This window comes from Cytobacillus gottheilii (genome assembly GCF_018582665.1).
Lineage (GTDB): Bacteria > Bacillota > Bacilli > Bacillales > Cytobacillaceae > Cytobacillus > Cytobacillus gottheilii.
Genome location: NZ_CP071709.1, coordinates 2,220,588 through 2,277,991 on the forward strand (window position 1 = coordinate 2,220,588; position 57,404 = coordinate 2,277,991).

The following is a 57,404-nucleotide window of genomic DNA, read 5'->3' on the forward strand; positions in this document are numbered from 1 at the left end:
AAGGGCCGGTAATCTTAATACCAATGGCTGAACCGAGAAAAAATCCTGTGCCAATCGTACAGCCTACTCCAATGAGAGAAAGCTGCCACCAGCTCAAATCGCCTTTTTCACTGCTTTTTCCACTGCTTCCACTGCCAGGAACAAAAAAATCCATAGGTATCACTCCTCATCTCACCGTTATCATGCGGAGGAGAAGTGAAACTTATACGATTAAAAAAAGGTAATGATTGGCTTAGCAATCACTACGAAAAGAATAGCAGCAAGATTGCCTGGTAGCCAAAGTAAAGACCAAAGCCTATCAGAGAAATGCCAGAGAAAATGGAAATAAGCGCTAATGTTTTTCCTGATAACGTTTTTCTAAAGCCGCTAGCAATCATCAAAATAAATAAATCCCAGATAATTAGGCCGATAAATATGGCAATGCTGTATAAAGCTAAGTGTACATGATCAAATTCTGTAACAGTCTTAGCCAGAACTGAACCATAAATACCCAGCCAGAACAGAATCGTCAGAGGATTGGAAATGGAAATGAAAAATCCGGAAAGAAAGGATTTGATCTTTGTATCATCATTGGTTCTTTTCGGAGAAATAATTTTGCCCGCTCCCATGATTGTTTCAATGCCTGTATAAACTAAAACGAAAAAGCCGAACGACCAGAGAAAAGCTTTAACAAATGGAAATTCTAAAAAATGAACAAGCCCCATAAAAACAGCAAACATATATACTACATCTGCAGTCATGGCACCGAGACCAACTAGCCAGCCATGAAAAAAGCCCTTTTTGATTCCTTTATCCAACACAGCGGCATTCACAGGGCCAATCGGAGCAGCAAGCGAGAGCCCTAATAGGATATAGCTAAAAAAAACAATCATTGTAAGATCAACTCCCTAAAAAGTAAATGAAAGAATAAAGACATCACAAATGAACATACTAAGGCTTACAAATTATGTATAGAGGTGAGCAATATGTCAGTGTATGTGTACCAAACATTCGAAATCAAACAAGGTAAATTTAAAGAAGCGATTGAAAATTTGCAGGAAATGAAGAAATTTAGATCCGAGAATTATGAACATAAAGTAGAAATTCTCACGCCCATTACTGGCAAAGATCATACATATTCACTTTTAACTATTTATGATGGACTTGCTGAGTTGGAACTGCAAAATAAAAAGATGTTCGCTGATGAAGAATATCAAAAACTCATTGAAGCTTTCTTTCTGGAAAATATTGAGCAGGGCAGTATGCAAACGGTGATGTACCGTTCAATAAGTGAGTGATATTAGGAGAATAGAGCCACAATTCCTTGGAAGCCAAAATACAGACCAAACCCAATAAGAGATAATCCTGAAGCGATCCCGATAAAACGCAGACTATTCTCGGTTAAAAACCGCCTTAAACCTGTTGTTAAGCCAGCAACAAGCACGTCCCACAGCATGAGGCCGAGGAAGATCATTGAACTGTAGACGATTAATGAACCGGTACCGTTCACTTGCACCGTTTTGGCGAGTACAGAGCCATAAATACCAAGCCAGAACAAAATAGTTAAGGGACTTGTAATGGACATAATAAAACCAGTTAGAAAACATTTAAATAATGATTCTGTTCCTCTCGATTCAGATAGTGTGATTTTACTGGAACTGATCATTCCTTCAACACCCGAATAAATTAGAATAAAGCCTCCAAACAGCCATAAAAAAATTTGGACTAGCGGAACTTGAATAAACTGCACCATACCGAGATAAACAATGAGCATGTAGACGCCGTCTGCAATCATGGAGCCTGCGCCAACTGCCCAGGCATGCCAAAATCCGTTTTTTATGCCTTTGTCTAATCGTGCAGAGTTCACAGGACCAATGGGAGCTGCAAGTGTAAAGCCGAGTATGATATAACTGAGTAAAATGGTTAAACTCATGTGATCACCACCTAATTAAATTGCCTTTTTAATCATCTATTACTAAAAAGTACTAGCTTTAAATGATATGTAAGCATTCATGGCAGTATGTATTCTTGTCCATAAAAAAACAGTGAGCATAATGCTGCTCACTGTTTTTAATCTTATTTACCTAATTGGAAGCCTAACCTCAATTGTCGTTCCTTCATTGAGCTTACTGTGTATTTGCATGCTTCCGAGATGATCTTCTATTATTTTTTTGCTGACCATAAGCCCTAATCCAGTTCCATTCTCTTTTGTAGTAAAGAAGGGCTGACCCAGTTTTTAAAGAATTGATTCATGAATTCCTTTTCCTTCATCTATAAATGACAAAAGAATTTCATTTGTGCTTTGATCAACTTTAACTGTTAAAACTCCGCCAGAATCCATCGCTTCTATGCCATTTTTAATAAAATTGATGCAAATCTGTTTGATTTGGTTAACATCACACTTTACATAAATCTCATCGTTGGTGCAAATCGTTTTAATTTGAACACTATTCATATTAGCTTGTGCATCAAGCAAAGTAATAACATCCTTAATGAGGGCAATTAAATTATTTGATTTGTAATCGGTTAACTGCGGCTTTGCCAAAATCAGCAGTTCACTTAGTATTAGCTCAATTCTTTCAATTTCTGATGCCATCACAAAATAATAGGTCCTCACATTTTTTCCATCTGCATTTAAGAGCTGGAGGAAGCCTTTAATCGCGGTGACCGGATTACGTATTTCATGAGCAATTCCTGCAGCAAGCTCACCTGCAATCGAGAGCTTCTCTGACTGCAGAAGAAGATCTTGAGCTTGATATCTTTCGGTTTGGTCTCTAAGTATAACCACCCAGGCAAAGATCTGATCATCTTCATCTCGAAAGGGAAAACAGGTTTGCAGAACTTTAATAGATTTGCCGTCCTTAGTTTGTCGCGTGCACTCCACTTTATAAATAGAACCAGATTCTTTAATGTTCTGGTCTTTTCGATCTCTTTTTTCTTTACTGAACGCAGTAGCAACCGGCAGCTCATAAACATTTAAACCTAAAATTTCATCTGCACTCCAGCCAAACGTTTCTTCAAAAATATGATTGATATAAAGGACTTTTTCATTTTGGCCAACAATCATTACAGAGTCTAGGTTTTGTTTCATAAATGCCTGCAGCTGCTCATTTTTTGCGTACAGTTGTCTTTCTACCTTTTTATCCCGCAAATCTTGATCAGACAATGAAGGAAAGATTGCATCATTTCCCCTGTAAAGATAGGAACGTACTAAAGCATCGTCCGTCATAAAATATTCGTGCCATTCCATTATTTTATTTTGCATAGAAGCGGACAGGCTGTTTCCATCGTAGGCGCATACGGATATAATTCCATGTTTATTAATTTCACGATCGGCGTTCTCTTCAAAATCCATGAGAACTTGCGATATATTTTCTTCTTTTGGCCACTCAACATGTGCCCAAGTCCGTACAGATATATTCTGTTTCACTAATGGAACTAAAACTCTATCAAAGTTTTGAACAATTCTATCTATATGAAAATGATCGTTTGCTAAATAATAATCATAATTATTATAAAAATGAACTTTTCCCAGTTCATCTTTGCTTAGTATTCCTGTTAGCTTTTCCTGTATTTTTTTGTAAGAATATCGTTTTCAATTATAATGACATGATGATTATTGGAAAGTCCGGTCATAATATAACTGTATGCATTATTTACATATTTTTCACCAGATTGATACGTATAAAGGATGTGTGCTTTGTTTTTTATCTCTATTTCTTCAGTTAAGAATGCTGTCTTCATGTCCACTGAACTACACCTCTCGATAGTGATCCAACCATTTATACTAGTATTATACAATATTATGAACAATTTGAATGAATCTCTTATTTATTTGTAAAACAAAAGTCCTGTTTGCTTGACATGTATTAAGGGAAGGAGTAAATTTATCTCATACATTTCAGAACTGTTCTGAATGGAACTGTTCATAAGGGTGATAAAAATGAAAAATCATTCAAGCCAAAGGGTTACGGACATGCTTAAGTCGGTTGAACGCGTTAATCGCGGGTTAAGAAAGTTATTTCAAAAAACGGCTGCCGACTTAGAGCTCACTGCTCCGCAATTGATGTTATTAACCATCATTGCTTCTAAGAAAGAAATAACACAAAAACAGCTCGGAATTGAAACCCAGTTTCCCAAGAGTACGCTCAGTCAGTCAATCGATGCACTTGTACAAAGAGAACTGCTTGAACGCTATCCAGTGGAAGGAAACCGCCGTGAAATGCAGCTTGTATTAAGTGAAGAAGGCAAATCTGTAATGGATTCAATTCATGAGCAAAAAGGAAGCTACTATACTGTTTTAAAAGAAGCTGTTGATGGACTTTCAGAACAGCAGGCTAATCTGCTGCTGAATTCTCTTTCTCAAATCGCCTTATTTTTAGAAAAAGAAATGAAGGAATAAAGGAGTTATTACAGTATGTTAAAGCTAACCAAGCAGTTATCAGCATATAAATGGATGATTTTAGCTGTTTTTGCTCTTATTTTTATACAAGTTTTATCTGATTTATATTTGCCCACATTAATGGCGGATATCATTGACAATGGTGTTGTTGTTGGGGATACAGGCGTTATTTGGCGAATCGGGGGATTAATGCTCGCCGTTTCAGCGCTTGGTGCACTCGCATCTGTAGGGGCAAGTTATTATGCATCTAAGTCTGCAATGGGCTTTGGCCGTGATTTGCGCCGTAAAGTTTTCAAGCATGTAGACGAGTTTTCCATGCAGGATTTTGATTCGGTCGGCACCGCTTCTTTAATTACGCGGACGACCAATGACATTACGCAGATCCAGCAGGTAGTGATTATGATGCTTCGTATGGTTGTCAGTGCACCGATTATGTTTGTCGGCGGTTTGATCATGGCGGTATCAAAAGATGCAAAACTTTCGCTGATTATTCTTGTGACCATGCCGATTCTTGCAGTCTCCATCTATTTTATTATGAAAAAAGCATTGCCATTATTTAAGCTTGTTCAAGATAAATTAGATCGATTAAACCTTGTCATGCGTGAAAATCTAACCGGTATCCGCGTAATTCGTGCCTTTAACCGTGAAAAACAAGAAAAGGCCCGCCTGCAAAAAGCAAATAGAGATCTAACAGATGTTTCAATAAAAGTAAACCGGATCATGGCGTTTTTAATGCCGGTTTTAATGCTGATTATGAATTTAACGGTTGTCGCTGTCATTTGGTTTGGCGGCATTCGCATTGATAATGGCGGCATGCAGGTCGGAGACTTAATGGCGTTTATTCAATATATCACACAAATGATGTTTGCTCTCATCATGGCATCGATGATGTTTATTATGATTCCAAGAGCATCTGTTTCGGCTCAGCGTGTAAATGAAGTTCTGGAAATGAAGCCAACGTTTGTGGATCAGGGATCAACACAAGCGGACCAAGACAAAGGGACGTTATCATTTGAGGATGTTACCTTTCATTATCCAGGGGCAGAGGAACCGGCTCTATCGCATATCAGCTTTAAAGCGAACCCTGGTGAAGTGACAGCCATCATCGGAGGAACCGGCGCAGGTAAATCAACTCTGGTAAATTTAATCCCTAGGTTTTATGACATTACTTCAGGTGTTATCTCTATTAATGGTGTTGATGTCCGTCATGCATCACAGGAAAGTGTCCGTTCTAAAATTGGACTTGTTCCGCAGAAGGCACTGTTATTTACAGGCTGTATTTCTGAGAATATCAAATACGGAAAAGAAGATGCAACTGAAGACGAAGTGAAACATGCCGCTATGGTTGCACAGGCACATGAATTTATAAGCAAAATGGATCAAGGATACGATACCATGCTGGCTCAGGGCGGCTCAAATCTTTCAGGCGGCCAAAAACAGCGCCTATCCATTGCACGGGCATTAGTAAGAAAACCGGATGTGTATATATTTGATGATAGCTTCTCTGCATTGGATTATAAAACAGATAAAAATCTTCGCGCAGCTTTAAAAAAAGAAACGAAGGATGCAACGGTTGTTCTTGTTGCTCAGCGGATCAGTACAGTGGTGGATGCAGACCGGATCATCGTTTTAGACAAAGGAAGAATGGCCGGTATCGGAACACATAAAGAGTTAATGGAAGAAAATGAAGTGTATCGTGAAATTGTGAAGTCACAATCCTCAGAGGAGGAAACAGCATGAGTTCAGAAAATAACACACAGCGAGGATCAGGAAGAAAACATCCCAATCCAAACATGATAGCTGGCGGACAGAAAGTAAAAGACTTTAAAGGCACTTTGTTCAGACTGTTATCCTATTTAAAACCACAGCGAAAACAGCTTCTGTTTGTTTTTATAGCAGCGATCTTGAGTACGGTCTTTATGATTGTCGGACCGAAAATTATGGGTAATGCCATTACGGAGCTATTTGAAGGAATTTACGGCAAATTATCAGGCGTCCCTGGTGCCGCCGTTGATTTTGGAGCAATCGGTCAAATGCTGCTGCTTCTTGCCGGCCTTTATGTCATTAGCTCGTTATTTACATTTGTTCAGCAGTACGTCATGTCCAGTGTTGCGCAATTAACGGTATATCGCCTGCGCGAGGACATAAACGAAAAGCTTGAAAAACTGCCTCTTCAGTATTTTGACGGCAGACCAAAGGGAGAAATATTGAGCAGAGTAACCAATGATATTGATACCATCGGGAGCACGCTTCAGCAAAGTGTGACGCAGTTTATTACATCGATTGTCACGATTGTTGGGATTATTATCATGATGCTGACCATCAGTCCTTTGCTTACGCTGATCTCCATCGTTAGCTTGCCATTATCGATGTTTGTGATTACACCATTTTTGAAAAAGTCACAAGCGCACTTTGCAGCGCAGCAGCGCACACTCGGTGAGCTCAATGGCCATATCGAAGAAACCTATACAGGACATCAAATCGTCAAAGCATTCGGACGTGAAGAAAAAGCACTGAATCATTTTGATGAGGTCAACGAATCACTTTATAAAGCAGGCTATAAAGCACAATTTATTTCCGGCATTATGATGCCGATGATGATGTTTATCGGAAATTTAAGTTATGTCGTCATCAGTGTAGTGGGCGGAATTTTAGTTATTAATCGCTCGATATCAATAGGTGATATTCAAGCATTTATCACTTATTCAAAGCAGTTCACTCAGCCTGTCACCCAAACAGCTAATATTGCCAATATCGTTCAGGCAACTGTTGCAGCAGTTGAACGTGTATTTGAAGTGCTGGATGAAGAAGAAGAAAATGTTACAGAGAACAAAATGGACAAAATCCAAAATGGTGCTGTATCATTTGAAAATGTTGACTTTGGCTACGGAGAAGAATTGCTGATTAAAGATATGAATATAAAAGTTGCACCAGGACAGACAGTTGCCATTGTTGGACCTACAGGTGCGGGAAAAACAACCTTAATCAATCTTCTCATGCGTTTTTACGAGCTAAAAGGGGGACGTATTACGATTGATCATCAAGATATTTCAAAAGTGAACAGAGGTAACCTTCGTCAGAATTTCGGCATGGTTCTTCAGGATACATGGTTATTTAATGGTACGATACGCGATAATATTGCTTACGGAAAAAATGGAGATATAACTGAAGAAGAAATTGTAAAAGCAGCGGTCGCTGCAAGAGCAGATCACTTTATCCGTACACTGCCAGATGGATATGATACTGTGTTAAATGAAGAGGTTTCGAATATCTCACAAGGACAAAAGCAGCTATTAACGATTGCTCGGGCCATTCTTGCCGACCCAGCCATTATGATTTTAGATGAAGCGACATCAAGTGTAGATACACGAACAGAGCGTCTGATTCAACAGGCAATGAACAACTTGATGGAAGGGCGAACAAGCTTTGTCATTGCCCACCGTTTATCTACGATTCAGGATGCAGACCTTATTCTCGTCATGAAAGATGGTCAAGTGATTGAGCAGGGAAATCATCATGAACTGTTAGAGCAAAATGGATTTTATGCTGACCTATACTATAGTCAGTTTTCAAGTGCAGAAGCAGGATGAGCAGGAGAGTGTCTCTCCTGCTTTTTTATCTAGAAAGGGAATTTGCAACTGACTATTAAGCTTATTTTTAATTCAAGCTAAAGTTTTTTTAGCGTTAGACTTTATAAATTCAGCTAATAACGTTATGTTTGATTATAATAGTAAAAAAGAAAATGAATGTAAAAGAGGGAAATAGAATGAATGCTTTAATTTTAGTAAGAGATGCATTTGTCGCAGCCTATCCGGAATTAATTGAAGAAACAGAAAAGTTGTGCACCAATGTCACGGTGATGAAAACCGACGATGGAGTGAGGAAGGAAGAGTTGCTTAAAGAAGCAGCGACTGCTGATATAATTGTAGTGGCTGTTGTGAAAATTGATCGTGATGTTATTGATGCAGCAACAAATCTAAAATATATCATTAAGTTTGGAGCCGGCTATGACAATATTGACGTAGCTTATGCTGAAGAAAAAGGGATTATCGTAAGTAATGCACCTGGTCAAAATGCAGAGTCTGCTGCAGATCTTGCTTTTGGTTTGATGCTTGCCAGCTCAAGAAGCATTCCGCAAAAGGATGCAGAAGTGAAAACGAGAGTTTGGAACAACTCGCTTGGAAATGAAGTACATAACAAAAAACTGGGGATTGTCGGTTTTGGATCCATTGGGCAGGCTATTGCCAAGCGTGCGAATGGGTTTTCAATGGAAGTGATGGCTTACGGGAATTATCAGAACGAAGAAGCAGCTGCTCTATTGAATGTGCGTTTTACTGATTTGGATACTTTATTAACTGAATCTGATTATGTGATCTTATCAACCTCATTAACTAGTAAAAATAAACATTTTATCAACCGAGATACTTTAAGGAAAATGAAATCCAGTGCCTTTTTGATCAATATCTCGCGTGGCGGACTGATTCATGAAGGAGATTTAGTAGAAGCGCTGAAAAATGGCGGCATTCGGGGTGCAGCTTTAGATGTATTCGAAGTAGAGCCCTCGCAAAATGAGCTTTCCATGCTGCCTAACGTCATTGCAACCCCTCATATTGGCGGTGCAACCTACGAAGCAATCGTTAACATCAGCACAATTACGATTGACAACATTCAGCGTTTTATTGAAGAGGAAGAACTTCTTTTTGTCGTTCATTAAGTTATTCGTTTTGTGGAGGTCGATGCTCGTGTGAAAATGGGGATACTGATTACTGTTCTGCTATTTACAGCTGGAGGATTCATCTTTTCTAATTTAATGACACCTGCTCCGGGCAGCAGTTCTGGCAATGGAAATCCTGCTATTCTCTTTGTTCTATTGCTGCCGTTTATATTATTCTATCTAATTGTGTTTTGGAGAAGGATCTTTCGAGTGCTCCCTTTTAAGAAGAAATGGATAATTGCTGTCGCTGGTAGCGCCTATTGCGCAAGTGCGGTTATGTATCAGCGCTGGTCTTTTGTACGGTATGTTGATGAGATGAGACAGGGATATAAAGAGCAGTTTGGCTATGTTGATGAAGATTATATCCAAGATATCGCAGTGTTTTTATCTATTCATGTGAATAACCAGTATTTTAATATTAATACCTTTATTGCATTTGTGGTTTTAACGATTGTGATAGGGGTGTTGGTTCCTTTTAGAGGAAAAACGGAGGGGTATTGAGGTAATGGGGTAATTTGAATCTAGTGATTTTGTTTGGATAGGGTAGGGAATTGGATGATGTATTTACGTTAAATACAGGGGCAAGATTGCCCCTGTATTAAGTTAACAACCTAACCTTGAGTCATTTACGTATTTCGGTCGTTAACCCAGGGTTTTAATGACCCAACTTAGTTTAATTCAAGCTATTCGGTCGTTAATCCAAGGTTTAAACAACCCAATTCAGACTAATTCAAGTTCTTCGGTTGTTAACCCAAGGTTTTAACAACTCAACTCAGACCAATCCAAGCACTTCGATCGTTAACGCAAGGTTTTAACGAGCCACCTCATACAGATCCGTGCCCTTCGGTCGTTAATCCGCGATTACTGCTTCTATCCAAACTCCCCAATCAAGCAGAATAAAACTCCAGATCCATCGCATATTCAACTGCAGCCATTGCATGCAGATATGTGGTATCCAAAAGAGGAAGGCTGCTGTGTTCCTGCTTTATGAGCAGCGGTATTTCGGTGCAGCCCAAGATAACGCCTTCTGCTCCTTCTGCTTCCAATTTTGAAATTAATTCCTGGTATTTCACTCGAGAATCTTCTAAAAATCTGCCTTGGCAAAGCTCATCAAAAATCACGCTGTGTACCATTTGGCGATCAGCCTCATTTGGAATGATCGTTTCGATTCCGTGTTTAGAGAGGATGTCCTTGTAAAAAGGCTGTTCCATAGTAAATGCCGTTCCAAGCAGAGCTACCTTTTTTAAATTTTGCTGTTTTATGGCATGAGCTGTTGATTCTGCTATATGAATGAGGGGAACAGAAACAGCCTCTTGAACTTCCATCGCCATTTTATGCATCGTATTCGTGCATATGACGATGACTTCTGCACCAGCTTGTTCTAGCTTAACTGCAGCTTCCACCATACTTTCTGTTGCTTCCTTCCATTTTCCAGTTCTTTGCATATCTGCAATCTCTTCAAAATTGAAAGAGTGAATCAAACATTTTGCTGAATGCAGACCGCCGAGTTTATTTTTCACCGCTGTATTGATAATGCGGTAGTATTCACTTGTTGATTCCCAGCTTAAGCCGCCAATTAATCCGATTGTTTTCATATTTAAACGCTCCTCTATTTTTTTCATCATCGTATCATGTTAATCTGGTATTATAATAGATCCAGAAAACGGTTAATTTTATAGTACCAGTTTAAAGGAGCATCAGTATGATACTAAAAGACTTGAATCGGCAAAGCAGCGTCACATTAACACAGCAGTTATATGAGCAAATTAGATCCCTTATTTTAAATGATGAGCTCCACGAGGGAGAACGCATTTTTTCAACACGAGTGGTTGCAGGCAGTTTGCATATTTCACGTAATATTGTTATTGAAGCATATGACCGCCTATTGTCAGAAGGGTATCTGGAAGTAATCCCAAAAAGCGGTACCTTTGTTGCAAAAGGGGCGTCCATTAAAGCTGCTAAAAAAGGGGGAAGCATAACGCCGCAAGGAATTATGTTTGAAAAACAGCCAACTTTTATTGATTTTAAAGGGGGCAACCCTGCAATTGACCATTTTCCAAGAAAGAAATGGGCTCAATTAACAAAAGATGTTTGTCTGGATGCTCCATCCTCCATATTTGGCTATGGAGATCCTTGTGGTGTTTTGTCCTTAAGAAAGGTGTTAGTCAACTATTTAAGAAGAGCCCGCGGTGTAATCTGTGATCACTCTCAAATCGTTATCACATCTGGTGCAACTCAGGCATTAAAGCTCATCACAGAGCTGCTAGTGAAAAAGGATGATTTTATTGCGGTGGAGGACCCCGTTACAGATGAAATGAGAAATATTTTTACAAATGCAGACGCCTCCATTTATCCTGTAGCAGCCGATCATGAAGGAATTCAGCCGGCATTATTGCCTGAAAGGCGGCCAAGTTTTACCTTCGTGATTCCCTCGCACCAATTCCCTTTAGGAGGAACATTAACAATTCAAAGAAGAGTCCAGCTATTAGAATATGCGCGGAAAATGGACAGCTATATAGTAGAAGATGATTATGATAGTGAATTCACCTATGAAGGAGGTTCCGTTCCATCCATACAGGGACTTGATCCTGACTCGGTCATTTATGTAGGAACCTTCAGTAAAATTTTATCTCCTGCATTACGGATCGGATATGTGGTTCTGCCGAAACCTCTAATTGAACCTTTTTACAGTTTAAAGTGGTATTCAGATCGGCATACGTCATCCATTGAACAATATGCACTCGCTCGTTTTATCGATGAAGGGCATCTTGACAAACATGTACGGAAGATGAAAAAAATCTATATAGAACGAAGAAAGGTTCTGACAGATGCGCTGCATCAAGCCTTTCCATCTGTCCATGTCATTGGAAAAGCAGCAGGAATGCATATCGTCGCCCAATTTCCGGGCATTACTTTTACCGATGGATTATGTGAAAAGCTGATGCAGGAAGGCATTAAAATTTACCCTGTTGAACACTTTGCCCTGAACAAAGGCAGTCATGGAGATAAAATTGTCTTAGGCTATGGAGGAATAACAGTGGAAGAGCTGAAAAAAGGCGTAGAAATTTTAAAAAGGAATATTTAGGAATAGTAAGAAAAATCACACAAAACCTCATCAATAAAAAGGTACAATGGAAGGAGAGTTATAAGAGGAGGAGAAGACCGATGGCCAGACCGCAAAATAAAGAAGACCTAATCCAGGCGAGCAATGATCATTTCGCTGAACTATTTCAACGTATTCAGTCAATCCCAGAACCACTGAGAACAAACGAATTCGAATTTCCAGGATTAAATCGTTCGATTCGAGATCTGATCTGCCATCTGCATGAATGGCATTTGTTCTTAGAAAATTGGTATACAACCGGAATGAATGGGGAAAAACCCGCTATGCCCGCAGAAGGATATACATGGAGAACCACACCCGATTTGAACCGATCCATTCAGGAAAAATATTCGAGAACCGAATTATCTGTCGGGATCGACTTAGTAAAAGAAAGTCATGAACGAATGATGAAGCTCATTGAATCTCATACAAATGAAGAGCTTTTCACAAAGAAGTATTACAAATGGACAGGCACAAGCTCACTCGGAGCCTATTTTGTTGCGAACACCTCCAGTCACTATGCTTGGGCCAATAAAATCATTAAAAAATATGAAAATCATTTGAAAAGGAATAAAATTGGTTAAAAGAATTAGCAATATTCCTGTTAATTAAAAGAATAAAGCAGATAGTAAGATAGAAAGGTAGAGAGTACTTCCTGAAATGCCGGTCATCAAGTGAGTTGGGCAAGGAGAGAGACAGAGTAATTCCCGAAATGCCGGCCATCAAGAGAGTTGGGGAAGGTGAGAGGCAGAGTAATTCCCGAAATGCCGGCCATCGATAGAGTTGGGGAAGGAGACAGGCAGAGTAATTCCTGAAATGACGGTCTTCAAGAGAGTTGCGGAAGGAGAACGGGGAAGTAATTCCCGAAATGCCGCCCATCAATAGAGTTGGGGAAGGAGAGAGGCAGAGTAATTCCTGAAATGACGGTCTTCAAGAGAGTTGCGGAAGGAGAACGGGGAAGTAATTCCCGAAATGCCGGCCATCGATAGAGTTGGGGAAGGAGACAGGCAGAGTACTTCCTGAAATGCCGGTCTTCAAAAGAGTTGGGGAAGGAGACAGGCAGAGTAATTCCCGAAATGCCGCCCATCAAAAGAGTTGGGGAAGGAGACCGCCGAAGTACTTCCCGAAATGCCGGTCGTCGATAGAGTTGGGGAAGGAGAAACACAGAAACACACTATTTTCTAGTAAAGCCATTCATATGAAAATATGTGAATAATACAAGATCCATTCAACATAGGCATGAAGTAAAGACACCGTTTCCCTTTAATGCAGGTTGCCTGCACTTTTCTGTATGAAAGGAGCTGGAGTGTTGAGGCGAAGGATGGATCATCGTATTCTTGTGGCTGTCTGCTTTGTTATTTTTGTCCTTTTAATCGTAAACGTAATCATGAACACAAAGGTGTATTTTGTATATAGTACTGGATTAGGAACAATTCTGCTGATGGGCACCTTGATTGCCGGTGTGATCTTATTAATCATACGAAGTATAAGATAATAATATTATGTAAACAAAAAGCGAAGAGCCAAAAAAACGAAAAGCTGTATTATTCACTTTACGCTATATAGCTCTATAGCTCTTTGCTTTTACCCAGTTATTGTGCCAATGTTACCCCATTTAAAACATAATCCCAAATATCCTTATTTGTTGGCTCATTTGGTACCTCAACCACACAAACATGCTGCAGTCCCCAATCAACTTCTCTAATTTCAGTTAGTCCATTTACAGGGTAGAGGAGGAGGATTCTGAAATCGCCTGTCACAAAATCCTTTAATACTTTTTCAAGCTGTGCTGCTCCTTCATAATCACCAAACCAACGCACAAGCAGAATTCGATTTCCTGTATGAATTTTATGAAGATATCGTTCTACCCGTCTTTCTTTTTTTTCTTTAAAAGAATCATAGCCAAGTGTCCAGTCATTTTGGTCGTTGACAGGGAAATCATGAACAGATAAGACGTCATAAATTTCATCTTTTAGAAAGTAAGACTTCCTGAATTGATCTACACCATCTTCCATGTATCCGCCAACCTCATCCATTAACTTCATGTTGCTATGCTCCATAAATCCCCGGAAACGATGCTCAAATAACTTGCTTACATTTAAGCGAACTGGAAACACTCCAATCCAACGGCCCTGAAAATGATCTTAAACCTAGCCGCTTTAATTCCATAGCTGGATTACAAGCATTTCCAATACTCACAATAACATCATAAGTACCCTTTATATCCTGTAGCTTCATCCATCTCATCCTTTGTCGTCATTAATACTATAGTAAACGCTCGAAATCAATGGATGGTTTGGACAAACTGGAAAAAATAATTATTGATTTATAGCAATCTTTATTCGAGGTCGTGTTGATCTAAACCATTGGAAACAGAGAATGAAGATGATGAATACATCAATAATATCCCCGCCATAATACATCACCATGCCGCCGGTTTCTGCCTGATCAGCAGGCACTCCATTCGGCGGATTGGCATAAATGAACTTGGATAAAATACCATGACCAGCTAAGGCAGCAACAAAAATAATTGCCCGGAATATAAATGACGTTCGATGGAAAATCGGATCGATATAGATCATGGAAATGGTAAATAAATAGCCTGCTGCAAATACGTGAAAATGGATGATTAGATGCAAAAGAGTACTCTGGTGCATTAAGGAGTATAGATCGGTAGTGTATAGAATCCATAATCCTCCAACATTAAGAAGGGAGGCAATAACCGGATTCGTAAGCATCTGTGATGGCCAGCTTTTTAGCAGTTTTGAAAATTTCCTTGCCTGTGGTACGTTGAGTGTGCGCAATATCAATGTCATCGGCGCCGCTAATGCCATGAGTAAAGGCGCTAACATCCCTAATAATAAATGTCCAAACATGTGAGCTGTAAAATCGGTATGTGCCCGAATGGCTAAAGGACCTGCTACTGAAACGACAGCAAAAAGAACTCCTAAAATCCAGCAAACAGTACGATAAATGGGCCATTTTTTGTGCTTTTTGTTTGAAACCGCAACAGCAAGGATATACATCACCAAAACCACCACAAACGGCAATGCCAAGAGCAGCTGAGGTAATACTAAAACTGTATGTTCAATGTGAGCTGGATCTGAGTGATGAATGTGATTAAGGATGTTCATGTGAAACATCCTTACTATATCGTTGTCTGTTTCTCGTTCGAACAGCAAAAATTATACCAATTAAGATCAGTATAATTGCTATTATGTTCCAAATCAGATCATAAATAATGACATTTTCTACATAACGAATCTGGTGCAATCGCATTAATTTATGCTGTATGATTCCATCATATAACTGAAATCCTCCGGCACCAATTAATACTCCTGCCCACCACCTCATAATCCATAACCCGTTCCTCCGCCGAAGATCAGCGAACATAAACAAGCTCCCAATGGTCGCGAACCAGCTAAACGCATGAAAAAAACCGTCTGAAATCAGGCCGATATCGGTTGTAGCCTTATCATAAAAATGATGCCAGCGCAGCAGCTGATGAAAAACGGTCTCATCAATAAAAGCGGCTAGTCCGATTCCAAATAGAATGCCAGACCAAAGATTTCGCTTTGCATAAGTAAATCGTTCTTTATTTTCGTTTTTAACCATCTTCTTCTCCTTAAAAATGTTTTGTTTAAATAAGTTAAGTGTTGCCTTCATATAGAACAGATAAACAAATGTTTATTTAAGTGTGAAAAAAGAAGGGAAAGGAGCGGAAAGTGTAAGGTTCTCTGAAATATCTTCCTGTTATTCCCTTAAATTACTTGCAACAGAAACAATCATGAAGAAGGATGTGTTATTCTTAAAGAGAAGCTTTATTTTTTCTGCAAGCAGCCAAAAGTCTAGTAACTTAATTATTTGAATATTCAGATATTAAGTAATTAGGAGGAAAACAATGGAGAGATTTGACTTCAGCTTCAATAATAAATATGTAAGATGGTGGTTTATCATCATGCTGCCACTTATCATTTTATTCGCAATTTTAGCCTATATTTTACCAAATGAGGACAAATGGATGACTTCATTTCTTACACCAATAGGCGTCTTGCTCTTTTTCATATGGGTAAGGTTTGATAAAAGGAAAAATAATAAAGGGAAATCACGCTAAGGAAAGAGTGAGGCAGGGACTCTTTTATCTTTTACATTTCTGTATGATCATTAATATGATCACGAGATTTCCAATCTGGTGCAATGGCAATTAGAGAGCTAAATCTGAAAATGATTCTAGTAATCCTGGCATGTTCGTAAACTTGAAAGAATGATATTTTTCTATATTAAATCTGTAGGTGGGCTGAAGAATGTTTTCAGATAATCAATTACGGGACCTGATAGCAGGTAAAATAATCGGAGACATATTTCCTTATGATACAAAAGATGAGAAGGAAATTAAGGAACATATAAGAAGATTATATTATCGAATCAAACGAATTCATCATGTAGAATGTGAAGCTGAGTGGGATCATTTTGGCAGCGGGTATGCATCGTTTGTTGAGTTTTTCTGTTACAGCAAAGATGAAGTTAACACTATTCATGAAAGCAATGGTATTCGCGAGGAAGAAGTTAAGGGAATTATTATCGATATCAGCACCCTGGCACCAGTCGCCATAATGGGGGAAGATGTTCGATATAGAAACATCAGTACCGAGACAAATGAAAGGGTTGGCTGGAGCTGTGGAACTCTCCTTGATGGTCTTAATTCCTTGTCTGTGAACGAAGAATATCAATCGTTCGGCGCCCAATTAAAACAGGCACTAATAGAATATGATTATGAGATTTTACATGCCAGAGAGATGAAAAGATTTCTTCCTTTTCAAGCGAAAATTCCTACCATTTATCGTAATCGCGGGAATTATTTCGTCATGGATGCTATTTTTTATTGGGAGGATTAAGCTGTCATTTTTATACAATCAGTTGACATACAACCTTTAACAAAGTATTCTTACTATATAAATTGCAGCCCTTTTAAAGGAGATTATTTTATGAGTGTGAATGTTCTTAACTAACCGTTAACTGGATACGGCCTTGAATGCGTAAAAAAACAGGAGGATGCCTGTTTATTCAGTATGCGCTTTTTCAAGGAAGTCAAGAACACACTTCATAGCATAGAGAACGGGTAACGAAGCTATGGCGTGTTTGCTGTAGTTTTTTTGTGTGCATTTTTTGGAGGAATGTAGCATTTCTATCTCTTTCTGATGCATAAGATTACCGCAAACATTGCCAGATAAATTACCCTACATCATGCCGTCATGAACTTGTTGTTCATGGCGGCTTTTTTTATTTTTTGGGCTGCAATCAACACTTAAGGAGGAACAAAAATTGAATCAGCAAACATTTGATGTATTAGGATATTACGACATTCTTGAAGAGATCGCTTCATATGCGAAAACCACTCTTGGCAAAAATACAGTTCGTGCTACTGTGCCCATGCACCATAAACGGCAAATTGAACAGCAGCTTCGTGAGGTGGAAGAAGGGGTCAGGATTTTGAATATTTCCAGCTCTGTTCCGATTCATACACTAGATGAAATGCAGCTTTATTTGGAGCAGGCAAAGAAAGGTTTGTATATACGTGCCGATCAGTTTACGTTTATTCTTTCGTTTTTACAGCATTGCACGAAGCTTAAACAGTTTATGAAGGATAAAGAATATGCAGCTCCTCATGTGAGTTTGTATGCCATGTCAATTCCAGAAGTGAAAGAATTGGAAGACGAAATACAGAGAGTGATCCGCCACTCACAGGTGGATGATTATGCTTCAAGCGATTTGGCCTATTTGCGGAGGCAGCTAGCTATTCTGAAGGAAAAAATTAAGGATAAAGCACACCAGCTAGTTAAATCGAAGCGATTTGCGAACATGCTGCAGGATAGCCTGATTGCAGAAAGAAATGGACGTCTCGCGCTTTCGGTTAAAAGAGAATATCGCTCTAAAGTTCAAGGGCAGGTGCTGGATACGTCTGCTTCAGGTGCTACTTTATTTATTGAGCCAGCTGAACTGGGCAGCATCCAATCAGAAATCGAACTTTTAGCCATCGCTGAAGAGCAGGAAACAGAACGAATTCTATATGAGCTGACCGAAAAATTGCTTTCCTATGAGCAGACAATACGAATGGCGATTGAAACGATGCATCATTATGATGTGTTATTTGCTAAAGCACAATATAGCCGCAAAATGAAATGTGCAGCACCGATTGTAACAGAAGACTTCACCATTGATCTTAAAGAAGCACGTCATCCCATGCTTGGTGAAAAAGCTGTGCCCTTATCGCTAACCTTTGGTGAATCACATCATGCATTAGTCATTACAGGGCCAAATACTGGCGGTAAGACGGTCACACTAAAAACAATCGGTCTTTTAACTCTGATGGCACAAAGCGGCCTGCCAATTCCAACAAAAGAAGGTAGCAGGATCAGCCTGTTTCAGCATATTTTCGTCGACATTGGCGACGGGCAGAGCATTGAGCAGAATCTAAGTACATTTAGTTCACGATTGGTTAACATCATTGAGATTTTACAAAATACAAATGATCGTTCACTTGTTCTCCTTGACGAATTAGGTTCTGGTACAGATCCAGGTGAAGGCATGGCTCTGGCAATCGTGATTCTAGAGCAGCTCTACAAAAAAGGAGCAACCTTACTTGCAACAACACATTATAGTGAGATGAAGGAGTTTGCGGATGCTTCTGAAGGTTTTATAAATGCCACGATGGAGTTTGATCTTGAAACATTGCAGCCGACGTACCGCCTTTTATTGGGACAGAGCGGAAGAAGTCAGGCATTTCAGATCGCCAACAAGCTTGGACTCCATCCGCAGCTGATTGAAAAAGCACACCTTTTAACATACAAACAATCTCACAGTTATACCAATGATCAAAACTTAAAAGAAGCTCAATATGAAAAACAGATTGTCATCAATAAATATGCGCGGCAAACGTCTGAGTCACCGAAGCCACAAAAAGTACAAGTGCCAGCTTTTAAAATGGGTGACAATGTGAAACTAACAGAAACTGATGAACTCGGCATCATCTATAAGGGGCCAGATGCTGGGGGGCAGTATATTGTCCAGGTGCAAAAAGAAAAGCGTTCCATTAACCAGAAGAGGCTAAAGCTATATATAAGAGCTGAGGAGCTGTATCCTGAAGATTATGATTTTGATATTATTTTCAAATCAAAGGAATACCGCAAAGTCAGCCATCAGCAGAAGAAAAAGCATGTGGAGGATGTGTGGCTGGAGGGGGAGGAATAAAAGCAAAAAAGTCTTGAAGTGCAGTCTATTACTAACGGCTGTTGATCTCTCGTGACGGCATCGGAAATTTTAAGCGGAAGAATTCCGGTTATTGTCCATTTAGAGGCAAAAAAGGCAAAAATAAGCGGAGAATTTCCGGTTATCAGCTGAATTTATAGCACAATCTTAAGATTTAACACTAATAGTCGGAAAAAATCCTCTTATTTTGAAGGAAATAGTGTCATTTCCCAGAATAAAAGGGATTTTTCCGTTTATTTTTAGAATTAAGGGAGATCCATTTGCGCAATTACATTCTCAATTTAATTCTAAGACTTCATAATTGACCCAATAAGAACGCACAGGTATGAAAACAATATTCTAAATGTTACAATAAAAGCAAATAAGGAGGGAGAAGCGTTGAATCATAAAAAACGAAATCTTCTGATCGCCATCATCGGCAGTATCACCATTTTTACAGTAGCTGGAATACTGTTTACTAAAATTTATCAAAACCATCTAACAAATGAAGCCATTATTGAAGATTGTTTTGAGAACTTTGATGAGGTAGGAGAGGTTGTCTTAAAAAAAGATGGTTTCTTGTCTCAGGTTACATGTGAAAAAGGTGAAGATTGAAGACCTCTGTCAGAAGGTCTTTTTTTTGTTCATAATGATCTAATTTTGCTAAAAAGTTCACAATGTTTGAAATCTCAACTATAAAAAAGTAGTATGATGAATGTAGGGAGATTGTCCCTTTTAACTTCGAAGAATTTTTACATCATGATTAAGCTAAAAACCATTAGGAGGCTTATCAATGAGTAAGAGACTAGAAGGAAAAGTAACAGTAATTACTGGCGCTGCATCTGGATTCGGGAAAGCGATGGCTGAAGAGTTCAGCAAGGAAGGTGCAAGAATTCTTGCCGTTGACGTGAGTGATAAGGTAGAAGAGTTAAAAAGTACCGTTAGCGGGGAGCTTCATACGTTTAAAGCAGATGTAAGTGATCCAGAACAAGTGAATGCTATTTTTGAAGAATGCAAGAGAGTGTTTGGCCGCTTGGATGTTCTCTGCAATAATGCAGGAATCACGGGGCAAACGGAAACACCGCTCCATGAATATCCGCTTGATCAGTGGGACAAGTTGTTTGGCGTAAATGTGAGAGGTGCGTTTCTGGTCATGCAGGAAGGGATTAAAATGATGCTTGATAACGGAGGCGGCTCGATCGTCAATACAGGATCCATCGGCGGTTATCGTGTAACAAAAGGCTCTGGTGCCTATATCGTCTCTAAAGGTGCAATGGTCATGCTGACAAAGCAGGCTGCAATAGAGTATATAGACAAAGGGATTCGCGTTAACTCTGTAAATCCAGGAATCTTTAATACTCCATTGTTAGATGGCTTATCAGAAGATATCATTGATTTCCTAAGCAACCAGGTGCCAATTGGCAGGCTGGGAGAACCGGAAGAAATGGCGAAGCTTGCGCTGTTCCTTGCATCTGATGAATCTTCCTACATTACAGGTCAAGACCATATTATTGATGGCGGTCGCTGGGCACTATAAAATAGATGAAATAATAAGGATGTTCCTCATACAGGAGCATCCTTTTCTTGTATATATGTTTAACGTTATTTGGCAGCTATTTTTAATAAGCTCCTCTGTAATACGGTGCAAAATAGTGCTGATGATATGGCTGCTGGTGCATTTGTGCATGTGAGGTGTGAGCAGGATGCTGCAGATGTTCACGTTGGCTGCAATTGATTGGAGGACCAATAATGGTCGATTCCTTAATTGGAGCTACTGTGTTTTTCCATTGATTTTCATCTAAACAATAGGTGTGTGCCATAATATGAGCTGGTGTAAGTCTTAATAAATCAGATCCTAACACAAATTCAGGTGTCGGAGCGTCAAAAATGGCCAAGAGATGGGTATTGGCTGCTTCTGCTACTTCATAATGCCACCAGCCTTGCGGGACATTTGCAACTTTTCCGGGTGTAATTCTATAATTCTGTATTTGTTTTGAAAAAGGGTTCAGCATTGAAACGATCGCAGATCCAGAAATGCAATAAACGAGTTCGGCTGCGTTTTGATGAATATGAGGCTCAATGACGTTGTTTGGACTTAAGAAAATATCAAGTAAAGACATATTCTCCAATGTATTAAGCTGAGCTGTACCTAACACATTAATGTAATTGTTCCGATCCTTCGTAAACAGCCTGCTTTTATTCATATCAAAACTAAAATTTGTATTAGGAGACGTATAATCCATATTGCACCTGTCTTTCTTTCCCTATTTTTCGTGTTTAATGTATGAGCAAAGACGACTTTCTGTGCAAGTACCCAAATTTACGGTAAAATAAATGTAAAAATATTTTGTCAATAGGAGGATATATGATGCATTTTTTAACGAGAGAAAATCATTTAATCTATGAATTTAATAAACAGAATACTCCTGTATTAACGGTAAAATCAGGAGAAACAGTAACGATTGAAACATATGATTGTTTTGAAGATCAAATCACCTCAGAGGATACACCCATCTCTGAACTGGATTGGGACCGCATCAATCCGGCAACTGGACCTATTTTTGTTGAAGGAGCACAGCCGGGAGATATGCTGAAGGTAAAGATCGACAAATTAGAAATCAGCAGCCAGGGAGTTATGCTGACAGGTCCAGATTTAGGAGTACTTGGACATCGGTTAGAAAAAATGGAAGCGAAAATTCTTCCCATTAAAGATAATCATGTGCAATTTGATGAAGTTCAAATTCCTTTAAATAAGATGATTGGCGTGATCGGCGTGGCTCCTGCTGAAGGTGGAGTGAACTGCGGAACACCTGGTGCTCACGGCGGCAATATGGATAATAAAATGATCACTGAGGGAGCGACTCTTTACTTTCCTGTGTTTACAGAAGGAGCATTATTCGCACTTGGAGATTTTCATGCTGCAATGGGTGATGGCGAGGTGAGTGTATCCGGAATTGAAGTAGCGGGTAAAGCAACGGTAACTTTAGAAGTCATCAAAAAGGCAAATTTCTCATTTCCTCTTTTAGAAAATGAAGATGTTTTTTCATTAATCGTATCAGCTAAAACGCTGGATGAAGCTGCAAAGCTAGGAACCGAAATGATGGCTGATGTCATTTCCTCACAATCTGGAAAAAGCATGAGTGAAACGGTTATGCTGTTAAGTGCAGCTGCACAAGTTGAGGTTTGTCAAATCGTTGATCCATTAATGACCATACGCATAAATGTGCCCAAATGGCTAGTGGAACAATTGAAAATCAGTTTGATTTGATCATAATAATATTATGTAAACTAATGTTGTGGTTCGAATCAAGAATTCTTGATTAAAACTGCAACATACTTTTAGTAAGGCAGTGAACGTAAAATGAATGTTTTGTGACAGATTATAAACAATTAAGAAACATAGAGAAGAAACCGCAGGAGAAGTAAGGGATATATCCAATATACTATACAAAAGCTTAGAGATTAAGGGGTCAGGATAATGGACGGTATATTCGGGAATCAATATGAGACATATCCTTTTATAGCTTATTCGGCATCACATATTTTTATGGTGATCTTTTTAGTAATTGGCATAGTAGCGTTATATTTTTTTCGTGCAAAATTGAGAGAGTTTGATAAAGGAATCAGGCTTTCTTTCTTTGTCATATTATTTACACTTGAAGCAGGTTATCATTTTTGGCTGTATTCGACAAATCAGTGGAAAGCTCGATTGCCCTGCCGCTTCAGCTTTGTTCAATCAGTCTGATGCTTTGTTTAATTTTACATCTCACGAAATCTAAGATGATGTTTCAATTTGTCTATTTTCTTGGTGTAGCGGGAGTCTTAATGGCTGTATTAACGCCTGAACTGTTTTTAGGCTTTCCCCACTTTCGTTATTTTCAATTTTTCATCACCCATATATTTATTATCTTAACAAGCTTTTACTTTATCTTTGTTTTAAAATATAAGCCTACGGTAAAAGGCTTAGTACGTTCTTTTATCTTTTTAAATATTTGTGCAGCTCTCGCCTACTATGCGAACAAATTGACAGGCGGGAATTATATGTTTTTATCCTATAAGCCATCTAACGGATCCTTACTTGATTACTTTGGTCCATATCCGTGGTATATTCTAGTTTTAGAAGCAGCAGCATTCATATTCTTCGCTGTCATCCTGCTTCCTTTTTATGCATTACAACAAAAAGCGAGGGATAACTCATGAATAAGCTGGGAATCGATGCTGGTGCCACTTTTATTAAATTGGCCTATGAAGAGCATGGAAATTTTCATTATAAAAGATATCCTATTGAGGAAGCAGATTCTCTTTTTAACTGGATCAAGATGGTGTCTCCTCATGCAGATGTTGTTCTGACAGGGGGAGGAGCCGGGGGGCTTAAAAGGAACTATTTCCCGGATGCTGAAGTAATTGATGAGTTTTCTGCTGCAGCAGCAGGGGCAAAAATACTGCATCAAATACCGGAACCTTTTCTTTTGATTAGCATAGGCACAGGGACTTCTATTTTGCATGTAGAAAAAGGGACAGCCGAACGTGTTTCAGGTACGGCAATGGGTGGAGGAACCTTCCTTGGTCTAGGAAAGTTATTAACTGGGAAAACCGTTTATAAAGATCTTGTAGATCTTGCAGTTAAAGGGGATCGTAAAAAAGCTGACCTTTTAGTCAGTGATGTTTATGATGGACAGGATCAGGCACCGCTTTTAGGTGAGTTGTCTGCCAGTAATTTTGCAAAGGCATTTAACGATGAAATAAATGAAAGTGCTAAAATGGCAGCACTTGTTAATATGATCGCTGAAACGATCTATTTGCTTGTTATTGCTGGTTCAGCGCAGCAGAAGCTTCCCATGGCGTTTATTGGAGCCGGTGCTTCTAATCCTGCATTACGGAAACAGCTTGAAACGTATGCAGAAATGTTCGATTTTAAAAGTATATTCATTGAAAATGGTGAATACAGCGGTGCTGTTGGAGCGTTGTATTTTTAAATTTTACATATTGGTAAGCGGGTGGCAGCATTGAAGAGATTTTTTACAATTGGAATGGCAGGACATATTGATCATGGAAAAACAACGTTAACAAAAGCATTAACAAATGTGGACACGGACCGGCTAAAAGAGGAGAAAGAGAGACAAATTTCGATTGAGCTTGGGTTTGCTCCTTTATATGAGGACGATGACCTGCAAATTTCTGTAATTGATGTTCCAGGTCATGAGCGTTTTATCCGGCAAATGATAGCCGGTGTAGCGGGCATTGATCTTGTTGTGCTCGTTGTTGCAGCAGATGAAGGCGTGATGCCGCAGACAAGAGAGCATCTTGAAATACTTGGTTTCCTTGGTATTAAACAGGGGATTGTTGCGATTACGAAAATGGATCGCGTTGAGGAAGAGTTTATAGAGCTTGTACAGGATGATATTAGAGAAGAGCTGGTTGGAACTGTCTTTGAAGGTGCACCTTTCATGTTAACGGATAGTCTCTCCTTAAAAGGTATTACAGAACTGAAAGAAAAGATTATTTGTACACTGAAAGATCAAGACACACGTGATGTAAAAGGTGAATTTCGTCTTCCGATTGATCAGGTGTTTTCTGTTAAAGGGCAGGGAACCGTAGTACGAGGGACTGTTTATGAAGGAGCAGTAGAGGAAGGACGATCACTTACCATCTTGCCAAAGGGCTTAGAAGTACGCGCCCGCCAGCTTCAGGTTCATCATAAGCAAGCATCAGCAGCATTTGCTGGTCAGCGGGTGGCGATTAATCTGGCTGGAGCTGCAAAAGAAGAGATACAGCGCGGAGATGTTCTTGTTTCTTCAGAGCATTTTGCAGTGACACGCACGATTGATGTGAGTATGAAGGTTGTTGAAGATTTGGAGTATATGGTGAAACAGCGGATGCCAATTAAATGTCATATTGGCACTGCAGAAGTGATGGGCAGGATTGTCTTTTTTGATCGAAATGATCTAACAGAGGATCGTGAGGAGATTCTTTGTCAGCTTCGACTTGATGAAGAGATTGTGGCCAAAAGAGGAGATCGCTTTATTTTAAGAAGACCAAGTCCTCAAGAGACAATAGGGGGCGGATGGGTGATTGACCCTAATGGCCGTAAATATCGATTTGGTCTTGGCACCATTGAGGAACTGGATAGGAAAAAGATCGGCACACCAGAAGAGCGGATTATTGATGTATTAACAGAAGAGAAATGTTTGTCTGTGGGAGAGCTGGTTCTGAAAACTTCCTTAGATGAAGAAACGATAAAAGAAATACTGCAAAACGAGCCTTTTGTCCAGGTAAATAAAAGTGATTACACATTGAAAAAACTGCAGCTTTTCATTGAGGAAGAAGTCTATGATCAACTTAACGATTTTCATCAGGAGCATCCTTTAAAGCAAGGATTAAAAAAGGCAGAACTGCTGCAGTCATTTCAGAATCACTATCCGAAATCATTGGTTGAATTTGTTATAAATAAAGGGGAAGAAACAGGGGTTTTTATTCGCAATGGCCAGTTTATCCGTCATCAGCATTTTAATCCTCATGTGCCATCCAATTGGCAGAAGAGGACAGAGAACATGCTGCTGTCACTGCAAAAGGATGAATTGCAGGTTGCTTATTTTACTGACTATTACAATGCTGCAGGATTGCCGGAACATTTGCAGGGAGACTTAAAGAAGTTCCTCCAGGATACAGGAGAAATTGTTCCATTGGATGATGTTTTTTACTTGCATGGAATTCACTTCAGAAATGCAGTTGAAAAGCTTAAACAACAAACAGCCAATGTGTTTGATGTTGGAGAGGCGAAAGAAATCCTGGGACTTTCCCGGAAATATATGATTCCTTTTTTAGAAAAACTAGATGCTTTAGGAATGACTTATCGGGAAGAAAATAAACGAGTCTGGAAGACGTAAGACTGAGCTGGGGAATATGTCTCCAGCTTTTTCTTTGTTGATTAATTCCTATTTTTATCAAGGTTGTTCGGTCTGGATCTTCTTTTTTTATAAATTACATGCACAACTTTTATAAGTACTAGCAGCAATGAACCTGACAAGGCACCAAGTATATAGGCTAGGCTAGGACTAACGATTGAGCTTCCAATGATACTGCCGATCAGTACCATTAGCGCTGCTTGACTCATTCTCCATTGTGAAGTTTTCTTCTCCATTTTATGTGCTCCCTTCCTGTAATCCTTTCTATGTTAGTTAATCTTGATCTGTAAAGATCTTTAATGCTCCTACCAGGATGACGACTGGAAATATTACGTAAACGAATCTTAAAACGGGTATCTCTAAAATAGCACTAATAAATAAGAAAGGAAGCCCAATCATTGTGGTCACTGATAAAAACTTCGTATAACGAATCGCTGAATTTGATACTTCAGGTTCTTCTTGATACATCCACTGTTTACCAACTAACATGCTTTCTTCAGGTTCCAAATACATCCAAATTAGAAAACTGTATACTGGAATCGATATGATAACGGTGAAAAAAATGGTTGTAAACATAATATCCTCCTCCAATGAGATCTGTTCAATATCCTTATCTTACTTTACGTTTTACGAAATAAAAGGTTTCTAATTGTCTGAAAATGTAATTAAGATATTCAAGTTTATCCAGGTTTTTCTATTTCAAACAATATATTTTACAACTAATACCGTTTATTAGATGATATAAGAAAGAATAAAACAACTATGCACCAAATTAAAAAAATCTTTTTCCTGCCTTTATGGGGAAACTAGTATTTCAGCACACTGTTATCATCTTGGAAAAATTTATATATAAGAAAGTTTTTTTAACATAATCATCTTTTTACATTCATTTAAGAAAAGAGGAGAGGCATGAAGTTAAGTGTTTTGGATCAGTCAGTACTAAGCAACGGCAATACCGCACAAGAAACATTGCAAAATACAACAGCATTAGCACAACTGACAGAACAGCTGGGGTTTGTGCGATTTTGGGTAGCGGAGCATCATAATACAGACGGGATTGCAGGTACTTCGCCTGAAATTCTGATTGCTCACCTTGCCGCACATACAAAAAAGATCAAGATAGGTTCTGGAGGGGTTTTACTGCCTCAATATAGTCCATTTAAAGTAGCAGAGAATTTTAAGGTTCTTGAATCCTTATATCCGGGACGCATCGACCTGGGGATCGGCCGTTCACCCGGCGGAAATGCAGAAACGAGGCTCGCATTAACGGATGGTATACGAAAAAGCTTGAATGAATTTCCACGTCAAGTGAGGGATCTGCAGTATTATTTGCAGAAGCAGCAAAAGTTAAATAGTGAAGAAGTACTAGCATACCCACTTACCAAAACAGTGCCTGATCTGTGGCTGCTTGGTATTACCCATCGAGGAGCAAGACTCGCAGCAGAATATGGAACAGCCTTTACATTTGGTCATTTTATTTCACCAGTAAATGGAAAACGAGCCACAGAGTATTATTACAAACATTTTCAGCCATCCCCGCTTCTGGACAAACCTCAGGCAAACATATGTATTTTCGTTATTTGTGCCAATACCCAAGAGGAAGCTGAAGAAATGGCATTAAGTCAGGACATGTGGCTGTTATCGATTGCAAAAGGAGAAAGCACGAAAATTTTAAGTCCAGAAGAAGCAAGAAAAAAAGTGCTTACAGCTGAAGATTATTCGATCATAAAAGAAAACAGAAAACGAATGGTTATCGGGACAAAAGACAGAGTCCGAGAACAACTCTTACGGCTTAGCGAACTGTATCAGACAGAAGAATTCATGATTATTTGCAATGTTTATTCCTTTGAAGACAAAGTGAAAAGCTACGAACTAACAGCAGAATTGTTTTAACAAAGCTGTTTTTGAGAGATGAAAATTCAATTACTTCTTTCATTGCGCTGCGGACTCTCGCTTTTCGAGCGGAGGAAGCTGCGCCTATTCAGCAAGCCTTTGGGACTCACTCTTTCCTCTACTTCCCTCAAGAGTCGAGTGTACTCCGCTCCATCAAACCCGTTTTAAGATTAGGATCGATTTGATGTTTATTAGAATTAGCCAGGACAATTATTTACCAAAAGTTTCATGCGGAAATATTTCATAAATAATCATCCATTTGTCATTTGATTTTCCTCTGGTATTTTGTTTTATAGGTCTATTTACTTATCTATAATGGTATTTAGTAGATTAGTTAGATATATATAGTTATTTATTCTATTTTTGCTAATCTAACCACATTTTTCTCATAGAGTTCAAGCTTGATTTTGAAATACCATAAAGCTAAGAAATAGGACTCTAGGAGGAAGCAGCATGAAGAAACAACTTTTAACCATGGCAGCAACAGCAGGTTTTGTGTTCGCTGGACTTAGCGGACAAGTTAGTGCAAGTGAAAATAACTATCAAGTTTCTACAGGGGATACTCTTTGGAAGATTTCTGTTTCACAGCAAGTATCTGTGCAAAATTTAATTGCCTGGAATCAATTATCAAATGCAACTATTTATCCAGGACAAACTTTATCTTTGGTTGATCCAAATAGTCAGCAGAATATCGCTACAGAGTATACCGTAAAATCTGGAGACAGTCTTTGGTCCATTGCATCTAAGAATAGTCTAACTGTTCAGCAATTAATGAGTTATAACCAATTAACTTCTAATACTATTTATGTTGGTCAAAAATTAAAGCTTTCTGGCACATCATCCAGCCCAATTGTAAATGCCGAGGGAACTACCTATACGGTCAAGTCGGGGGATACATTATGGAATGTTGCTACTCGTCATGGGATCACAGTTACTGCCCTTAAAGCAATGAACAATATGACAGCAGATACGATCTATGTCGGTCAAGTTCTGAATATTAAATCTTCTCCAGAAAGCACAGATGTTTCAAAAGTTTCACAAATCATTACAGAAGCAAAAAAACATATTGGTGTTCCATATGTTTGGGGAGGCACTTCACCTGCAGGATTTGACTGCAGCGGATTTATTCATTATTCCTTCTTAAAAGCTGGTGTAACTATTCCAAGAACGGTTGAAACCATTTGGGCTGCGGCAAAGACGGTAGCAGCACCAAAGGCAGGGGATTTAGTTTTCTTTGAAACGTATAAAAAAGGTCCATCACATGCTGGGATTTATCTGGGCAATAACGAATTTATCCATGCAGGATCTTCAACAGGTGTAACGATCAGCAGCATGAATTCAACTTATTGGAAGCCGCGTTACTTGGGAGCTAAAACTCCATTTTAATGAAAAGAACTAGTTTAATAGCAATTTGAACATCCTTCATCATATTGACAAGCATTTTTGTTGGTTTGCTGCCATGAAATCATAGTTTTCGATTTGGAGAGTTACTTTAAAGGATTTAAAGTTATTTTTTATGAGGAAATTGTAGAAGGAAATGTATTGAAAAAAGGATAGAGTTATTATAGGTGAATGATCATCTATCCTTTTTTCAGCTTTGTACATGGCATTTAAGTAAAGATACGCGAAAATTTATTTCCTCCATCTGCTTTTCCAGCAAACGGCTTCTAATATAAACTGTTTATCCTGATCACTTAATAACCTCCAGCTGCCAGCTCTAATTTTCATGAATATCATCCTTTCATGAGTAATGGATTGCTTGTACCAGTATAATACCTCCATTTAAAACGGCTGAAACAACAAAAATATCTGCATTTTCTGACTATTTTCTTGCTGAAATGTCGAATGGTGAACCAGTAGCAGATTGCAAAAACCTAAGACCCTCAAATGGTCTTAGGTTTTTGCAATCTGCTATATTATTATTTCTTATCTTTAAAAGCTTCCTTTGCGTCGCCCCAAGTTTCCTGCAATTTTCCTTTTGCTTTATCCATGTTACCCTCGGCTTCTTTTTTCTCATTGCCTGTTGCTTTACCGTATACACGTTTAAGTTCGCCTTTAAGTTGATCTTTATTGCCTTCCTGTTGATGATTATTCATGTCGAGTACCTCCTAATAAGTTGTCTATTATTCTATTCCCATATCATTTCGTATTTAAACAGAACCTTTCTATACTTATGTGCGTCTATTGTTTGGTACAATTTAATTCAGCAATGATGACATAGGAGGAATAACGAGTTTTGAAGATAGCAAAAACGTTTAGATTATTAGTGGTGCTGCTAATATTATTTACTGTTGGCTTATTAATCTATCAATATAGTACCGTACCGAAAGAGGATGTACCTCTTCCTGATGGTCTGCATCCAACTGTAGCTTTAAAAAGAGATGAATTGGTGAGTTTAGCAGCAGATAAAGGTATTCAAGTTGTGATTACAGCAGATTTTCGAAGCTATGAAGAGCAGAATCGCCTTTATGAGCAAGGACGCTCAACAGCAGGAAATATTGTTACAAATGCAAAGGGCGGTGAATCCTACCATAATTATGGATTGGCCATTGATTTCGCTCTTATGACAATAGATGGGCAAGTGGTTTGGGATATGGAGTATGATGGAAATGGCAACGGAACTCCAGATTGGGATGAGGTTGTATCCATTGCTAAGGATTTAGGTTTTTCCTGGGGCGGAGATTGGCGGAATTTCAAAGACTATCCTCATTTTCAGATGAACTTCGGATTGTCGATTTCTGAGTTGCAGCGAGGGAAGAGACCGCCAGAATAATTCAATTAAGAAAGGAGAGAGCGTATGATTTTAGGTGCTTATTTATTATTATTAGCTGCTATTGTTTCTGAAGTGTTTGGTTCATCCATGCTAAAGTTATCTGAAGGCTTAAAACGTATAGGTCCTGTTGCAGGTGTCATTGGAGGATACGGAATTGCCTTTTATTTACTTTCACTTACATTGCAGTCCCTCCCGTTAGGACTGGTATATGCAACTTGGAGTGGTCTGGGAACGATTTTAACGGTGTTAATTGGTGTGCTTTTCTTTAAGGATCGTTTAAACAAAAAAGCAATAATGGGTATTGTCCTTCTTGTCGCAGGACTCGTGCTTATGAATGTATCAAAATAGGAGATGAAACTTATGAAGGGAATGTATTATTTAGCAGGTTCTATTATTTTTGAAGCTTTTGGAACGACGATGCTAAAGCTGTCTGATGGTTTTACCAACCTTCTGCCATCAATTGGTGTGGCAGCTGGGTTTCTTTTGGCGTTTCTGCTTTTAAGCTACGCCTTGAAGACAATGAGTTTATCTGTGGCTTATGCGACCTGGTCTGGTGTAGGAACAGCTTTAAGTGTCGTTATTGGCATTTTGCTGTTTGATGAGGGCATTAGCGTTATTAAAGCAGCAGGTGTTTGCCTAGTGATCGGAGGAATCGCCCTGCTAAATACAGCAACACAGGCTCAGCCGGCAGGAAAAGAAGTGGAATAAGACAACCGAGTGTGCTCATAATGTTAAGAAAAATGGCAAAGGATGCTGCAGAAAAAATGTTTAAAAATAGCAATGTACTATTTGTAGTAGTACCCTTTTCTGAAGTTAAACGCTTTCTGATTTTGGAAATGGGTGTGGGTACTGGAGTTTACTATGCCTTTGAAGCTGTTTTTTCAAGCATTCTTGTGAGTATGACTGGCACAATGGCCATTACGGAGGGCTTAAAAAGGGGAATTCCTTTTTTGAGAAAAAAGTGTTATCAACTTCATTATAGGAAATTCTCACGTCAATGGGGGAATGTCTTTTGAAATCCATTAGTTTAAGCATGATTGTGAAAAATGAGGAAGCAGTTATTGAACGCTGTTTGCAATCTGTAAGTGACCTTGTTGATGAGATTATTATCGTTGATACTGGATCAGCCGATCAGACTAAATCGATTTGTTCTAAGTATACAGATCAAATTTTTGATTTCGAATGGGTTGATGATTTTGCGGCAGCTAGGAATTATGCATTTGCTCAGGCAAACTGTGATTATATCTTATGGCTCGATGCAGATGATGTCGTCAGAGAAGAAGATCAGCAGCGTTTTCAAAAGCTTCGTCAAACATTAAATACTGAAATTGATGCTGTATCTATGATCTATCACCTTGCATTTGATTCAGAAAATCATCCAACCTCCAGTTTAAGGCGGTACCGGCTTGTAAAGAGGGAAAAGGGCTTTAAGTGGGTGGGGGCAGTACATGAATATTTAGCCGTAAACGGGAATTTGTATGACAGTGAAATAGCTATTTGTCATTTGCCGCTATCTCATGATGCAGATCGAAATATAAGAATTTATGAAAGAATGCTAGATGAAAAGATTAATTTTACACCAAGGGATTTATTTTATTATGCAAATGAACTGGTTGACCATGGTCAGGCTGAAACGGCGATTGAGTATTATCTGCAGTTCTTATTAACGAAAAATGGCTGGCTGGAGGATAATCTCCGTGCATGTCATAAGCTCGCAGATTGTTTTCAGCAATTAGGGAAAACAGAGGAAGCAATTGGGGCAGTATTACATGCGCTCACCTATACATCACCTCGTCCGAAAAACATGCTGCAGACTTGGCTTTTCTTTTATGGAAAAGGGAGATTTTCAATCGGCTGCTTATTGGTATGAACAAGCTTTAGCAAATATAGATGATCCTAGTGGTCCTTTTTATAACCCTTCCTTTTCTACATGGCTGCCGCTGTTGCAGCTGGCGGTTTGCTATGACAAGCTTGGTGATACTGAAAAAGCAAATGAGTATAACGACCGCGGCTTAACCTTCCGTCCCAATGATGAACGGCTTCTCGCAAATCAGCGTTATTTCAAAGAACTCCTTCAGCCTAAAGAGGTGTGAGTGACATGAAAAAAGTGTTATTGGCCAGTCCTGTTTGTCAAAAGCCCCAGATTCTGAATGAGTTTTTACAGTCTCTAATAGAGTTAAATATGGTTGATATACAGCCTTTTTTTCTGTTTGTGGACGATAACCATAACATTCAATCCTCTCAAATTCTTCATGATTTTACTGCTGAAAATAAGCATAGCATGATTTATAGATCCAATAGCGCGAGCGAGGCATTTATTTGTGATGAAATCACACACTATTGGCAGGATCATCATATATGGAAGGTTGCAGGATTTAAAAATATGATGATAAAAAGTGCACTTGAAAATGATTTTGATTATCTATTTCTGATTGATTCTGACCTTGTGCTTCATCCGCAAACTCTTCAGCAATTACTTTCAGCAAATAAAGATATTATTTCAGAAGTTTTTTGGACTAAATGGAAACCTCATTTACCCGAAATGCCTCAAGTATGGCTAAGAGATGAGTATGAATTGACCAAAATACAGGCGAAATTTTTGACTGAAAACGAAAAAAAGATCCAGGAACATCGATTTATTTCAGAGCTGCATCTGCCTGGCGTATATGAAGTGGGCGGTTTAGGTGCATGCACGTTAATCAGTCGAGATGCACTGCTAAAAGGTGCTTCCTTTGCGGAAATTTCAAACCTATCTTATTGGGGAGAAGACCGTCATTTTTGCATTCGAGCAGCAGCCCTTGGTATTCCGTTGTTCGTTGATACTCATTTTCCAGCCTATCACATTTACAGAGAAGAAGATCTACAAGGAGTGGCAAGCTTTAAGAAAGCCGAGATGAAATTAATTAATGAGAAAAATGAGGACACGATCTTTACCTCTCGTTTCTTTAAAGAGAATGATAATAGCAGTGAAAACTTTGTGTTTAAATTGCCTGATGATTGGTGGAGCCGTTACTATGAATACGAATGGGCAAGTCAGTTTATAAAAGAAACGGATGTTTGTTTAGATGCAGCATGCGGTATTGAGCATCCATTAAAATTTTATTTGAGTGAGTATTGTAAAGAAACACATGCCTGTGATATGGATGAACGGGTATTAAATCATGATTTAATGAAGCAAGAAATACAAACTGTATATGGCGGAGATCCCCAACTTGAAGACATCCTATTTGAAAAGATTAACTTTCAGCATGCAAATCTGATTCATCTTCCGTATGAGCAGAGAAAATTTGATAAAATATTTTGTATTTCAGTACTGGAGCACCTGCCTAAAGGTGATATTGCCAGAGCACTTAAAGAATTTAACACTACTTTAAAAGATGATGGACTTATTATATTAACTTTCGATTTCCCAACTATAGAACTTGATTATTTAATGACTTGTATCGAGGAAGCAGGATTAGCTTTTGCCGGAGAAGTTGATACAAATTTATATGACGATAGTTTGCATACCGCAACTTGGGGCGGATTATGCTGTTTCCGGGCGGTGTTGCGGAAAGAAAAATCCATTGCAAGATTTCAGTACAAAGACTGGTGGGAAGCTAATTATGCAGAAGGCGGAACATCAGGTTTAGGATCCTATGGGGAGCTTGCAGAGTTTAAGGCAGATGTAGTGAACACGTTTATTGAGGAGCATAAGATTCAAAGTGTTATAGAATTTGGATGTGGAGATGGAAATCAGCTGCAATATATGAATTATCCAGTATACCAAGGGTTTGATATTTCAGAATCAGCGGTTAATATGTGTAAAGATAAATTTAAAGATGATGAAACAAAGAGTTTTATCCATTATAATCCCGAATTTTTTGATGCTAAATCTGTCAGTGCCGACCTCGTTGTATGTTTGGACGTATTATATCATATCATCGATGAAGAAGACTTTCAGCGGACGTTAACACATATATTTAACTGCTCTAATTCTTATGTGATTCTCTATACGAGAATTACCAATGAGATTGAAGAAGAAATTGCACCTACTATTAAAGACCGGGATATTCTTAAACGGCTTGAAGCTTTTGAAGAATTTACCGTGATAGGGGTCATAAAACAAAAGTATCCCAGTCTTTCATCGGCAGATTTTATTTTATTAGAAAAGAAATGTATGGAATAGTAACTACAGAAAAACAGGACACTGCCTTAGCTGTGACTGTTTTTTTTTCTCAATTTTTCTGCATTATTTCCCCTTTAAAAAAACAATAAAATCACAAACCAAGAAGTCAATTGAAATCAGTCGCTATGCCTATAGCAAATCATAAAAACAAGCATATTTTAATTATTAAGCGGACAAGAGTAAACATAATTTTAAAAAACAGATATGCAAGGAGTGAAAAGATTTGAAAATCATGACCATCTTAGGGACGAGACCGGAAATCATTCGCTTAAGTCTCATCATAAAAAAGCTTGATGTGCTTGCGGATCAGCATGTTCTTGTCCATACAGGTCAGAACTTCACAGAAAATTTAAGTGATGTCTTCTTTAAAGAACTGGGTATCCGAAAGCCAGATTATATTTTCTTGAAGAATCAGCATTCTTTAGGCAATCAACTGGCTGTCATATATGAAAAATTAGAAGAAGTACTACTCACTGAAAAGCCGGATAAGATTTTGGTGCTAGGTGATACAAATAGTGGTCTTAGTGCGATCCTTGCTGAAAGAATGGGTATTCCTGTTTACCATATGGAAGCTGGAAACCGCTGTTTTGACCTCGAAGTACCGGAGGAAAAGAACCGCAGAGTAATTGATGCGATTTCATCTATAAATCTGCCATATACACCGCAAAGCAAGGAAAACTTAGTGCGTGAAGGTTTTCCGCGCCACAAAATTTATGTGACGGGAAATCCAATTTTTGAAGTGCTGAAATCTTACGAAAGTGTAATTGATTCTAGTGAAATTTTACAAGACCTTGGACTTGAGAAAAGTGACTATTTTCTCGTTACTACACATCGAGCTGAAAATGTAGATGATAAACATCGGTTATTTGAGATTTTAGAGAGCTTAAATATGATTGCTGAGGCATATCAAAAAAGAGTAATTTGCAGCATTCACCCTCGGACAAGATCTAAACTGGAAACACAGGAACACTTTAAACTTCACCATCTTGTTGAATTCCACGAGCCATTTGGATTCTTTGACTTTGTGAAGCTTGAAAAGAATGCCTATTGTGTCTTAACAGATAGCGGCACAGTACAAGAAGAGTGCTGCTTATTTCATGTGCCGGCAGTAACGGTGCGCAAGACAACAGAAAGGCCGGAAACGATTGCATGCGGAAGCAATATGTTATCTGGTCTGGAAGCATCGCAAATATTCAATTGTGTAAAAGTCATGACAAGTCAAAGTAAAACCTGGAGTTTTCCAGATGGATATAGAGATCGGAATGTATCAGATAAAGTAATTAAAATATTGCTAGGAGGATTCGACCGTGTACAAAGATAAAGTTATTTTAGTTACTGGAGGTACAGGCTCGTGGGGATATGAGCTTGTTTCACAGCTATTAACCTATGACCCCAAGGAAATTAGAATACTATCCAGAAATGAATCCAACCAATTTACAATGAAGCAGGAGTTTAATCATCATCCAAAACTTCATTTTATTATTGGTGATATAAAAGAGAAGGATTCTCTGATTTATGCCTGCCAGGGTGTAGAATATGTTTTTCATTTAGCAGCATTAAAGCATGTGCCTGTCTGTGAAGATCAGCCGATGGAAGCATTGAAAACGAATGTGATTGGCACTCAAAATGTGATCGATGCTGCCATAGCCTGTCATGTGAAAAATGTCGTATATATATCAACTGACAAGGCATCTAATCCTTCAAACTTTTATGGTCTATCAAAAGCTATGGGTGAGAAGCTGATCATTCATGCTAATACGTTGAATACGGAAACAAAGTTTGTTTGTATCCGCGGCGGAAATGTTTTAGGAACAAATGGAAGTGTAATCCATGTGTTTAAAAGACAAATTCAAGAGCAGAAAAAAATTGGGATCACCGATATGAAAATGACCCGTTTCTTCTTAACGGTTCAAGAAGCGATTCAACTTGTGTTTAAAGCTGTTTCAGAAAGTGTTGGCGGCGAAATCTTTGTCATGAAAATGCCAGCCTGCAAGATTATTGATCTTGCAGAAATTTTAATTGAGAAAAGCGGAGAGGACGTTGATATTGAAATCTTAGGTGTCCGTCCCGGTGAGAAAATTCATGAGTTGCTATTATCAGAATATGAAAGTACGATGACAGTTGTTTATGATGAAGAATATTTCGTCATTCTGCCTTCTATTTATATTGAAGGAGTCAAAGAACGCTACAAAAACTTCAATAAGGTTAATCTTGAAGAATACAATTCTGGCACAACCTTAATGACGAAAGCTGAAATTAAGCAGATGCTTGAGGAAGGCGGGTTTATTGAATGAAGCTGTTAGTTTTTGGCGGAACAGGAATGGCTGGTCATATGATCATCCGCTATTTCCAGCAGCTACCGGAATATGAAGTATATTATACGACAAGAGATCAGTCAGATTCTAAAGGAATATATGTGGATGTAACAGACTCAACGAGTGTCGAGAAAGTAATTGAGACGGTGAAACCTGATATTAGCATTAATTGTATTGGGATTCTCAATGCACATGCAGAACGGGAAACAAAGCTTGCTTTCCAGGTAAACAGTCTTTTGCCGCACCAGCTTGCCAAACTCATGGAAAGAAGTGATGGCAAACTGATTCATATCAGTACGGATTGCGTCTTTTCCGGCAGTAAAGGTGATTACACTGAAACAGATCCGACCGATGGAACATCTATTTATGCTCAATCCAAGCAGCTTGGAGAAGTGTTCAGTGACAGGCATTTAACGATCCGCACTTCTATCATTGGTCCAGAATTAAAAGAGGATGGCATTGGACTATTCCTCTGGTTTATGAAACAGCAGGGAACCATCAAAGGCTTTGAGAAGGTAATGTGGAATGGCGTTACCACACTTGAACTCGCAAAAGCCATTCACTATATGATTGAAAACAATGTTTCCGGACTCTATCATTTGGGTTCGCCAGATAAAATATCTAAACATGAACTCCTGAGGATGATTCAGGAAATCTACCGAAAAACAGACGTAACGATTATACCGGATCAAACCATGATCCAGGACCGATCCATTCGGAATACTAGAGCAGACGTTGGTTATCAGATACAAGGGTACCGTGAGATGCTGGAAGAGATGAGAGGGTTTTAGGGGACAGGTTCCTTGATCCCAAATGGGTTTTAAGGGACAGGTTCCCTGACCCAATAAAAAACTATTAACCGGATATTGGTTAATAGTTTTTCTTGTTGTTATAAGAGATATTAAAGAGGAAGCATCTCTATTGGAAAATAGAAATTGCAAGTAGTGTCGGTGGTGAGGGAATTGTCATTGATTTATACGCGAATCCTTACATTGATAAATTTATAATATATAAATGAGTTTAAGTACTTATTACAGTTACTGAGTAATGTAATACAGTCTATATTCTAAAAATGAGAAAAACCGTCCTTAGCTGGACGGTTACTTTTGTTTGAGAAATTGTACCTTGTTTAATATTAATGCTTGGTAACTAACTCAAAGAAACCCCATCAAACAGCTCCGCCCAATGAGCATCATTTGCATCCCAAATCTCATCATTGGGCATTTCTGCAACGGTCACGTTTGGTATATTCCAAAAGTGTTCGCTCATTGTTTGCACAGGCTGATGGTTTACAACAAGCAGTTCGAAATCCCCGCTGCACTTTTGCGCAAGGATCTGCTGCAGTACTTCAATTTCCTCTTTGCTGCCTTCTGTTCGGATAAATAAAATCCGCTTGCTGGTTCTTAGTTTTTCATTGAAACGGGCTATGCGGCGGTCGTATTTTTCTTTCACTGTATCGTATCCCCCAAGCTGTTCTAAAGAGTTTTGATCCGTTTTAAAATCATGGTTAAAGCCAATATCATAATAGGAATCCCAAACATACAGATCAGTAGAGGACAGGTATTTTACAGGCTGTAAATGCTGAAAATTTAAAAAATCCTTAAAATCATTGGCGATTAATGAATTGATGTTTCCTAAATTTGGCGACCCAACCCAATCAAGCACACCTGAAAAAGGCCGCAGCTGAAACTTGCGAAGCTGCATACTGGCAAGACAGAGATGACCTAAACTAAATGTAGCATCATATTCACCCTTTATTTGCTGAAAACGCATACGTATCACCTTCTTTCAGTAGGAATTAAGATAAATCATTTTTTATAGCGTTGTACGCTGCTTTTAATCCATATTTCATATCCATTTCAGGAATCCATTCTAGCACGTGAATGGTATGTTCATTGTTTAAACAGCTATGCTCAATATCTCCTGGTCTGCTGTTCGAATAGACGATTTCAATATCTTCATGATGCAGTTCTTTTAAAATGTCAGCGACCTCTTGAATCGACGTTGGTTTGCCCGTACTCACATGAAGGGTTTGTCCGTTTCCGTTAGAAATAGCAGCCAAATTGGCTTTTACCACATCTCCTACGTAAATAAAATCTCTTGTTTGCCTGCCATCACCATGCAGAGTTAATGGTTGGCTATTTTTTAACCTATTTAAAAAGACCGCAACAACTCCGCCTTCACCTTTAGGTGTTTGACGGGGACCATACACGTTGCCGTAGCGAAGGATCGTTATTGGCAGGTTATAAAGTTCATGATAGATGCGGATATAGTTTTCAGCAGCGAATTTTGAGAGTCCGTAGTAGGATATAGGCAAAGCAGGATCTTCTATTGAAATATTACTCTTGTTTAAGTTGCCGTATACTGCGGATGTGGAAGAGAAAATAATTTTGCAGTCACCAGCTTCGCGGCAAGCCTCAAGCATATTAATCGTTCCAATAATATTTATTTCGGCGTCATTTTGCGGATCGCTTATTGACCGAGATACATCAGCTTGTGCTGCAAGGTGGAATAGAAAATCGGGCTTTTCTTTTAAAATTACATTTTTGGCATCAGCACTGCAAATATCCAGATGATGAAATAGTGCACCGTCTGGAATGTATTTGGTATAACCTGAAGATAAATTATCAATAATATGAACTTCAAAATCTAATTTTAAAAGTTCTTCTGCCAGCTGAGAGCCAATAAAACCTGCACCGCCTGTTACAAAAGCTTTTTTCAAATCAATCAGTCTCCCTCTTTTTTTCCAGTATATGTTTGGCTTTGTTATTCGGAGTGGGAGAGAGACCTAACGTTGGTGAAAACAGGCAATATTAAGAGTGAATGTTATAAAATCTGAATGGCACTTATAGCTTCAGTATAAAGGCCAAGTAAATCCTCTGCTTCTGCTTCAGGATCCCAATGCTGATTGGCCCATTCACGTGCACGGACTCCCACATTATTTCTGTAGTCATCATGCTCTAATAGATAAGCGATATGCTCACATAATGCTTCAGCATTGGCTGGCGGCACCAATACTCCGGTCATCCCATGCTCCATCATTTCCGGCACACCGCCAACTTCGCTCGCGATGACCGCTGTTCCGCTTATTTGTGCCTCAATGATTGAAAGCGGCTGATTATCAAGAAGTGTTGGATGTATTAATAAATCTGCCTGTGACAAGAGGGAAGGAATATCCGATCTGTTTCCGATAAAATGAACGACATCACTTAAATTCATAGTGGATACTAGCTGTTTGTATTCTTCGCCCTGTGGTCCATCACCGGCAATCCAGCAAATCCAATCGTTTCGTAAGGTATTTAATTTATGAAGTGATTCTATTAGATAAGGAACACCTTTGAAATCATTTAGCCTTCCGCTATATAAAATTAACTTTTTATCGGCTGGTTTACTTAATTGAGAAGGGATTGCCTGCATTTCTATGAATTTTTGAATATCATAACCATAATGCCGTTTGATTACTTGATTGACATCTACCCCGTATTCATTACAAAGTTTTGAAATCATCCATTGATTAGCAAGAATTGTTTTATAAGCAGCTGATGCACCATTATGTTCTAACTGATTAAGATATTGACTGGCAAGAATAGATACCCGATCCTGTTTGCCGTGATAGAAGCTTTTTTTGATTTCATCGGCAACACAGCCATGTAAAGTAGCGATGTGGGCAGTACCCACAGGTTTGATTTGGCCAAATACATATGATGAAAGGACATCCTGGGTATGAATTAAATCATATTGTTCAAGTTCCATCTGGCTCATTGCTTTTTTATAAAAATCAATTTGATTTTCATAAAATGCAACTGTTGCATCAATGTAGTGATGCACCGGTTTTGGGATAAATCCTATTTGCGCTTTTGTCAGCATTTTTCCGCTTGAGATAAAACAAATATGGCTGGCCTTGATCCCATACCCGGCTATTTCAACTTCATGCCCTCTATTCTCAAGCTTCTTTTTTAATTGATTCATATAATTCCATACACCGCCAAGATGGGGGATTTCCCAAAAAGTAGCTAACAAAATCTTCAAGTTAAGCACTCCTTTTTTAAATTCTTTAATAGGATATGTTTTCTTCCGGCAGGAATGTCGGCTATGTAGCCTTATAAAGAAAAAGGAGCAAGCAAATGAAGTTTACTCCTATATAACTATTGATTAGTTAGAATATGCAGCAGCACTGAATGATTCAGGTCCTACCCTTGTTGGTGCGATTGATACTCCGCCAGGAATACTGATATATGCCTGGTAAACTAAGAAATTGTCTGGCGCAGGAGGGTTGAAATCTGCTCCGTTTAAGGAAATAACGGTTCTGGAAGCAACACCTAAACCTGCGACAGCAAGAGTTGGTGCTGCTGAGTATACAAGTGTGCTAACTCCACCTGAAACGCGATAAATCTGAATAGTAATTGGCTGTAATAAAGAAAGTAATGAAGTTACTGCAGCAGTAAAAGCAAATTCAACTCTAATAGGACCAGTAGCTCCAGCTGTATTTAATCCAAGTGAGCCAAACAGCGTTGGTGTTGTTGTTACTGGAATGGAAATGGAGTTATTAAAGCTTGCATTCTGTGAAGTTTGTGCATCTAAAAAAGTTCCCATTTCTACTCACCTCCTTTGTACATGCTATATCTTATGTAAGCTGCAGCAAATGGTTTGGACAGGTGTAGTTGAGCATCTTGCCTTTTTAATTCTGTTGCCAGACTGCCCTCAACATTAAATGGAAGTATCATATCCTACTAAAAAAGGCATGAAAGGGTATGTAGAATGCAAAAGGAGAGAGGATTTGCTAAAAGTAAAAGAGAAACCATTCTAATTACAGGAGGGAATGGGTTTACTGGCAGGCATGCCTGTCGTTATTTTATGGAAAATGATTATAACGTTGTTAGTGTTGTTAGAAGCGATGTGGGAGAAGTTCAAGGAGTTCAAGTGGAAATTTGCGACTTAACAGATGCCAAAAGATTAAATAATCTAATAAAACGCATTAAACCAGAGTATGTTTTACATTTGGCAGGTCAGAGTAATGCGAATGAATCATGGACCGCTCCTATTCATTATATAGATTCAAATGTCATGGCTACTTTGTTTTTATTAGAAGCTTTACGTGAGCATGCACCACTTTGTAAAGTGGTTATTACAGGTTCAATATTGCAATACCCTATAAATCAATCAGAACTGCCTCCACATCCATATAGTTTGAGTAAAACCCTTCAAGTTTTTGCTGCAAGATCTTGGGCACAGTACTATGATTTAAACATTGTTATAGCTAAACCTACAAATTTAATAGGTCCTGGCCCTTCAACTGGTGTATGTTCCATTCTAGCAGAGCGTATAGCACATTACGAAAAGACAGGTGAAAATAAGATTCTTGCGAATATAGACTTGGAAGCAGAGCGTGTATTCTTAGATGTACGTGATGCAGTAAAAGCATATCATCAATTATTTATTAGTGGAAAAACGGGTCATGAGTATGAGGTTTCTTTTGGGACGCAAGCTTCACTCGGCAAAGTGGTTGGTATATTATCGTCATTATCCCATGAAAGTTTTGAATTTCCTGAAACTAGAAAATCAATACAGCGAGTATATGTAGATAGTGATATTGGGTGTTCTGTGTCCCACACACTAGAAGAATCACTTGTAGATACATTAAAATATTTTCGGAATTTAGGAAATGGCTAAGCTATTGTCCCTTTCAATTATAGGCAAGCATGCATACGATATAAGAAGTACAAAGAGGACAAGGCTTAAAACTGAATATCATTATAAGGAAGGGGAAAAGAATGGGACCAAAGGTATCAATTATTATTCCTTTTTACAACTGTGCTTATATTGATCAATCTATACAAAGTGCTTTAAATCAAACTTATAAAAACATTGAAATAATCGTTGTAGATGACGGTTCTTTCGCTTATATGGAAAAAATCCAACCGTATTTAAACAGTATTCGATATGTTAAAAAAGAAAATGGCGGAACAGCAACAGCCCTAAATTACGGAGTTTCAATCGCTAAAGGAAGTTATGTAGCTTGGCTTAGCTCTGACGATTATTTTCTACCTGAGAAAATTGAGAAACAGTTAGATTTTATGTTAAAGAGAAATGCCAAGGCAAGCTTTACAAATTATGATTGTGTTGATGAGAATAACCACATAATCACCAAATTTACAGGAATGAGATTTCAGAGCACAGAACAAGTGTATGAATCTTACCTTAAATACAATACAATAAATGGGTGTACTGTATTAATAGATAAAAATGAATTAAAGAGATTCGGTATCTTTAATCCTACATTTAGATACACACATGATTATGAATTGTGGTTTAAAATGCTAGTAAACGGAGTGGATTTTTATTATTTAGATGAAAACTTAACTAAATTCAGGCAACATTCACAATCCGGTACCTCAATGCACCAAGATCAAATGCGTGCGGAAATGGCTATTATTGAAGAAATGTATAGGCCATTATTATTAGCTAAATTGCAAAACATTAAGTGAGTATTCTTAAACGTATGTCAGTGGATAACTGACTTTTTTTTTTGGAGAGATTTATTGGATTTGCATTATTTGGAATTAATGTATGTTTAAAAGCAGACCAAGCAACACAAAATGTCAGCCTGCTCTGCAAAAGTAAATTATAGTATCAAGTAATAAACACCCAGAAATGTTTATTTTAATTTATTTTTAATCCAAGTGAATGTAGCATATTACAGAAATTCTCAGCATATAACTTCCGATTAAAGTTGGCTTTTACATGTTCAAGTCCGTTGACGCGAATCTGATCACGCAAAGGCAGATTTCCCATCAAATCCTTAGCCTCTCTAACAGCTTCACTTACATCGCCTATTGTATAGTATTTTCCTGTAGCATTATGAATGATTGAAGTCCTAACTCCATCAGAGTCAGTCGTCAGCACAGGACAGCAGCAGCTTAATGCTTCGAGAGGAGAAAAGGGGGCACCTTCTACTTTAGAGGTCATACAATAAAATCCTCCCGAGTCTCCAATCATAGAATAGTGAAGCTTCATTTCATCATTTCGCACATTTTCAAATATGTGAAGTGCATCTTGAAGTTGCAGCTGCTTCACTAATTTATTAAAAGCCATACGTTCTTCCGGAGTACTTAATGAGGGATCTTCATACATATGAATACGCAAATTCCCGCCAAGAACTCGGTAAAGTTGAGCGGCTATTAGTAAAAACTCACGCCAATTTTTATTATCCTCAATTCTTCCGGTCCATGCGATAATTGGAAGCGAACTTATCTGTCCAGGTACGTACGAAAAGTTTTCTGTATCAAAACAATTATTAAAGCTGAATTTCGGTATTTCCGGGAAGATTTCATCCATTAGTTCAACGATATGTGGTGTCTTTGGATTTAAAAGGCCGTCACAATATTGTCGGACATCGTTTTGATAACGCAAGAAAAATTCTCTCGCTCTTGACTTAGGTCCATATCCTTGAATCTCAATGATTTTCTTGCCTTTAAAACCGAGTGAGTCCAATCGCTTTAACATTTCAAAGTCGGATACAATAACTGATGCATCATAATTTCCATTATCTATTATTGCTTTTATATCACTGTCATTGTCCGTTATATATACAGGGGCACCATGATCATTAAGATAATTCCTTTTATTTGTATAGTATAGAAACTCCGGCTGGATCCCTTTTTCTTTTAATGCGATACTCCTTTGCCTGTTTAAGGTATCAATTCCTCCGCTAGGTACATAAAAAATGAATAGTATTTTCATCTAAACCCTCCTAAAAAACTGATTGCTCTTCTTTATATCTATGCAATTCACCAGTTTTTGTTTGGACAAAAGCAAGCACATGAAAGTATTTCTGACATAAGATAAAGAACACTAATACAAGCATAGGAGGCGGAAGTTTTGCCAAAAATATCAGTGGTTATACCCTTTTATAATTGCCCATATATCCAATATGCTATTGAATCTTTAATTAGCCAAATTGAAAAGGATTACGAAATTATTGTTGTTGATGATGGTTCTACTTGCTATGCAGAATTACTTGATCCTTATGAAAAATACATTCGCTATTTTAAAAAGGAAAATGGAGGAACAGCTACGGCATTAAATGAAGGGATTAAACAAGCTAAAGGGGAATACTTTACTTGGCTTAGCTCCGATGATTTATATTTACCAGCAAAACTGTCTAAGCAAGTTCAGCATATGGAAAGTGAACAAGCCGATATATGTTACACTTCAGCAAATATAATTGGCCAGACGAATAAAGAACGTCAAACTTTATTTTTTCATCAATTTAATAACTATCAAGATTTTCTAATGAAGCTCAGCCGGAGATGTATTATACATGGAAACTCGGTGATGATGAAAATGGATGTGTTTTCAAATATTGGTGTATTTAATGAAGAATATCGATATACACATGATTATGAAATGTGGCTAAGAGCAGCACTTCATTATCATTTTTACCATATACCAGAAGCACTTGTTCAATATCGCATTCACGAAGGTATGGGAACAAATAAATATAAGGAAGATATTGTTCACGAGTTAAAAAAACTGCGAAGAAAATATATAGGAAGATTTGATAATGGCATCATCTGAGACCATTAATCTCAAACAAAGAAAGACCGTTATGAACCATTATAAGTGTTCAAAACGGTCAAATTACATTTAAAGGATCATTTCTGATTGGACATAATGATAAAGCAATTTCGCTGTATTTTCAATTGATTTTTCATGTGTGCGCTCAAAGGCATGTGAGGAGTCAATTCCGGGCCCAATGAGGCCGTGTACAATATCATGACCTGATCTAATGGCAGCAGAAGCATCAGAACCATAAAATGGGTAAATATCTAATTTGTAGCCGATATTATTTTTCTGAGCAAGCTGAACAAGGTTTTTACGCAGCTGGTAATGATATGGACCGCTTGCGTCTTTTACACAGATAGATACAGTATACTCATCTGTTGATTGGCCATCGCCCATGGCACCCATATCAACAGCAAGATATTCAGCAGTTTCAGAAGTGATATTTGAGTTGCCGCCATAGCCGATTTCTTCATTATTGGAAATGAGGAAATGGGTTGTGTATGGCAGCTGAATTTTTTCTTCTTTCAGTTGTTTAATAAGCTGTAGTAAAATCGCTACACTTGCCTTATCATCAAGATGTCTAGACTTAATATAGCCTGAACGTGTTGTCTGCACTCGCGGGTCAAAGGAAACAAAATCGCCCACTTCAATTCCTAAAGCGCGAACATCTTCCGCATTATGTACTTCCTCATCAATACGCACTTCCATATTATCTTGATTTCGTTCCGCTTTTCCAGCATCTTTATAAACATGTACAGAGGTTTGATGCATAAGAATGGTACCTGTGAATCTTTCGCCAGAAGAGGTCTCAATTTCGCAATATTCACCTTCTATTGAATTGTAGCGGAAGCCTCCAATCAAATCCAGCTTAAGCCGGCCGCTTGGTTTAATCTCCTTTACGATCGCTCCAAGAGTATCAACATGAGCCGTTAGCATGCGATGATTTTGATCATCCTTCCCAGTGATAGTCGCAATTAAGCCTCCTTTTCGGTTTCTCTTTGTGTCAACACCCAATTCTTTTAAAAACTTTTCAACAAACCCAATAACCTCATTTGTATTGCCCGATGGACTTGGAATCGATACTAGGTCTACTAAAGTAGCAATGGTATCTTTTACATCTGGAAATGTCATAATCAAACTCCTCTCAAAAACAGTTTTCGATTTTTATTATAAAGGAGAAAAGGGAAACATGAAATATTTAGGGCGTCAAAATAATTCATTAAGCAAAATGGGAAGGTTTTTTTTGTTCCAAAATACTAGTAGTAAGTTTGCTGCCAGTCTAAAATTACTTAGAGGCAAACTTGTTCAAAGACTACCTTCTGATTAATCAGCAGGGATGAAGCTTATATATTTTACAAGCAAAAAAAGAGCCAGGTCACCCAGCTCTTCAATATATTTCTATTTATTAAGCAAAGCTTTTACACCTAGATATAGCAGTGCAATAGAGAATACGACAATTGCAATTCCGCCGACAATCCCAAAAAATTGAGCAATTCCTGCAGTAATGACTGCTGAAGTTGGAAGATTGGTTAATGCAAAGCCAGCCAAAATCGCCGCTAAATACAAAAGGGCTAATTGATACATGTCATCGCCTCCTTCCCCTATACCATATGTCTAAAAGGGACGAAACGCTTGGACAATAGCCCTGTTGTTCTTCATTTATTTTAATTAAACTACATAAGCTTGTACGATACTTGCTGCTTATAAATGTTTAACATCCTGCCATTGTTCGAGCAGCTGCTGAAATTTTGGAAAAAAGAATTGTACAACAAACCCAAGGGATAAGGTGACTACAATGGTGCCAATACCGATCGCACCTTTAAAGAGAATGGCTAATAGTAATGCAAAGCTTTCACTTAGAATTCTGGAGTTACGAAGGTTAAAGCCGAATCTTGACTGGATGGCAACCATTAATGTATCCATCGGACTTGCAGGAAATTTCGCCTGCAAATAGATGGATACACCAATGCCTGTGATAATAATACCAATAAGCAGGATAAGCCATTTCCATAATAGAGCAGTGGGCACCAAATGTTCAAGTGCGATCAGAAGCCAGAAGTCGATAAGCATGCCAATCACAAGAATTGACAAGGCTGCGAGTATTTGTGGTCTTCTTCTCATTAAAAATGCATTTAAAAAAATGAGAACGATGCCGTTAATAAATACACAAGTGCCTACCGTCATATGAAATAGATTTGATTGTCCCACAGCTAGTGCATCCCATGCTGAGGCACCTAACTGTGATTTTATAATTAACGAAACACCCAGTGTTAATAAGATCATGCCTATGCTGTAAAATATAAATCGAGCTTTCATATATTAAAAATCCCCTTGGTTAGTTTTAAGTGCAGTCGGTAATACAATGATTCACATTTATTTTTTGTGTGCTATATAAATAATGAGGATTTGCAGCTTATGCTGCTGTTATTCTTGTTCCAGTAATAGAAGTGTTATGGATACAGGGATAGATGCTGTATAGCAGCGTTAACAATTGAATAATCTCGTATAACTGTTTCTCTTAACAATTGTGTTTCATTTAATGATTGTATCCTGCGCAAGTCTAACAAGCTTCTAATAAATTCTGCTTTTCCATAAGACTTTAACGCAAAATGGTCGCCAAAATGGGCGTTCTTAGCTTGTTCCCAATTTTCGATTGTTACATGTCCTAAAAATCCTTTGTTTCCTGCCGCTATTACATTCTTTTCGCAAAGTAATGCCTCTAATGCTGTACGGCCTGTCCCAACAACACAGTCACTTATTCCATAATAATCCTGTAAATTGCATTGACTCCCCATCGTTTTAATAAATGATTCTTTCTTATTCATACAGTAGTATCGTGATGTTTCATTAATAAATGATTGTCTTTTACCTTCACCTAATATGAGAAGTTCAATATCAGGCATATCTGAATGCTTCAACTGGTTTACGGCTTGAATAAGCTGCATGCATATATCTGCTTTAATCCACTCAAGTCTGCTTGCATAAAGGACAACAAAACGATCCAGCTGAATTCCAAGCTCCTTTCTGAATGGACCTCCTGATTTAGGGTTAAATTCTGTTTCATCGATACCATTCAAAATGAGTACCAGCTTTTCAGGGAATTGCCCTGATAGCTGTGAAAATACATAGGGACTCACAGCAATTAACTTTGAAGCATAGCCTGCAACCATATTTAGTTCATAATTTTGAGAATAAAGGCCATGAACAGTATAGATAAAAGGAAGATTTTTTACCTTTGCACATTTAGCAGCAATAATTCCGGAATATACTTGGTGTCCATGAATAAGTGAAATGTTCTCATTTTGGATGATCTCCATCATGTTATTTTCAACACGGTTGTATTCAAAATGTGAAGGAGAGAAGGTGGCAGGGAAGTCAATGCTATAAAAAGGTATGTTATGACTATTGATTTCTGAAAGCTTTGATCCTTCTCTGCCTGCTATAACAATATGATGCCCCATTTTTTTTAATTCTTTTGCAAGACTGATGACATGGGTTACAGTACCATTTGCACCCAGATGGTCAACAACCATTAAAATTCTTCTCATAAATATCACCTCTTACTTCAGTAATATTCATAAAGAGCGGGAAAGTAGACTTGTTAATTTGTCTCGTAGTGATATTGCGTAAAAAAAGGCTTTTTACATAGGAGACTCGTCCATTCTTTTTTTATTATCTTTCATACACTGATATAGACAAAAGAAGAAGGGAGTGCATTATATAATGCGATTAAATGTTGCAAACATTACAGCGATTCCTAGTCAATTTGGATTAGGATTCGTAACAAATTTATTGAATACCATCTTAAATGTGGTTAATCCAGCTAATCCAGATAATCCACCATCCTCTCCAGGATTTGTAAGAGAACTGGAAGACCTGATTGGTAGACAAGTTCTTGTAAATACTGCTGGAGGGCCTGTTACTGGATTGCTTGTACTTGTGAGAGCAGATTATGCAGTTTTAAACGCAGGCACAAGTTTTGTATTAGTACCTTTTGCAAGACTTCAAGGAATTACAGCAATCGACTAGGAGGGATAACATGAACAGCACATTCAGATCACAATTTATTCCTCAATTATCTCGCTATCTTGGAAGAGGAATTGAGGTTATTACAGACAACTCATATTATGATGGAGTTCTTGTGGAAGTTGGAAGAGACTTTATCGAATTAGCAGAAACAGTACCAGGATATGAAACACAGACACGTCGGTCAATCGTTCCTATTGATGCCATTAACTACGTTCGCGTTCCGACATTAACTGCTTAATATTTACACCAATATTGATTGAATGACTGATCTAAAACTCCTGCTGTGGTGTGGCAGGAGTTTTATTTCTTTAATGTTATAAGTAAAGTAAATTCACCTAAAATAAATATAGTAAGAATTGTATACTTTCTTAATAATTCTCTTTTACGATTGAATGTGATATATTATGTTCATATTTCTTTCGAACAGGGAAGTATCTGTATAAGAAAGGTTATTCCATTTAAGCTTGCCGGTCCGGCAAGTTTCTTTATTGCTTATTTGTTGTTTGAATTTGAGAAATGGGGGAATAGAACCAAGTGATTTAGGCATCTCCCTATTACTCAGTAGACTTGAGGAGAATCATATGAAAACATATCTTAAACAGGGAAGCATATTCTTTTTCTTTACAATCGCAGTCTTACTTTGGCTGAAGACTTATGCGGCATACTTAATTGAATTCCGGCTTGGTATTGAAAATGGATTGCAGCAATTTTTGCTCTTTTTAAATCCATTAAGTTCGAGTTTATTTTTCTTAGGAATAGCCCTGTTTTTTAAAGGGAAAATACAACAAGTACTTCTAGTTGTCATTCAATTGTTAATGTCCATCCTGTTGTATGCTAATGTAGTATATTATCGCTTTTTTGATGATTTTATTACCATACCGGTTATTATGCAGACTAAAACAAATGCCGGTCAGCTTGGAAATAGTGCGTTTTCGTTAATGGCCCCGTATGATATTTTCTATTTTGCAGATACGATTTTATTATTTTTGTTTTTAGTAAAAAAGTGGTACAAACCATCTCAGGTTTCCAACAGAAAACCTGCACTGATTATCATGTCAGCAGCCATTGCTCTTTTTATGCTTAACTTAGGTTTAGCGGAAAAGGATCGGCCTGATCTTTTAACAAGATCATTTGACCGCAATTATTTAGTAAAGTATTTAGGCACTTATAATTTTTCCATTTATGATGTTGTGCAAAATGTAAAATCAGCTGGCCAACGCGCTATGGCAGATACGAATGATATTACAGAAATTGAAAACTATATTAAGGCCAATAAAGCCGCACCTAATCCTGAATATTTCGGTGCTGCCGAAGGGAAAAGTGTCATCTATATTTCAATGGAATCGCTGCAGACCTTCCTTATTGATTATGAATTAAATGGGGAGGAAGTGACTCCATTTCTAAATTCTCTTGCAGATTCCGGGGAAGCGTTTTATTTTAAACATGTTTATAACCAGACTGGTCAAGGGAAAACCTCTGATGCTGAGTTTATAATGGATAATGCTCTTTACCCAATGGCTCAGGGAGCTGTTTATGTGAATAAAGCTCAAAATACGTTTCAATCGTCACCAGCAATATTGAAAGCAAACGGATATACGTCAGCGGTATTTCACGGGAATTATAAAACGTTCTGGAACCGTAATGAAATGTATAAAAGTATGGGCATTGATCACTTTTATGATGCAGAATATTATAGTATGAATGAAGAAGATACCAAAAATTACGGACTGAAAGATAAACCATTCTTTAAAGAGTCAATGGCAATGCTGGAAGAACTCCCACAGCCGTTTTATACAAGATTTATTACCTTATCCAATCATTTTCCATTTGAAATGGATGAAGGGGACACTGATTTTCCCGCTGCAGAGACGGATGATAAGATTGTCAATCAGTACTTCCAATCTGCACATTATATGGATGCCGCATTAGAACAATTCTTTCAAGACTTAAAATCATCCGGATTATATGATGATACAGTTGTAGTATTATATGGCGATCATTACGGGATTTCTGAAAACCATAATGAGGCGATGGCTGAAATCATTGGAAAAGAAGTGACTCCGTTTGAGTATGCCCAGCTGCAGAGAGTACCGGTTTTCATCCATGTTCCTGGTGTGGAAGGTGGTGTGATTCAATCGTATGGCGGACAGCTCGATATTCGTTCAACCGTTCTTCACCTTTTAGGAATCAGCACAAAGGAATACTTAGACTTTGGTTCTGATTTATTATCGGAGGAGCATAATGAAATCATTCCATTGCGAAATGGAGATTTTGTCTCTCCAGACGTCACGATGATTGGTGAAAAAATGTATGATAGCCAAACAGGTGAGCTTGTCGAAGACCCAGATGTTTATGCCCATTTGGCTGCAAAAGCGCGCAAAGAGCTTGAAATGTCGGACCAGCTGCTGTATAAAGATCTGCTGCGCTTTTATAAACCTGCTGGCTTTGAATCCATCAATAGGGAAGACTATCAGTATGTAAAAGATGAGGATTAGAAAAGCTAAAAACAGGGTATCAACCGAAGAAGGAATAGATTGTCCGAATGGATCAAGGAGGAAGCAAAGATGAGTGAATGCAATGTTGATCATAGCGTTGAGGATGTAAAGGGAAAACTTCATCAGCAAAAACAGCATCTTCCAGAAGGCATGACGGAAAGACTTCTGCAATTTATGGAACAAGATCATACACAGGAAATTTTAAATGAAATCTTTCACCTTTTGAAAAAATATGATTTGGCTGATGAACAGGAAAAAACAGCTAGAAACAAACGATTCCAAATTTTATTGGCTAATTTGTAACCACAGCAAAGCTGTGGTTTTTTTTATAATAATCCAAAGAAATCAGTTACATATAAGCTAACACATAACATGATAATAAGAAGAATTTGGCTGATTGTACTGAGATATTGCCTTGGATGATGTGCATGCTTCTTCTCCATAACTGCTCTTGCTGTCTCGGTGGATAATACTAATAAGAATAAGATGGTCCATGGTTCTATGTACCAAAGGCGTTCATCAAAGCCTCTCATACTATTAATGATAAAACCTAAAATCATGCCTGCAATACCCAATCCGCGAATGGACCAGTCAATTTTTCTATGTGTTTCATTAACATAGGCAGCGCTTCTAAATAAGTTTCGCTTATTGAGTTTGAACCATTTCCTCATAATTATTTCTATTAAAATCATGAATATCAAAAAGGCTGCCACAAGTAGTACTGTCTTTAACAGGAAAATGCCATCTAATCCGTACATTTAAGATCTCCTTTTTAAATGGTTTTTACAGTTATCGTACATTTTTACCTTATTATACCACCATTGGAGTATGGCGTGTTAAATAAAAGTAAAATATTCATCACACAATGATAAGTTCCGATTAAAAATATATGAAGATGTTTCTTTTTGTGATAAGATGATTTAGGTGTGATACAGCAACAAAGAAAACGTTTTCAGAAAAACTTAAATTTATTCGTTTGCCAAGCTATTTATTACGATGAGTAAACATTTATATTTCATTCATTGCTATGCAGAATAACTGTTGAACATAAAACTTCACAGGAAAATATATTATGATAAGTTTGTACAAAATGGTGCGGTACAGTTGAGGAGGGTTTTACATGAAATACAGATCAGCGTTTGATATAATCGGTCCGGTCATGATCGGTCCTTCCAGTTCTCATACAGCCGGAGCAGCAAGAATTGGCCGAGTGGCGCGGACTTTATTTGCTAGGCAGCCTAAAAAAGCAGAGATTCTGCTTTACGGCTCTTTTGCGAAAACCTATAAGGGACATGGTACTGATGTGGCGATTGTTGGCGGACTTTTAGATTTTGATACATTTGATGAACGGATCCCCACGTCGCTTCAACTAGCAGAAGAAGCAGGGATGGAGGTCACTTTTTCCGTTGAAGAAGCTGTCCCAGAACATCCAAACACTGTACGGATTAAATTGTCTGATGATGAAAAGGATTTAGAGCTAGTTGGGATTTCAATCGGCGGAGGTACCATTGAAATTACGGAGCTGAATAGCTTCCAGCTTAAGCTATCTGGTGAACATCCAGCGATCTTAGTTGTGCACAACGACCAGTTTGGCGTTATTTCATCGGTTACTCATATTTTAGCTCAACACGAAATTAATATTGGGCATATGGAAGTTTCCCGTAAAGAAAAAGGTAAAATGGCTTTAATGGTTATAGAAGTCGATCAAAAAATCGCTCAGGATTTAATAGAGGACATCGAAAAGCTTTATCATGTGACACAGGTTATTCGAATGGTTGAATAGATGCAACATGCGGTCATAAAGGAGGAATTACATCATGTTATTTAAAAACGTAGCTGAGCTGGTTGAACTTGCTGAAAAAGAAGGGGTTAAAACAGCTGAAATAATGATCCGTCAGGAGATTGAAGTAACAGGTCTTTCAAGAGAGGACATTATCGCTAAAATGGATCGAAATTTAACGGTAATGGAGCAAGCGGTCGAGAGAGGGCTAAATGGTGTCACGTCAGTTTCCGGTTTAACAGGCGGAGATGCTGTGCTGCTGCAAAAATATATTAAGTCAGGCAAAGCATTATCAGGACATACGCTTTTAGACGCAGTAAGCAAAGCGGTTGCAACGAACGAAGTAAATGCGGCAATGGGCACAATCTGTGCTACACCGACTGCAGGCTCAGCAGGCGTTGTTCCAGGTACTCTTTTTGCTGTGAAAGAAGTATTGAACCCTACACGAATGGAAATGATTGAGTACTTATTTACTTCCGCTGCCTTTGGTTTTGTTGTAGCTAATAATGCTTCGATTTCCGGTGCTGCTGGAGGATGTCAGGCTGAAGTTGGTTCAGCAAGCGGAATGGCTGCTTCCTCAATCGTTGAAATGGCTGGCGGCTCTCCAAAGCAAGCAGCCGAGGCAATGGCGATCACGTTAAAAAATATGCTCGGACTTGTATGTGATCCTGTTGCAGGCTTAGTTGAAGTTCCATGTGTTAAACGGAATGCAATGGGTGCATCCAATGCCATGACAGCTGCTGATATGGCATTAGCAGGCATTACTAGCCGTATCCCTTGTGATGAAGTGATTGGTGCCATGTTCCTAATTGGTCAATCCATGCCATCCGCTCTGAGAGAAACGGCAGAAGGCGGGCTTGCTGCAACGCCGACAGGCAAACGTCTGGAAGCTGAGATATTTGGAAAAAAACAATAAACCTTAAAAGTTCTCCTCATGAATGGAGAACTTTTTTTTATTAAAACTATTTGAAAAAGATATTAATAATGGTATGTTATTCAAAATAAAAAATGAATTGAGGGGAAAATGTATGATTACATATCCAACATTTCATAATCAGGCACAAATTGCGGTTACAGCACCTTCCTCAGGTATACCTCAACCGATGCATCACTTACTGCACCAATCAATCCAAAAGATGCAGGAAAAGGGTTATTATGTTCAAACGGGTGAAACTGCCTGGACACAAGAAAAGGCAAAATCAGCTTCTGCAAAAAAGCGGGCAGACGAACTTAATAAGATGCTGAGCGATCCATCCATTCAGCTCATTTTTCCTCCTTGGGGCGGGGAACTTCTCATAGAAGTGATTGAGCTTATCGATTATGGAAATATTCTTCCTAAATGGATTCTTGGTTATTCTGATATCAGTCTGCTTTTGTTTGTCGTTACGGTAAAAACGGGGATCGCAACAGCACATGGCACCAATTTAATTGATTTAAGAGGAACATCTACAGACGATGTGACAGGAAAGTGGGAAGAAACACTTTTAACAAAAAAAGGAGAGCGTATTGATCAATTCTCCTCCCTTTATTATCAGAAAAGCTGGATGCATGATAATCCAAGTCCAGTAGTCTTTCATTTAACAGAAAAAACAGAATGGAAAACTGTTGACGATGAAAAAGAGTTAACATTGACAGGAAGAATGCTCGGAGGCTGTATTGACGTAATTAGACATGTCATCGGCACTCCATATGGAGATATTAGCCATTTCCAAAATCACTATTTACAAGATGAGAGTGTTCTTTGGTACTTTGAAAACTGTGAGATGAATACCGTTGATTTAAGAAGAACATTTATCCAAATGAAGCTTGCCGGCTGGTTCAAAAATGCTTCAGGGATTGTTTTTGGTCGAAGCAGTGCGAATGAGACTGTAGACGGCTATACAATTGCAGACTTTTATAAGGACTTAAAAGAAGATGTTCAACTCCCAATCATCTATGATATAGATTGCGGACATGTTCCGCCACAGATGACTTTTGTTAATGGAGCAAGTGCAGAAATTACTTTGCAAAATGGAGAAGGGAAGTTATCTCAAGTTTTTTTATAAACTTTTTATAGCTTTTCATATTCTTAACAGGATTTCTTATGTTCAACGTAAATCCTTACATTTTTTTCTCATTATTATCATTTGTATCTGTTTTAAAGCAATAGTAAAAAAGCACACACCAGACGATAAATAATAGGCCAACAATGCTTACGATAAAGTAGATCGTATTAATAATATGCTCATAAATCCAGCTCCACATTTAAGACACTCCGCTCATTGAAAAAGATAATGCTATTATCTCCAATGAGCGGAAAACTATCCTGTTTACTTCCAGTTTCCTGCATTGTTTACTAACTGTATAAATTGATCTATCTCTAACTGATCTTGTTGCTGTTTACCGCGCACCCGGACTGTCAAATTGCCGCTGCTCTGTTCCTGAGCACCTATAATCAGCATATATGGCACTTTTCCCAATGTGGCTTCGCGAATCTTCAAGCCCATTTTTTCTGAGCGGTTATCAAATTCGGCTTTTATGCCATTTTTCTTTAAAAGGTCATATATATGTTCAGCATAAGGGAGATGGGCATCTGCAACATTTATAACCTTTACCTGTACAGGTGCAAGCCAAGCCGGAAAAGCACCATCATAATGCTCCACTAAAATACCGAGAAACCGTTCAAGCGAACCGAATATGGCGCGGTGAATGATAATCGGCCGATGCATTTTTTGATCATTGCCAACATACTGGCAATCAAACACTTCACCCATTTGAAAATCCAGCTGTACCGTTCCGCATTGCCAGCTTCTGCCGCGGTTATCTAAAATATGAAAATCAATTTTCGGACCATAAAAGGCGCCGTCACCTTCATTTAGAGCAAATGGAACACCACTTTGATGCAGAACATTTTTTAGAGCAATCTCCGCTTCATTCCAGCTTTCAAGTGAGCCCATGTACTCATCTGGCCGTGTAGAAAGCTCAATTTTATAATCAAAGCCAAATCTCTTATAAAAGATATCAATCATTTTTAACACTTTGCGAATTTCATCTTCAAT

The 57,404-nt window shown here is 38.3% G+C and carries 64 protein-coding genes and 2 pseudogenes (2 of these 66 cut by a window edge); 39 read left to right on the plus strand and 27 right to left on the minus strand.

Annotation, left to right across the window (positions count from 1 at the left end; genetic code table 11):
• Positions 1-154 carry the 5' end (the start) of an amino acid permease gene (locus tag J1899_RS10980; RefSeq protein WP_214478664.1) on the minus strand. It extends 1,211 nt beyond the left edge of the window, so 154 of the gene's 1,365 nt are visible here — the first part of the coding sequence; it begins with the start codon at positions 152-154; its stop codon lies beyond the left edge, outside the window.
• Positions 155-242: 88 nt separating this feature from the next.
• Complete coding sequence (locus tag J1899_RS10985; RefSeq protein WP_214478665.1) at positions 243-872, minus strand: LysE family transporter; 630 nt, start codon at positions 870-872, stop codon at positions 243-245.
• Positions 873-965: 93 nt separating this feature from the next.
• On the opposite strand from J1899_RS10985, the gene J1899_RS10990 reads away from it, so the two are divergent.
• A complete protein-coding gene (locus tag J1899_RS10990) occupies positions 966-1,277 on the plus strand; it encodes a hypothetical protein (RefSeq protein ID WP_214478666.1) in 312 nt (103 codons plus the stop codon).
• 2 nt (positions 1,278-1,279) lie between these two features.
• On the opposite strand, the gene J1899_RS10995 is transcribed toward J1899_RS10990, so the two are convergent.
• The 4 genes from J1899_RS10995 to J1899_RS11010 all read right to left on the minus strand — a co-directional run bounded on the left by J1899_RS10995 (position 1,280) and on the right by J1899_RS11010 (position 3,729).
• Entirely contained in the window at positions 1,280-1,912 is a 633-nt protein-coding gene (locus J1899_RS10995) for a LysE family translocator (protein ID WP_214478667.1), read from the minus strand.
• A gap of 147 nt (positions 1,913-2,059) precedes the next feature.
• Positions 2,060-2,212: an ATP-binding protein gene (locus J1899_RS22850; RefSeq protein ID WP_214478815.1), complete on the minus strand. Its 153-nt coding sequence runs from the start codon at positions 2,210-2,212 to the stop codon at positions 2,060-2,062.
• A 3-nt stretch (positions 2,213-2,215) separates the two neighbouring features.
• Positions 2,216-3,553: a PAS domain S-box protein gene (locus tag J1899_RS11005; protein WP_343216748.1), complete on the minus strand. Its 1,338-nt coding sequence runs from the start codon at positions 3,551-3,553 to the stop codon at positions 2,216-2,218.
• Positions 3,538-3,729 (minus strand): DEAD/DEAH box helicase family protein, encoded by a 192-nt coding sequence (locus tag J1899_RS11010; RefSeq protein ID WP_214478669.1) that lies wholly within the window; start codon positions 3,727-3,729, stop codon positions 3,538-3,540. The genes J1899_RS11005 and J1899_RS11010 overlap by 16 nt, the downstream gene beginning before the upstream one ends.
• Before the next feature lie 193 nt (positions 3,730-3,922).
• Here J1899_RS11010 and J1899_RS11015 point away from each other — a divergent pair, with 193 nt between their 5' ends.
• The 5 genes from J1899_RS11015 (at position 3,923) to J1899_RS11035 (ending at position 9,596) form a co-directional block, all read left to right on the plus strand.
• Positions 3,923-4,381 carry a MarR family winged helix-turn-helix transcriptional regulator gene (locus J1899_RS11015; protein ID WP_214478670.1) on the plus strand — a complete coding sequence of 153 codons (459 nt, stop codon included), beginning with the start codon at positions 3,923-3,925 and terminating at the stop codon, positions 4,379-4,381.
• Between the two features lie 15 nt (positions 4,382-4,396).
• Complete coding sequence (locus tag J1899_RS11020; protein ID WP_214478671.1) at positions 4,397-6,121, plus strand: ABC transporter ATP-binding protein; 1,725 nt, start codon at positions 4,397-4,399, stop codon at positions 6,119-6,121.
• On the plus strand, positions 6,118-7,971 hold the full coding sequence (locus J1899_RS11025; protein ID WP_214478672.1) for an ABC transporter ATP-binding protein: 1,854 nt from the start codon (positions 6,118-6,120) through the stop codon (positions 7,969-7,971). The genes J1899_RS11020 and J1899_RS11025 overlap by 4 nt, the downstream gene beginning before the upstream one ends.
• Positions 7,972-8,147: 176 nt before the next feature.
• Positions 8,148-9,095, plus strand: coding sequence for a phosphoglycerate dehydrogenase (locus J1899_RS11030; RefSeq protein WP_214478673.1), 948 nt, complete (start codon positions 8,148-8,150; stop codon positions 9,093-9,095).
• A gap of 30 nt (positions 9,096-9,125) precedes the next feature.
• Positions 9,126-9,596 (plus strand): hypothetical protein, encoded by a 471-nt coding sequence (locus tag J1899_RS11035; RefSeq protein ID WP_214478674.1) that lies wholly within the window; start codon positions 9,126-9,128, stop codon positions 9,594-9,596.
• 386 nt (positions 9,597-9,982) lie between these two features.
• Here J1899_RS11035 and J1899_RS11040 read toward each other — a convergent pair whose 3' ends face one another.
• Positions 9,983-10,690 carry an aspartate/glutamate racemase family protein gene (locus tag J1899_RS11040; RefSeq protein ID WP_214478675.1) on the minus strand — a complete coding sequence of 236 codons (708 nt, stop codon included), beginning with the start codon at positions 10,688-10,690 and terminating at the stop codon, positions 9,983-9,985.
• 107 nt (positions 10,691-10,797) lie between these two features.
• On the opposite strand from J1899_RS11040, the gene pdxR reads away from it, so the two are divergent.
• The 3 genes from pdxR (at position 10,798) to J1899_RS11055 (ending at position 13,693) form a co-directional block, all read left to right on the plus strand.
• Positions 10,798-12,180: a MocR-like pyridoxine biosynthesis transcription factor PdxR gene (gene pdxR, locus J1899_RS11045; RefSeq protein ID WP_214478676.1), complete on the plus strand. Its 1,383-nt coding sequence runs from the start codon at positions 10,798-10,800 to the stop codon at positions 12,178-12,180.
• A gap of 80 nt (positions 12,181-12,260) precedes the next feature.
• Positions 12,261-12,782, plus strand: coding sequence for a ClbS/DfsB family four-helix bundle protein (locus tag J1899_RS11050; protein WP_214478677.1), 522 nt, complete (start codon positions 12,261-12,263; stop codon positions 12,780-12,782).
• 737 nt (positions 12,783-13,519) lie between these two features.
• Positions 13,520-13,693: a hypothetical protein gene (locus tag J1899_RS11055; protein WP_214478678.1), complete on the plus strand. Its 174-nt coding sequence runs from the start codon at positions 13,520-13,522 to the stop codon at positions 13,691-13,693.
• A 97-nt stretch (positions 13,694-13,790) separates the two neighbouring features.
• On the opposite strand, the gene J1899_RS11060 is transcribed toward J1899_RS11055, so the two are convergent.
• The 4 genes from J1899_RS11060 to J1899_RS11075 all read right to left on the minus strand — a co-directional run bounded on the left by J1899_RS11060 (position 13,791) and on the right by J1899_RS11075 (position 15,813).
• Positions 13,791-14,243 (minus strand): DUF1796 family putative cysteine peptidase, encoded by a 453-nt coding sequence (locus tag J1899_RS11060; RefSeq protein ID WP_214478679.1) that lies wholly within the window; start codon positions 14,241-14,243, stop codon positions 13,791-13,793.
• 34 nt (positions 14,244-14,277) lie between these two features.
• Entirely contained in the window at positions 14,278-14,436 is a 159-nt protein-coding gene (locus J1899_RS22735; RefSeq protein WP_214478680.1) for a DUF1796 family putative cysteine peptidase, read from the minus strand.
• An 80-nt stretch (positions 14,437-14,516) separates the two neighbouring features.
• Positions 14,517-15,332 carry a cytochrome c oxidase assembly protein gene (locus J1899_RS11070; RefSeq protein WP_214478681.1) on the minus strand — a complete coding sequence of 272 codons (816 nt, stop codon included), beginning with the start codon at positions 15,330-15,332 and terminating at the stop codon, positions 14,517-14,519.
• On the minus strand, positions 15,319-15,813 hold the full coding sequence (locus tag J1899_RS11075; RefSeq protein WP_214478682.1) for a DUF2243 domain-containing protein: 495 nt from the start codon (positions 15,811-15,813) through the stop codon (positions 15,319-15,321). Before J1899_RS11075 ends, J1899_RS11070 begins: the two co-directional genes overlap by 14 nt.
• A 286-nt stretch (positions 15,814-16,099) precedes the next feature.
• Between J1899_RS11075 and J1899_RS11080 the strand changes: the two genes are divergently transcribed.
• The 5 genes from J1899_RS11080 (at position 16,100) to J1899_RS11100 (ending at position 20,980) form a co-directional block, all read left to right on the plus strand.
• Positions 16,100-16,312 (plus strand): hypothetical protein, encoded by a 213-nt coding sequence (locus J1899_RS11080; protein WP_214478683.1) that lies wholly within the window; start codon positions 16,100-16,102, stop codon positions 16,310-16,312.
• Between the two features lie 190 nt (positions 16,313-16,502).
• Entirely contained in the window at positions 16,503-17,093 is a 591-nt protein-coding gene (locus J1899_RS11085; RefSeq protein ID WP_214478684.1) for a hypothetical protein, read from the plus strand.
• Positions 17,094-17,520: 427 nt separating this feature from the next.
• On the plus strand, positions 17,521-19,446 hold the full coding sequence (locus J1899_RS11090) for an endonuclease MutS2 (RefSeq protein WP_214478685.1): 1,926 nt from the start codon (positions 17,521-17,523) through the stop codon (positions 19,444-19,446).
• A 396-nt stretch (positions 19,447-19,842) separates the two neighbouring features.
• Positions 19,843-20,058 carry a hypothetical protein gene (locus J1899_RS11095; RefSeq protein WP_214478686.1) on the plus strand — a complete coding sequence of 72 codons (216 nt, stop codon included), beginning with the start codon at positions 19,843-19,845 and terminating at the stop codon, positions 20,056-20,058.
• A 178-nt stretch (positions 20,059-20,236) separates the two neighbouring features.
• Positions 20,237-20,980 (plus strand): SDR family NAD(P)-dependent oxidoreductase, encoded by a 744-nt coding sequence (locus J1899_RS11100; protein WP_214478687.1) that lies wholly within the window; start codon positions 20,237-20,239, stop codon positions 20,978-20,980.
• Between the two features lie 183 nt (positions 20,981-21,163).
• On the opposite strand, the pseudogene J1899_RS11105 reads toward J1899_RS11100, so the two are convergent.
• Positions 21,164-21,686: pseudogene (locus J1899_RS11105) on the minus strand (cupin domain-containing protein); the annotation flags it as partial.
• Between the two features lie 122 nt (positions 21,687-21,808).
• On the opposite strand from J1899_RS11105, the gene J1899_RS11110 reads away from it, so the two are divergent.
• The 4 genes from J1899_RS11110 to selB all read left to right on the plus strand — a co-directional run bounded on the left by J1899_RS11110 (position 21,809) and on the right by selB (position 26,330).
• Entirely contained in the window at positions 21,809-22,711 is a 903-nt protein-coding gene (locus J1899_RS11110) for an acetamidase/formamidase family protein (RefSeq protein WP_214478689.1), read from the plus strand.
• Positions 22,712-23,118: 407 nt separating this feature from the next.
• The gene (locus J1899_RS11115) at positions 23,119-23,643 is read left to right on the plus strand and encodes a YwaF family protein (protein WP_246586642.1); all 525 of its coding nucleotides are present in this window, start codon (positions 23,119-23,121) and stop codon (positions 23,641-23,643) included.
• The gene (locus J1899_RS11120) at positions 23,640-24,419 is read left to right on the plus strand and encodes an acetate and sugar kinases/Hsc70/actin family protein (RefSeq protein ID WP_214478690.1); all 780 of its coding nucleotides are present in this window, start codon (positions 23,640-23,642) and stop codon (positions 24,417-24,419) included. The genes J1899_RS11115 and J1899_RS11120 overlap by 4 nt, the downstream gene beginning before the upstream one ends.
• Before the next feature lie 30 nt (positions 24,420-24,449).
• On the plus strand, positions 24,450-26,330 hold the full coding sequence (gene selB / locus J1899_RS11125) for a selenocysteine-specific translation elongation factor (RefSeq protein WP_214478691.1): 1,881 nt from the start codon (positions 24,450-24,452) through the stop codon (positions 26,328-26,330).
• A gap of 41 nt (positions 26,331-26,371) precedes the next feature.
• Here selB and J1899_RS11130 read toward each other — a convergent pair whose 3' ends face one another.
• Complete coding sequence (locus tag J1899_RS11130; protein WP_214478692.1) at positions 26,372-26,584, minus strand: hypothetical protein; 213 nt, start codon at positions 26,582-26,584, stop codon at positions 26,372-26,374.
• Positions 26,585-26,621: 37 nt separating this feature from the next.
• Positions 26,622-26,924 (minus strand): hypothetical protein, encoded by a 303-nt coding sequence (locus tag J1899_RS11135; protein WP_214478693.1) that lies wholly within the window; start codon positions 26,922-26,924, stop codon positions 26,622-26,624.
• A gap of 333 nt (positions 26,925-27,257) precedes the next feature.
• Here J1899_RS11135 and J1899_RS11140 point away from each other — a divergent pair, with 333 nt between their 5' ends.
• Together J1899_RS11140 and J1899_RS11145 are read left to right on the plus strand one after the other, a co-directional pair.
• Complete coding sequence (locus J1899_RS11140) at positions 27,258-28,241, plus strand: LLM class flavin-dependent oxidoreductase (RefSeq protein WP_214478694.1); 984 nt, start codon at positions 27,258-27,260, stop codon at positions 28,239-28,241.
• Positions 28,242-28,694: 453 nt separating this feature from the next.
• Positions 28,695-29,627 carry a C40 family peptidase gene (locus J1899_RS11145; RefSeq protein WP_214478695.1) on the plus strand — a complete coding sequence of 311 codons (933 nt, stop codon included), beginning with the start codon at positions 28,695-28,697 and terminating at the stop codon, positions 29,625-29,627.
• Positions 29,628-30,160: 533 nt separating this feature from the next.
• Here J1899_RS11145 and J1899_RS11150 read toward each other — a convergent pair.
• Positions 30,161-30,337: a CsbD family protein gene (locus J1899_RS11150; protein WP_066445829.1), complete on the minus strand. Its 177-nt coding sequence runs from the start codon at positions 30,335-30,337 to the stop codon at positions 30,161-30,163.
• Positions 30,338-30,477: 140 nt separating this feature from the next.
• On the opposite strand from J1899_RS11150, the gene J1899_RS11155 reads away from it, so the two are divergent.
• The 9 genes and pseudogenes from J1899_RS11155 to J1899_RS11195 all read left to right on the plus strand — a co-directional run bounded on the left by J1899_RS11155 (position 30,478) and on the right by J1899_RS11195 (position 38,288).
• Positions 30,478-31,014 carry a M15 family metallopeptidase gene (locus J1899_RS11155; RefSeq protein WP_214478696.1) on the plus strand — a complete coding sequence of 179 codons (537 nt, stop codon included), beginning with the start codon at positions 30,478-30,480 and terminating at the stop codon, positions 31,012-31,014.
• 27 nt (positions 31,015-31,041) lie between these two features.
• Complete coding sequence (locus J1899_RS11160) at positions 31,042-31,362, plus strand: DMT family transporter (protein WP_281420735.1); 321 nt, start codon at positions 31,042-31,044, stop codon at positions 31,360-31,362.
• 12 nt (positions 31,363-31,374) lie between these two features.
• A complete protein-coding gene (locus J1899_RS11165; protein ID WP_066445819.1) occupies positions 31,375-31,722 on the plus strand; it encodes a DMT family transporter in 348 nt (115 codons plus the stop codon).
• A gap of 20 nt (positions 31,723-31,742) precedes the next feature.
• A complete protein-coding gene (locus tag J1899_RS11170; protein ID WP_214478698.1) occupies positions 31,743-32,030 on the plus strand; it encodes a hypothetical protein in 288 nt (95 codons plus the stop codon).
• Positions 32,027-33,107 (plus strand): annotated as a pseudogene (locus J1899_RS11175) (tetratricopeptide repeat-containing glycosyltransferase family 2 protein). Before J1899_RS11170 ends, J1899_RS11175 begins: the two are co-directional and overlap by 4 nt.
• A gap of 5 nt (positions 33,108-33,112) precedes the next feature.
• The gene (locus J1899_RS11180; RefSeq protein WP_214478699.1) at positions 33,113-35,182 is read left to right on the plus strand and encodes a methyltransferase domain-containing protein; all 2,070 of its coding nucleotides are present in this window, start codon (positions 33,113-33,115) and stop codon (positions 35,180-35,182) included.
• A gap of 223 nt (positions 35,183-35,405) precedes the next feature.
• On the plus strand, positions 35,406-36,503 hold the full coding sequence (wecB, locus tag J1899_RS11185) for a non-hydrolyzing UDP-N-acetylglucosamine 2-epimerase (RefSeq protein WP_214478700.1): 1,098 nt from the start codon (positions 35,406-35,408) through the stop codon (positions 36,501-36,503).
• Positions 36,490-37,476, plus strand: coding sequence for a polysaccharide biosynthesis protein (locus tag J1899_RS11190; protein ID WP_214478701.1), 987 nt, complete (start codon positions 36,490-36,492; stop codon positions 37,474-37,476). The genes wecB and J1899_RS11190 overlap by 14 nt, the downstream gene beginning before the upstream one ends.
• Positions 37,473-38,288: a dTDP-4-dehydrorhamnose reductase family protein gene (locus tag J1899_RS11195; protein ID WP_214478702.1), complete on the plus strand. Its 816-nt coding sequence runs from the start codon at positions 37,473-37,475 to the stop codon at positions 38,286-38,288. The genes J1899_RS11190 and J1899_RS11195 overlap by 4 nt, the downstream gene beginning before the upstream one ends.
• A 358-nt stretch (positions 38,289-38,646) precedes the next feature.
• On the opposite strand, the gene J1899_RS11200 is transcribed toward J1899_RS11195, so the two are convergent.
• From J1899_RS11200 to J1899_RS11215, 4 genes are all read right to left on the minus strand, one after another.
• A complete protein-coding gene (locus J1899_RS11200) occupies positions 38,647-39,270 on the minus strand; it encodes a DUF1796 family putative cysteine peptidase (protein WP_214478703.1) in 624 nt (207 codons plus the stop codon).
• Between the two features lie 25 nt (positions 39,271-39,295).
• A complete protein-coding gene (locus J1899_RS11205) occupies positions 39,296-40,219 on the minus strand; it encodes an NAD-dependent epimerase/dehydratase family protein (protein WP_214478704.1) in 924 nt (307 codons plus the stop codon).
• 104 nt (positions 40,220-40,323) lie between these two features.
• Positions 40,324-41,526 (minus strand): glycosyltransferase family 4 protein, encoded by a 1,203-nt coding sequence (locus J1899_RS11210; protein WP_214478705.1) that lies wholly within the window; start codon positions 41,524-41,526, stop codon positions 40,324-40,326.
• A gap of 123 nt (positions 41,527-41,649) precedes the next feature.
• Positions 41,650-42,090, minus strand: coding sequence for a hypothetical protein (locus tag J1899_RS11215; RefSeq protein ID WP_214473702.1), 441 nt, complete (start codon positions 42,088-42,090; stop codon positions 41,650-41,652).
• Between the two features lie 165 nt (positions 42,091-42,255).
• On the opposite strand from J1899_RS11215, the gene J1899_RS11220 reads away from it, so the two are divergent.
• Positions 42,256-43,167 carry an NAD-dependent epimerase/dehydratase family protein gene (locus J1899_RS11220; protein ID WP_214473703.1) on the plus strand — a complete coding sequence of 304 codons (912 nt, stop codon included), beginning with the start codon at positions 42,256-42,258 and terminating at the stop codon, positions 43,165-43,167.
• 101 nt (positions 43,168-43,268) lie between these two features.
• Positions 43,269-43,982, plus strand: a complete 714-nt coding sequence (locus J1899_RS11225) for a glycosyltransferase (protein WP_214473704.1) — start codon at positions 43,269-43,271, stop codon at positions 43,980-43,982.
• A gap of 175 nt (positions 43,983-44,157) precedes the next feature.
• On the opposite strand, the gene J1899_RS11230 is transcribed toward J1899_RS11225, so the two are convergent.
• Positions 44,158-45,237, minus strand: coding sequence for a glycosyltransferase family 4 protein (locus tag J1899_RS11230; protein ID WP_214473705.1), 1,080 nt, complete (start codon positions 45,235-45,237; stop codon positions 44,158-44,160).
• 138 nt (positions 45,238-45,375) lie between these two features.
• Here J1899_RS11230 and J1899_RS11235 point away from each other — a divergent pair, with 138 nt between their 5' ends.
• A complete protein-coding gene (locus J1899_RS11235; protein ID WP_214473706.1) occupies positions 45,376-46,074 on the plus strand; it encodes a glycosyltransferase family 2 protein in 699 nt (232 codons plus the stop codon).
• A gap of 69 nt (positions 46,075-46,143) precedes the next feature.
• On the opposite strand, the gene J1899_RS11240 is transcribed toward J1899_RS11235, so the two are convergent.
• The 4 genes from J1899_RS11240 to J1899_RS11255 form a co-directional block, all read right to left on the minus strand.
• On the minus strand, positions 46,144-47,193 hold the full coding sequence (locus tag J1899_RS11240; RefSeq protein ID WP_214473707.1) for a M42 family metallopeptidase: 1,050 nt from the start codon (positions 47,191-47,193) through the stop codon (positions 46,144-46,146).
• A gap of 267 nt (positions 47,194-47,460) precedes the next feature.
• Positions 47,461-47,646 carry a hypothetical protein gene (locus J1899_RS11245; RefSeq protein ID WP_214473710.1) on the minus strand — a complete coding sequence of 62 codons (186 nt, stop codon included), beginning with the start codon at positions 47,644-47,646 and terminating at the stop codon, positions 47,461-47,463.
• Between the two features lie 117 nt (positions 47,647-47,763).
• Positions 47,764-48,378 (minus strand): YczE/YyaS/YitT family protein, encoded by a 615-nt coding sequence (locus J1899_RS11250; protein ID WP_214473712.1) that lies wholly within the window; start codon positions 48,376-48,378, stop codon positions 47,764-47,766.
• Positions 48,379-48,512: 134 nt separating this feature from the next.
• Positions 48,513-49,610 (minus strand): glycosyltransferase, encoded by a 1,098-nt coding sequence (locus tag J1899_RS11255; RefSeq protein ID WP_214473714.1) that lies wholly within the window; start codon positions 49,608-49,610, stop codon positions 48,513-48,515.
• 175 nt (positions 49,611-49,785) lie between these two features.
• Here J1899_RS11255 and J1899_RS11260 point away from each other — a divergent pair, with 175 nt between their 5' ends.
• The 4 genes from J1899_RS11260 (at position 49,786) to J1899_RS11275 (ending at position 52,889) form a co-directional block, all read left to right on the plus strand.
• On the plus strand, positions 49,786-50,091 hold the full coding sequence (locus tag J1899_RS11260) for a DUF2642 domain-containing protein (protein WP_214473717.1): 306 nt from the start codon (positions 49,786-49,788) through the stop codon (positions 50,089-50,091).
• Between the two features lie 10 nt (positions 50,092-50,101).
• Positions 50,102-50,329, plus strand: a complete 228-nt coding sequence (locus J1899_RS11265; RefSeq protein ID WP_214473719.1) for a hypothetical protein — start codon at positions 50,102-50,104, stop codon at positions 50,327-50,329.
• Positions 50,330-50,672: 343 nt separating this feature from the next.
• Positions 50,673-52,586 (plus strand): lipoteichoic acid synthase, encoded by a 1,914-nt coding sequence (gene ltaS / locus J1899_RS11270; protein WP_214473722.1) that lies wholly within the window; start codon positions 50,673-50,675, stop codon positions 52,584-52,586.
• Between the two features lie 69 nt (positions 52,587-52,655).
• Entirely contained in the window at positions 52,656-52,889 is a 234-nt protein-coding gene (locus J1899_RS11275) for a group-specific protein (RefSeq protein WP_214473724.1), read from the plus strand.
• A gap of 23 nt (positions 52,890-52,912) precedes the next feature.
• On the opposite strand, the gene J1899_RS11280 is transcribed toward J1899_RS11275, so the two are convergent.
• Positions 52,913-53,344 carry a DUF4181 domain-containing protein gene (locus tag J1899_RS11280; RefSeq protein ID WP_214473726.1) on the minus strand — a complete coding sequence of 144 codons (432 nt, stop codon included), beginning with the start codon at positions 53,342-53,344 and terminating at the stop codon, positions 52,913-52,915.
• Between the two features lie 362 nt (positions 53,345-53,706).
• On the opposite strand from J1899_RS11280, the gene sdaAB reads away from it, so the two are divergent.
• The 3 genes from sdaAB to J1899_RS11295 all read left to right on the plus strand — a co-directional run bounded on the left by sdaAB (position 53,707) and on the right by J1899_RS11295 (position 56,411).
• Positions 53,707-54,369: an L-serine ammonia-lyase, iron-sulfur-dependent subunit beta gene (gene sdaAB / locus J1899_RS11285; protein ID WP_214473728.1), complete on the plus strand. Its 663-nt coding sequence runs from the start codon at positions 53,707-53,709 to the stop codon at positions 54,367-54,369.
• 34 nt (positions 54,370-54,403) lie between these two features.
• A complete protein-coding gene (sdaAA, locus tag J1899_RS11290) occupies positions 54,404-55,282 on the plus strand; it encodes an L-serine ammonia-lyase, iron-sulfur-dependent, subunit alpha (RefSeq protein WP_214473730.1) in 879 nt (292 codons plus the stop codon).
• A gap of 112 nt (positions 55,283-55,394) precedes the next feature.
• Positions 55,395-56,411 (plus strand): S66 family peptidase, encoded by a 1,017-nt coding sequence (locus J1899_RS11295; protein WP_214473731.1) that lies wholly within the window; start codon positions 55,395-55,397, stop codon positions 56,409-56,411.
• Between the two features lie 55 nt (positions 56,412-56,466).
• Here J1899_RS11295 and J1899_RS11300 read toward each other — a convergent pair whose 3' ends face one another.
• Both J1899_RS11300 and thrS read right to left on the minus strand, forming a co-directional pair.
• Positions 56,467-56,610 (minus strand): hypothetical protein, encoded by a 144-nt coding sequence (locus J1899_RS11300; protein WP_180320217.1) that lies wholly within the window; start codon positions 56,608-56,610, stop codon positions 56,467-56,469.
• 65 nt (positions 56,611-56,675) lie between these two features.
• On the minus strand, positions 56,676-57,404 hold the 3' portion of the coding sequence (gene thrS / locus J1899_RS11305) for a threonine--tRNA ligase (RefSeq protein WP_343216715.1). The gene runs 462 nt beyond the window's last position; only the last 729 of its 1,191 coding nucleotides appear in the window; its start codon lies beyond the right edge, outside the window; the stop codon is at positions 56,676-56,678.

Bases quoted from the DNA above. Each gene is read 5' to 3' on its own strand.
- J1899_RS11120 (WP_214478690.1), top strand. From the start codon at position 23,640: ATGAATAAGCTGGGAATCGATGCTGGTGCCACTTTTATTAAATTGGCC.
- J1899_RS11240 (WP_214473707.1), bottom strand. From the start codon at position 47,193: ATGACATTTCCAGATGTAAAAGATACCATTGCTACTTTAGTAGACCTA.
- sdaAB (WP_214473728.1), top strand. From the start codon at position 53,707: ATGAAATACAGATCAGCGTTTGATATAATCGGTCCGGTCATGATCGGT.
- J1899_RS11060 (WP_214478679.1), bottom strand. From the start codon at position 14,243: ATGAAGTTAATGGATGAGGTTGGCGGATACATGGAAGATGGTGTAGAT.
- J1899_RS11215 (WP_214473702.1), bottom strand. From the start codon at position 42,090: ATGGGAACTTTTTTAGATGCACAAACTTCACAGAATGCAAGCTTTAAT.
- J1899_RS11025 (WP_214478672.1), top strand. From the start codon at position 6,118: ATGAGTTCAGAAAATAACACACAGCGAGGATCAGGAAGAAAACATCCC.
- J1899_RS11260 (WP_214473717.1), top strand. From the start codon at position 49,786: ATGCGATTAAATGTTGCAAACATTACAGCGATTCCTAGTCAATTTGGA.
- ltaS (WP_214473722.1), top strand. From the start codon at position 50,673: ATGAAAACATATCTTAAACAGGGAAGCATATTCTTTTTCTTTACAATC.
- J1899_RS11030 (WP_214478673.1), top strand. From the start codon at position 8,148: ATGAATGCTTTAATTTTAGTAAGAGATGCATTTGTCGCAGCCTATCCG.
- J1899_RS11140 (WP_214478694.1), top strand. From the start codon at position 27,258: ATGAAGTTAAGTGTTTTGGATCAGTCAGTACTAAGCAACGGCAATACC.
- J1899_RS11085 (WP_214478684.1), top strand. From the start codon at position 16,503: ATGTTTTCAGATAATCAATTACGGGACCTGATAGCAGGTAAAATAATC.
- J1899_RS11145 (WP_214478695.1), top strand. From the start codon at position 28,695: ATGAAGAAACAACTTTTAACCATGGCAGCAACAGCAGGTTTTGTGTTC.
- J1899_RS11265 (WP_214473719.1), top strand. From the start codon at position 50,102: ATGAACAGCACATTCAGATCACAATTTATTCCTCAATTATCTCGCTAT.
- J1899_RS11200 (WP_214478703.1), bottom strand. From the start codon at position 39,270: ATGCGTTTTCAGCAAATAAAGGGTGAATATGATGCTACATTTAGTTTA.
- J1899_RS11180 (WP_214478699.1), top strand. From the start codon at position 33,113: ATGAAAAAAGTGTTATTGGCCAGTCCTGTTTGTCAAAAGCCCCAGATT.
- J1899_RS10995 (WP_214478667.1), bottom strand. From the start codon at position 1,912: ATGAGTTTAACCATTTTACTCAGTTATATCATACTCGGCTTTACACTT.
- J1899_RS11150 (WP_066445829.1), bottom strand. From the start codon at position 30,337: ATGAATAATCATCAACAGGAAGGCAATAAAGATCAACTTAAAGGCGAA.
- J1899_RS11255 (WP_214473714.1), bottom strand. From the start codon at position 49,610: ATGAGAAGAATTTTAATGGTTGTTGACCATCTGGGTGCAAATGGTACT.
- J1899_RS11220 (WP_214473703.1), top strand. From the start codon at position 42,256: ATGCAAAAGGAGAGAGGATTTGCTAAAAGTAAAAGAGAAACCATTCTA.
- J1899_RS11275 (WP_214473724.1), top strand. From the start codon at position 52,656: ATGAGTGAATGCAATGTTGATCATAGCGTTGAGGATGTAAAGGGAAAA.
- J1899_RS11020 (WP_214478671.1), top strand. From the start codon at position 4,397: ATGTTAAAGCTAACCAAGCAGTTATCAGCATATAAATGGATGATTTTA.
- pdxR (WP_214478676.1), top strand. From the start codon at position 10,798: ATGATACTAAAAGACTTGAATCGGCAAAGCAGCGTCACATTAACACAG.
- J1899_RS11295 (WP_214473731.1), top strand. From the start codon at position 55,395: ATGATTACATATCCAACATTTCATAATCAGGCACAAATTGCGGTTACA.
- J1899_RS11135 (WP_214478693.1), bottom strand. From the start codon at position 26,924: ATGTTTACAACCATTTTTTTCACCGTTATCATATCGATTCCAGTATAC.
- J1899_RS11280 (WP_214473726.1), bottom strand. From the start codon at position 53,344: ATGTACGGATTAGATGGCATTTTCCTGTTAAAGACAGTACTACTTGTG.
- sdaAA (WP_214473730.1), top strand. From the start codon at position 54,404: ATGTTATTTAAAAACGTAGCTGAGCTGGTTGAACTTGCTGAAAAAGAA.
- J1899_RS22735 (WP_214478680.1), bottom strand. From the start codon at position 14,436: ATGAAGCTACAGGATATAAAGGGTACTTATGATGTTATTGTGAGTATT.
- J1899_RS11195 (WP_214478702.1), top strand. From the start codon at position 37,473: ATGAAGCTGTTAGTTTTTGGCGGAACAGGAATGGCTGGTCATATGATC.
- J1899_RS11130 (WP_214478692.1), bottom strand. From the start codon at position 26,584: ATGGAGAAGAAAACTTCACAATGGAGAATGAGTCAAGCAGCGCTAATG.
- J1899_RS11080 (WP_214478683.1), top strand. From the start codon at position 16,100: ATGGAGAGATTTGACTTCAGCTTCAATAATAAATATGTAAGATGGTGG.
- J1899_RS11015 (WP_214478670.1), top strand. From the start codon at position 3,923: ATGAAAAATCATTCAAGCCAAAGGGTTACGGACATGCTTAAGTCGGTT.
- J1899_RS11050 (WP_214478677.1), top strand. From the start codon at position 12,261: ATGGCCAGACCGCAAAATAAAGAAGACCTAATCCAGGCGAGCAATGAT.
- J1899_RS11230 (WP_214473705.1), bottom strand. From the start codon at position 45,237: ATGAAAATACTATTCATTTTTTATGTACCTAGCGGAGGAATTGATACC.
- J1899_RS11300 (WP_180320217.1), bottom strand. From the start codon at position 56,610: ATGTGGAGCTGGATTTATGAGCATATTATTAATACGATCTACTTTATC.
- J1899_RS11100 (WP_214478687.1), top strand. From the start codon at position 20,237: ATGAGTAAGAGACTAGAAGGAAAAGTAACAGTAATTACTGGCGCTGCA.
- J1899_RS11165 (WP_066445819.1), top strand. From the start codon at position 31,375: ATGAAGGGAATGTATTATTTAGCAGGTTCTATTATTTTTGAAGCTTTT.
- J1899_RS11110 (WP_214478689.1), top strand. From the start codon at position 21,809: ATGATGCATTTTTTAACGAGAGAAAATCATTTAATCTATGAATTTAAT.
- J1899_RS11245 (WP_214473710.1), bottom strand. From the start codon at position 47,646: ATGTATCAATTAGCCCTTTTGTATTTAGCGGCGATTTTGGCTGGCTTT.
- J1899_RS11040 (WP_214478675.1), bottom strand. From the start codon at position 10,690: ATGAAAACAATCGGATTAATTGGCGGCTTAAGCTGGGAATCAACAAGT.
- J1899_RS11250 (WP_214473712.1), bottom strand. From the start codon at position 48,378: ATGAAAGCTCGATTTATATTTTACAGCATAGGCATGATCTTATTAACA.
- J1899_RS11070 (WP_214478681.1), bottom strand. From the start codon at position 15,332: ATGAACATCCTTAATCACATTCATCACTCAGATCCAGCTCACATTGAA.
- J1899_RS11170 (WP_214478698.1), top strand. From the start codon at position 31,743: ATGTTAAGAAAAATGGCAAAGGATGCTGCAGAAAAAATGTTTAAAAAT.
- J1899_RS11225 (WP_214473704.1), top strand. From the start codon at position 43,269: ATGGGACCAAAGGTATCAATTATTATTCCTTTTTACAACTGTGCTTAT.
- J1899_RS10990 (WP_214478666.1), top strand. From the start codon at position 966: ATGTCAGTGTATGTGTACCAAACATTCGAAATCAAACAAGGTAAATTT.
- J1899_RS11075 (WP_214478682.1), bottom strand. From the start codon at position 15,813: ATGGTTAAAAACGAAAATAAAGAACGATTTACTTATGCAAAGCGAAAT.
- J1899_RS10985 (WP_214478665.1), bottom strand. From the start codon at position 872: ATGATTGTTTTTTTTAGCTATATCCTATTAGGGCTCTCGCTTGCTGCT.
- J1899_RS11055 (WP_214478678.1), top strand. From the start codon at position 13,520: ATGGATCATCGTATTCTTGTGGCTGTCTGCTTTGTTATTTTTGTCCTT.